Annotated in this window: 43 protein-coding genes and 3 tRNA genes (2 of these 46 cut by a window edge); 30 read left to right on the plus strand and 16 right to left on the minus strand. The window is 60.3% G+C overall.

The genetic code is table 11. From position 1 onward, the window contains the following. Window positions 1–1,823, minus strand: the 5' portion of a protein-coding gene (locus BM346_RS00280) for a putative bifunctional diguanylate cyclase/phosphodiesterase (protein ID WP_139229879.1). Its footprint begins 253 nt before the window's first position; 1,823 of the gene's 2,076 nt are visible here — the first part of the coding sequence; the start codon lies at window positions 1,821–1,823; its stop codon lies off the left edge, out of view. A gap of 76 nt (window positions 1,824–1,899) precedes the next feature. Beyond that, a complete protein-coding gene (gene nadC, locus BM346_RS00285; protein WP_092008331.1) occupies window positions 1,900–2,763 on the minus strand; it encodes a carboxylating nicotinate-nucleotide diphosphorylase in 864 nt (287 codons plus the stop codon). A 294-nt stretch (window positions 2,764–3,057) separates the two neighbouring features. Between nadC and BM346_RS00290 the strand changes: the two genes are divergently transcribed. Beyond that, a complete protein-coding gene (locus BM346_RS00290) occupies window positions 3,058–5,403 on the plus strand; it encodes a DUF1631 domain-containing protein (RefSeq protein ID WP_092008332.1) in 2,346 nt (781 codons plus the stop codon). Window positions 5,404–5,474: 71 nt separating this feature from the next. Then, a complete protein-coding gene (ampD, locus tag BM346_RS00295; protein WP_092008333.1) occupies window positions 5,475–6,059 on the plus strand; it encodes a 1,6-anhydro-N-acetylmuramyl-L-alanine amidase AmpD in 585 nt (194 codons plus the stop codon). A 38-nt stretch (window positions 6,060–6,097) separates the two neighbouring features. Here ampD and BM346_RS00300 read toward each other — a convergent pair whose 3' ends face one another. The 5 genes from BM346_RS00300 to BM346_RS00320 all read right to left on the minus strand — a co-directional run bounded on the left by BM346_RS00300 (window position 6,098) and on the right by BM346_RS00320 (window position 12,643). Further along, a complete protein-coding gene (locus BM346_RS00300) occupies window positions 6,098–6,661 on the minus strand; it encodes a cob(I)yrinic acid a,c-diamide adenosyltransferase (protein ID WP_092008334.1) in 564 nt (187 codons plus the stop codon). A gap of 20 nt (window positions 6,662–6,681) precedes the next feature. Continuing rightward, window positions 6,682–7,635 carry a ketopantoate reductase family protein gene (locus BM346_RS00305; protein WP_092008335.1) on the minus strand — a complete coding sequence of 318 codons (954 nt, stop codon included), beginning with the start codon at window positions 7,633–7,635 and terminating at the stop codon, window positions 6,682–6,684. Further along, window positions 7,635–10,487, minus strand: coding sequence for a valine--tRNA ligase (locus BM346_RS00310; protein ID WP_092008336.1), 2,853 nt, complete (start codon window positions 10,485–10,487; stop codon window positions 7,635–7,637). The genes BM346_RS00305 and BM346_RS00310 overlap by 1 nt, the downstream gene beginning before the upstream one ends. Before the next feature lie 190 nt (window positions 10,488–10,677). Next, entirely contained in the window at window positions 10,678–11,163 is a 486-nt protein-coding gene (locus tag BM346_RS00315) for a DNA polymerase III subunit chi (protein ID WP_092008337.1), read from the minus strand. Continuing rightward, window positions 11,150–12,643 carry a leucyl aminopeptidase gene (locus tag BM346_RS00320; protein ID WP_092008338.1) on the minus strand — a complete coding sequence of 498 codons (1,494 nt, stop codon included), beginning with the start codon at window positions 12,641–12,643 and terminating at the stop codon, window positions 11,150–11,152. The genes BM346_RS00315 and BM346_RS00320 overlap by 14 nt, the downstream gene beginning before the upstream one ends. Before the next feature lie 272 nt (window positions 12,644–12,915). Between BM346_RS00320 and lptF the strand changes: the two genes are divergently transcribed. Continuing rightward, window positions 12,916–14,025: an LPS export ABC transporter permease LptF gene (gene lptF / locus BM346_RS00325; protein WP_092008339.1), complete on the plus strand. Its 1,110-nt coding sequence runs from the start codon at window positions 12,916–12,918 to the stop codon at window positions 14,023–14,025. Beyond that, window positions 14,012–15,073: an LPS export ABC transporter permease LptG gene (gene lptG / locus BM346_RS00330; protein WP_092008340.1), complete on the plus strand. Its 1,062-nt coding sequence runs from the start codon at window positions 14,012–14,014 to the stop codon at window positions 15,071–15,073. The genes lptF and lptG overlap by 14 nt, the downstream gene beginning before the upstream one ends. Window positions 15,074–15,076: 3 nt before the next feature. Here the strand turns inward: lptG and BM346_RS00335 are convergent, their stop codons facing one another. Continuing rightward, window positions 15,077–15,571 (minus strand): RDD family protein, encoded by a 495-nt coding sequence (locus BM346_RS00335; protein ID WP_092008341.1) that lies wholly within the window; start codon window positions 15,569–15,571, stop codon window positions 15,077–15,079. Window positions 15,572–15,788: 217 nt separating this feature from the next. Between BM346_RS00335 and alaS the strand changes: the two genes are divergently transcribed. From alaS to BM346_RS00370, 7 genes are all read left to right on the plus strand, one after another. Beyond that, window positions 15,789–18,419: an alanine--tRNA ligase gene (alaS, locus tag BM346_RS00340; RefSeq protein WP_092008342.1), complete on the plus strand. Its 2,631-nt coding sequence runs from the start codon at window positions 15,789–15,791 to the stop codon at window positions 18,417–18,419. Between the two features lie 134 nt (window positions 18,420–18,553). Beyond that, on the plus strand, window positions 18,554–19,789 hold the full coding sequence (locus BM346_RS00345; protein ID WP_092008343.1) for an aspartate kinase: 1,236 nt from the start codon (window positions 18,554–18,556) through the stop codon (window positions 19,787–19,789). Window positions 19,790–19,973: 184 nt separating this feature from the next. Continuing rightward, window positions 19,974–20,174: a carbon storage regulator CsrA gene (csrA, locus tag BM346_RS00350; protein WP_092008344.1), complete on the plus strand. Its 201-nt coding sequence runs from the start codon at window positions 19,974–19,976 to the stop codon at window positions 20,172–20,174. A 183-nt stretch (window positions 20,175–20,357) separates the two neighbouring features. Continuing rightward, window positions 20,358–20,448, plus strand: a tRNA-Ser gene (locus BM346_RS00355). A gap of 171 nt (window positions 20,449–20,619) precedes the next feature. Continuing rightward, window positions 20,620–20,696, plus strand: a tRNA-Arg gene (locus BM346_RS00360). Between the two features lie 370 nt (window positions 20,697–21,066). Next, a tRNA-Arg gene (locus tag BM346_RS00365) sits at window positions 21,067–21,143 on the plus strand. A gap of 573 nt (window positions 21,144–21,716) precedes the next feature. After that, a complete protein-coding gene (locus BM346_RS00370) occupies window positions 21,717–23,186 on the plus strand; it encodes a hypothetical protein (RefSeq protein ID WP_092008345.1) in 1,470 nt (489 codons plus the stop codon). Window positions 23,187–23,260: 74 nt separating this feature from the next. Here BM346_RS00370 and BM346_RS00375 read toward each other — a convergent pair whose 3' ends face one another. Beyond that, window positions 23,261–23,800 (minus strand): DUF2058 domain-containing protein, encoded by a 540-nt coding sequence (locus tag BM346_RS00375; RefSeq protein ID WP_092013118.1) that lies wholly within the window; start codon window positions 23,798–23,800, stop codon window positions 23,261–23,263. A gap of 101 nt (window positions 23,801–23,901) precedes the next feature. On the opposite strand from BM346_RS00375, the gene dbpA reads away from it, so the two are divergent. From dbpA to BM346_RS00395, 4 genes are all read left to right on the plus strand, one after another. Further along, the gene (gene dbpA, locus BM346_RS00380; RefSeq protein WP_092008346.1) at window positions 23,902–25,278 is read left to right on the plus strand and encodes an ATP-dependent RNA helicase DbpA; all 1,377 of its coding nucleotides are present in this window, start codon (window positions 23,902–23,904) and stop codon (window positions 25,276–25,278) included. 240 nt (window positions 25,279–25,518) lie between these two features. After that, entirely contained in the window at window positions 25,519–25,770 is a 252-nt protein-coding gene (locus tag BM346_RS00385) for an OadG family protein (protein WP_092008347.1), read from the plus strand. Between the two features lie 42 nt (window positions 25,771–25,812). Next, window positions 25,813–27,621, plus strand: coding sequence for a sodium-extruding oxaloacetate decarboxylase subunit alpha (oadA, locus tag BM346_RS00390; RefSeq protein ID WP_092008348.1), 1,809 nt, complete (start codon window positions 25,813–25,815; stop codon window positions 27,619–27,621). A 13-nt stretch (window positions 27,622–27,634) separates the two neighbouring features. Continuing rightward, window positions 27,635–28,957, plus strand: coding sequence for a sodium ion-translocating decarboxylase subunit beta (locus tag BM346_RS00395; RefSeq protein WP_092008349.1), 1,323 nt, complete (start codon window positions 27,635–27,637; stop codon window positions 28,955–28,957). 215 nt (window positions 28,958–29,172) lie between these two features. On the opposite strand, the gene BM346_RS00400 is transcribed toward BM346_RS00395, so the two are convergent. From BM346_RS00400 to imuA, 3 genes are read right to left on the minus strand one after another with little or no spacing between them, the layout of a single operon-like run. Then, a complete protein-coding gene (locus tag BM346_RS00400) occupies window positions 29,173–32,304 on the minus strand; it encodes an error-prone DNA polymerase (RefSeq protein WP_092008350.1) in 3,132 nt (1,043 codons plus the stop codon). A gap of 6 nt (window positions 32,305–32,310) precedes the next feature. Beyond that, the gene (locus BM346_RS00405; RefSeq protein WP_092008351.1) at window positions 32,311–33,732 is read right to left on the minus strand and encodes a Y-family DNA polymerase; all 1,422 of its coding nucleotides are present in this window, start codon (window positions 33,730–33,732) and stop codon (window positions 32,311–32,313) included. An 8-nt stretch (window positions 33,733–33,740) separates the two neighbouring features. Beyond that, window positions 33,741–34,433, minus strand: coding sequence for a translesion DNA synthesis-associated protein ImuA (gene imuA, locus BM346_RS00410; RefSeq protein WP_092008352.1), 693 nt, complete (start codon window positions 34,431–34,433; stop codon window positions 33,741–33,743). Window positions 34,434–34,561: 128 nt separating this feature from the next. Here imuA and BM346_RS00415 point away from each other — a divergent pair, with 128 nt between their 5' ends. After that, complete coding sequence (locus BM346_RS00415) at window positions 34,562–34,903, plus strand: 4a-hydroxytetrahydrobiopterin dehydratase (protein ID WP_092008353.1); 342 nt, start codon at window positions 34,562–34,564, stop codon at window positions 34,901–34,903. Between the two features lie 23 nt (window positions 34,904–34,926). Here the strand turns inward: BM346_RS00415 and BM346_RS00420 are convergent, their stop codons facing one another. Continuing rightward, window positions 34,927–35,715 (minus strand): universal stress protein, encoded by a 789-nt coding sequence (locus tag BM346_RS00420; protein ID WP_092008354.1) that lies wholly within the window; start codon window positions 35,713–35,715, stop codon window positions 34,927–34,929. A gap of 54 nt (window positions 35,716–35,769) precedes the next feature. Beyond that, the gene (locus tag BM346_RS00425; RefSeq protein WP_167812665.1) at window positions 35,770–36,630 is read right to left on the minus strand and encodes an AraC family transcriptional regulator; all 861 of its coding nucleotides are present in this window, start codon (window positions 36,628–36,630) and stop codon (window positions 35,770–35,772) included. A gap of 320 nt (window positions 36,631–36,950) precedes the next feature. On the opposite strand from BM346_RS00425, the gene BM346_RS00430 reads away from it, so the two are divergent. Further along, on the plus strand, window positions 36,951–40,076 hold the full coding sequence (locus BM346_RS00430; protein WP_092008356.1) for a YncE family protein: 3,126 nt from the start codon (window positions 36,951–36,953) through the stop codon (window positions 40,074–40,076). A gap of 100 nt (window positions 40,077–40,176) precedes the next feature. Here BM346_RS00430 and BM346_RS00435 read toward each other — a convergent pair whose 3' ends face one another. Continuing rightward, the gene (locus BM346_RS00435; RefSeq protein ID WP_167812664.1) at window positions 40,177–40,848 is read right to left on the minus strand and encodes a substrate-binding periplasmic protein; all 672 of its coding nucleotides are present in this window, start codon (window positions 40,846–40,848) and stop codon (window positions 40,177–40,179) included. Window positions 40,849–41,012: 164 nt separating this feature from the next. Between BM346_RS00435 and BM346_RS00440 the strand changes: the two genes are divergently transcribed. Then, a complete protein-coding gene (locus BM346_RS00440; protein ID WP_092008358.1) occupies window positions 41,013–41,450 on the plus strand; it encodes an acyl-CoA thioesterase in 438 nt (145 codons plus the stop codon). Here BM346_RS00440 and ggt read toward each other — a convergent pair. Beyond that, window positions 41,444–43,171: a gamma-glutamyltransferase gene (gene ggt / locus BM346_RS00445; RefSeq protein WP_092008359.1), complete on the minus strand. Its 1,728-nt coding sequence runs from the start codon at window positions 43,169–43,171 to the stop codon at window positions 41,444–41,446. The two genes, BM346_RS00440 and ggt, sit on opposite strands and share 7 nt — an antisense overlap. Before the next feature lie 167 nt (window positions 43,172–43,338). Here ggt and purU point away from each other — a divergent pair, with 167 nt between their 5' ends. The 12 genes from purU to pyrF form a co-directional block, all read left to right on the plus strand. Further along, complete coding sequence (gene purU / locus BM346_RS00450) at window positions 43,339–44,193, plus strand: formyltetrahydrofolate deformylase (protein ID WP_092008360.1); 855 nt, start codon at window positions 43,339–43,341, stop codon at window positions 44,191–44,193. Between the two features lie 84 nt (window positions 44,194–44,277). Beyond that, entirely contained in the window at window positions 44,278–46,896 is a 2,619-nt protein-coding gene (gene gyrA / locus BM346_RS00455; RefSeq protein ID WP_092008361.1) for a DNA gyrase subunit A, read from the plus strand. Further along, entirely contained in the window at window positions 46,889–47,971 is a 1,083-nt protein-coding gene (serC, locus tag BM346_RS00460) for a 3-phosphoserine/phosphohydroxythreonine transaminase (RefSeq protein WP_092008362.1), read from the plus strand. Before gyrA ends, serC begins: the two co-directional genes overlap by 8 nt. 2 nt (window positions 47,972–47,973) lie before the next feature. After that, a complete protein-coding gene (pheA, locus tag BM346_RS00465) occupies window positions 47,974–49,071 on the plus strand; it encodes a prephenate dehydratase (RefSeq protein ID WP_092008363.1) in 1,098 nt (365 codons plus the stop codon). A 57-nt stretch (window positions 49,072–49,128) separates the two neighbouring features. Beyond that, on the plus strand, window positions 49,129–50,250 hold the full coding sequence (gene hisC / locus BM346_RS00470) for a histidinol-phosphate transaminase (protein WP_092008364.1): 1,122 nt from the start codon (window positions 49,129–49,131) through the stop codon (window positions 50,248–50,250). Between the two features lie 28 nt (window positions 50,251–50,278). Further along, the gene (locus BM346_RS00475; RefSeq protein WP_092013121.1) at window positions 50,279–52,486 is read left to right on the plus strand and encodes a bifunctional prephenate dehydrogenase/3-phosphoshikimate 1-carboxyvinyltransferase; all 2,208 of its coding nucleotides are present in this window, start codon (window positions 50,279–50,281) and stop codon (window positions 52,484–52,486) included. After that, window positions 52,486–53,178 carry a (d)CMP kinase gene (gene cmk / locus BM346_RS00480; protein WP_092008365.1) on the plus strand — a complete coding sequence of 231 codons (693 nt, stop codon included), beginning with the start codon at window positions 52,486–52,488 and terminating at the stop codon, window positions 53,176–53,178. Before BM346_RS00475 ends, cmk begins: the two co-directional genes overlap by 1 nt. A 171-nt stretch (window positions 53,179–53,349) precedes the next feature. Beyond that, a complete protein-coding gene (rpsA, locus tag BM346_RS00485) occupies window positions 53,350–55,044 on the plus strand; it encodes a 30S ribosomal protein S1 (protein ID WP_092008366.1) in 1,695 nt (564 codons plus the stop codon). A gap of 215 nt (window positions 55,045–55,259) precedes the next feature. Further along, on the plus strand, window positions 55,260–55,556 hold the full coding sequence (locus tag BM346_RS00490) for an integration host factor subunit beta (RefSeq protein ID WP_092008367.1): 297 nt from the start codon (window positions 55,260–55,262) through the stop codon (window positions 55,554–55,556). 95 nt (window positions 55,557–55,651) lie between these two features. Beyond that, window positions 55,652–55,954, plus strand: coding sequence for a lipopolysaccharide assembly protein LapA domain-containing protein (locus BM346_RS00495; RefSeq protein WP_092008368.1), 303 nt, complete (start codon window positions 55,652–55,654; stop codon window positions 55,952–55,954). Continuing rightward, a complete protein-coding gene (lapB, locus tag BM346_RS00500) occupies window positions 55,955–57,124 on the plus strand; it encodes a lipopolysaccharide assembly protein LapB (protein ID WP_092008369.1) in 1,170 nt (389 codons plus the stop codon). It begins immediately after the preceding gene. 83 nt (window positions 57,125–57,207) lie between these two features. Beyond that, window positions 57,208–57,671, plus strand: the 5' portion of a protein-coding gene (pyrF, locus tag BM346_RS00505) for an orotidine-5'-phosphate decarboxylase (RefSeq protein ID WP_092008370.1). The gene runs 241 nt beyond the window's last position; only the first 464 of its 705 coding nucleotides appear in the window; it begins with the start codon at window positions 57,208–57,210; the stop codon falls past the right edge of the window.

Consider the following 57,671-nt stretch of genomic DNA (forward strand, 5'->3'; position numbering starts at 1 on the left):
TCGGGAGCCCGCTGCAGCAGGGGTGGGTCGATCTTGACCTGGTCGAAGGGAAGCTCCCGTAGCAGGGTGAGGGATGATAGCCCGCTGCCAAACCGATCCAGTGTCAGGCCGATCCCCGTCTCCTTGAGGGAGTGCAGCACGGCTGATGTTTCCTCCAGACGGTCGGACAGCAGGCGTTCGTCGATCTCCACCATCAGCAGGGAGGGGTCCAGGCGGGTTAACTCGATGGTCCTTGCCAGCTCTTCGCCAAGTTTGGGGTGATTGTATTGCCGCGATGACAGATTGATGCTGATCTGGACTCTATCGCCACTCATGGCCTGGATGGCCCGTGCCTGAAGGCAGGCGTTGTTGCAGATCCATTCACCAATGGCGTGCAACTGACCGCTCTGTTCCGCCACCTCCAGAAAATCCCCTGGACGCAGCAGGCCACGGCGGGGGTGATTCCAGCGTAACAGGCTTTCCATGGCCACGATCCGCCCGCTGCGGGCATCCAGCACCGGCTGGTAGTGAAGGTCGAGCTCACCGGCCCTGATGCCGGCCCTGAGCTCCTGTTCCAGCGACATCTGGCGCTGTATCTCCTGGTTCATGTCCTCACTGAAGAACTGGACGTTATTGCGGCCCGCTTTCTTGGCCCGGTACATGGCCATGTCTGCGTTCTTAAGCAGCTGTTCATAGCTGGCGCCGTCCACCGGTGCAACGGTGATGCCGATGCTTGAGGTAATCACAAGCTCGCCCCCGGGGACGGTTATGGGCCGGGTGATGTCGTCCAGGATGCTTCGGGCCACTTTTTCACACCCTTCGGCCCCGCTGACGTGGTGGAGCAGTACCGCGAACTCGTCGCCCCCAAGACGTGCGATGGTATCTTCCTCCCGTACGCTGTCTTTCAGGCGCTGGGAAAGGGTCTGGAGGAGCACATCACCAGCGTCATGGCCCAGGGTGTCGTTGATCCGTTTGAAATGATCGACGTCGAGGCTGATCAGGGCGCAATGATGACCATGGCGGGTGGCGCTTGCCAGGGCCCGGCGACAACGGTCCTCGAACAGGCGCCGGTTGGCCAGGCCGGTCAGAGCGTCAAAGTGGGCCAGATAATGAAGCTGGTCCTGGGTTCTGCGGATTTCCGAGATGTTCTGGCCAATAAGAATCAGCTGGTGCCGGTCCTCCTCTTCGTCCTGAAGCAGGTTGAGGTTCCACAGGATGATGTGATGGCTTCCATCGAAGCCGCGAATGCCGGTTTCGAGGGTCTCCCGATCATGGCCGGCTCCAAGGGTCTTGAGGATTTTCCAGCCCATCTCATCCCGGTACTCCTCCGGAATGAAGGTTTCCACCAGGTTGCGACCGACCGCTTCATCGCGGCTATAGCCGAACAGACTCTCCGCCGAGGCGTTCCACTGGCGGATCCGGAAAGAGGAATCGATCAGGATGATGGGGGTGGCCGCGGTATCGAACAGTGCCCGAAAATGCCTGGAAGAACGGCGGAAAGAGCGCTCGGCCTGCTCGCGAACGAAAATCTCGTCCCTCAGTTCCTGGTTTATGGCCTGAAGTTCCCGGGTGCGCTCCTCCACAACGTCCTCAAGGCGGGATTCGATCCGTCGTCGCTCCCTCAGAAGAGCCCGGACATAGACGAAAGTGCCCGCCAGTACCAGCATGGCCGGGCCGGCGGACCAGAGGAAGTCGACGATGGCATCCCGGCCCAGGGGCACCTTCGGTGTCATCAGCAGTATCAGTGGGCTGAGGGCGAGCGACAGGATGATGAGACTGACCAGGGTGTCGGCCAGAACTGGAAGCCAGCGTTCTCGCAATTGTCTTTGGCTGTGTTGTTGCACGGTGTCCCTGCCTGTGTCCGGATCCGCCTGGGCGTATCCGGTATCCTTGATTGATCAGCCTCTTCCGGAAGCTTTGTCAGCCGCCACTGGCGTCCATATGAAGTCGCATGGACAGGTCCGTGGCTTCCACGTCTTTGGTAAGGGCGCCAATGGAAATGAAGTCGACGCCGGTTTCCGCCACTGGCACCAGGGTATCCTGGTTGATGCCCCCCGACGCTTCCAGGCGGCAGGCGCCTGCCGCCAGATTTACCGCAGTGCCCATATCCACCAGGGAAAACTCATCCAGCATGATGATGTCGGCCCCCGCATCCAGGGCTTGTCGCACCTCATCCAGGTTTTCCGTTTCCACCTCGACCGGTTTTCCCGGAGCGATCCGGTGGGCCTGGCTGACCGCCGCGGCGATGGATCCGCAGGCCGCAATGTGGTTTTCCTTGATCAGGAACGCATCCCACAGTCCTATCCTGTGGTTATAGCATCCTCCACAGCTTACCGCGTATTTTTCCGCCAGGCGGAGGCCGGGCAGGGTCTTGCGGGTATCCAGCAGGCGCACACGGGTGTGGGCCACCTGGTCGGCGTATCGCCGACAGCGGGTTGCCACCCCTGACAGGGTCTGCAGCCAGTTGAGGGCCGACCGCTCCGCTGTCAGCAGGCTCCTTGCCGGCCCTTCGCAGGTGAACAGGAGCTGGCCGGCCTCGACCCGGTCACCATCCGCCGCCTGCCATTGCACCCGCACCCGGGGGTCGACCTGGTGGAAGACCTCGTCGACCCAGGCCCGACCGGCCAGCACGGCTTCAACCCGGGTAATGACCCGGGCCCGGCCCATCTTTTCCGGGGCAATCAGGGCGGCGGTAATATCGCCGCTGCCGATGTCCTCACGCAGGCTCAATGCGACGGATTCGATGCGGGACTGGCGCAGGAGTTCGGGTGACAGTGGAGTCATAAAAGGTATTTGTCCGGTCTGTGGGGTCAGGGCCGTTGATTGTATCGACCGCGTGCGTTGCTGGAAACACCCGGAGTCGGTATCGGGCCTTTTCAGAGAGTGACGTTTTACGTCAGTTTGTTGCCGGAATCGACGGGCGGGATCACTCCAGACGCTGAAAAAGTGGAATAAAGGTTGGAAAGTGTGACGGGGTTCGACTGTTCACAAATGGTGACAAAAACTGACACATATTGACGATGGGAGCGCATATCATAGGTAATCAGAGTGTTAACCAATGTAAAACGGGGCCGAGCCATGGCACAGGACAGCAAGGTAGTGAGTCTCAGAGAGGCGCAGGGATCGCGCGCGGAATTACCCGCCACCCTGATCCGCCTGAGGGACGCCTCTGCCCGCTCCCTGGTGACGGTCATGTCGGAATTCTTCGACCGGGCTGACGACGTGCTCTTCTCCATGGCGGACCGGGCCGGGTCCAACCAGGACCAGGTCGCTTACTTTGACGCCATGCGGGAACTCAGGCTGCGTCGCAAGACCATGACCAGCACCATGCTTAACTGGGTGGCCCGCGCCTTCAACGAGATCGGTCGCTTTGATCCGATGCCCCGCAGCAGGGGTCTTGAAGAAGTGGACCAGGACTCGCTGTCCATACTCGACGACAGCGAGCTGGAAAAGAAAGTCGCCATCGAAAGTCTGGTCAACAAGCTGGCCACCCGATATGCCGAGCCGGTGCGTTTGCTGAGCGCCCGAATCGCTCAGGTTTCCGGCCTGCAGGACCTGGCCGACCGTCAGATGCCATTATCTCCGGAGGTTATCTGCACCGGTCTGGGCGAGGCCAGCGGCGAGCTGGATATCGACATTCGTGCAAGGCTGGTGGTGATCAAGCTGTTCGACCGGCTGCTGGTGGACCGGCTCGACACCCTTTACCGGGAGGCCAATCAGTTGCTGGTGGCTGAGGGCGTGCTTCCGGACCTGAAGCGTGCACCGCGGAAGGGGCAGCGGCAGGCCAGTCCTCGGCCGGTACCGAAATCTTCCGGCAGCAGGCAGGTTGAGGTTGACAGGGGTGAGCGGGGCGGGCCCGGAACCGATCCGGAATCCTCGGTAACCTTCTCAGAATTGACGGAACTCCTTCATCGAAACGATACCGGCAGCTCCGCCGGCCTGGGGGGCAATGCCACATCCGGTGGCGGAACAGTTATGGAGCTGGCCACCGAAGACCTGATGGGCAGGCTTGGTGGTCTCCAGGGTTCCACCATGACCAGCGAGAAAGGGCAGGTTCTGCCGCTGTCGGTGCTGTTGAGCCGTGTGCTCAACCAGAGCCCGGACCAGCGTCTGCCGGTGAACCAGGTGGATGGCGACGTCATCAACCTGGTTGCCATGCTTTTCGAATTCATACTGGATGACCGGCAGTTGCCCCCGGTCATGAAAATGCTGATCGGGCGTCTTCAGATTCCGGTCCTCAAGGTGGCCCTGATGGATCGGAGCTTTTTCAACCGCGGTGGTCACCCCGCCCGTAAGCTGCTGAACGAACTTGCCATGGCGGGAATCGGCTGGACTCCGCGCAGCGACAATCAGCGTGATCCCCTGCGGGAAAAGGTTGAGAGTGTAGTGGACCGGCTGTTGAACGAGTTCACGGACAACGTCGGGCTGTTCACGGAATTGCTGAAGGAATTCCAGCACTTCATGGATCTGGACCGGCGGCGTCGGGAACTGGTGGAACAGCGTCTTCGGGATGCCGAAGAAGGCCGTGCGAAGCACGAGCTGGCCAGAAGCCGGGTGCGTGCTTCGCTGGACGAGCTGTTGGCCATCCACCAGCTTCCGGACAGGGCCATTGCCCTCGTGAACGAGCCCTGGCGAAAGTATCTGGAATGGGTTTTCCTGCGGGAGGGTGAGGATTCGAGGGAATGGCAACAGGCACTTGAGCTCACCAGTCGTCTCGCCTGGAGTCTTGACCCCCAGCCTGTTGAAGAGGGCACACGGGATGAGCTTCTCAGGACCATCCCGAAAATCACCGATGCCCTTCGCAATGGCCTGCACAGTATTTCCTGGGATCCGTTTGCCATCGATGCCGCCATCCGGGATCTGGAGCTGGCTCACGTGGATGTGCTCCAGGGCCTGGTAAACCGAGGCCGCAACCCGGAGCCAGAGGCCCTGTTGCCGGAGAACGAAATTGAGACGGCCGCGACAGATCAGTCCGGTAACAGTCCGGAAGACAGCCAGGTATCAACACGGCAGCCGATCGCAACCGATCACCTGGAGCCGGTGCCATCCCGACCAGTCAGCACCGTTGCCGCTGCCGAGCCCGCCCTGGAGCAGCCTTCAGGAGAGACGCCCGAAGCCGGGGAGACTCCAGTGCCAGCTCCGGACCCACAGTGGGTGGAGAAGGCCGCCGGCCTGAGAGTGGGTTGTTGGGTGGAGATGCCCCGTGACAATGGCCGCCTGCGGTGCAAGCTGGCCGCGATTATCCGGGCGACCGGCAAGTACATTTTCGTCAACCGCAATGGCGCGAAGGTGGCGGAGTACCTGCAGGATGAGCTGGCACTGGCGCTGTCACAGGGCCGCATTACCATGCTGGATGATGGCCTGATCTTCGACCGTGCCCTGGAGTCCATCATCGACAATCTCCGTCACAACCGCCGGGACTGAACCGCTGGTTCGCCCCGGCGACGGCTTTGTGTTTCAATTCGGGGTAATGATCCGTTGTTAGCAGGAAAACCGTGTCTGCCCCTCAATTCCCCAAGTTTCCCTCCAGGCTAAGGTCAAGCGGCCGGCTACCCTCCGCCCGCTGGTGCCCGTCACCCAATTACGGTCCCCGGCCGGATGCGGAGGATGTTTCGCTACTGGTGATTCACAACATCAGCCTGCCTCCGGAACAGTTCGGTGGGCCTCACATCGAGAATTTCTTCTGTAATAAGCTCGATACCTCAGTGCATCCCTATTTCGAGGAGATTGCTGCCCTGCGGGTATCGCCCCATCTGCTCATCCGCAGGGACGGCGAACTGGTACAGTTTGTCAGCCTGAGGGAGCGGGCATGGCATGCGGGCCGTTCCATCTTCTGCGGTCGAAAGGAGTGTAATGACTATTCCGTAGGCATCGAGCTGGAAGGAGCCGACACCATCCCCTATACCGAAGCCCAATATCACCAGCTTGCCGTCACGGCCCGGAAAATCATGGTGGCCTGGCCAGAGATCACGCCAGAGCGTATCGCCGGCCACAGCGATATTGCCCCTGGCCGCAAGACCGACCCCGGTCCGGCTTTCGACTGGGATCGGTTCATGGGCCTGCTGGCGGAACAACGGTAGCTACCGGATGACCTTCCCGGGAAGCCTGCGGAGTCCGATCACTTTCTGATACCGGAGCGATGCTGCTCCCAGAGCACTTCTTCACCACCATTGCGCCGGGCCAGCACCCGGGCCACCACGAACAGGAGATCCGAAAGCCGGTTCAGGTAATGCCGCGAGTCCGGGTTGATGGAGTCCTCGTGACTGAGGGCGACCACCACACGCTCCGCCCGTCGGCACACGGCCCGGGCCAGATGGCATTGTGCCGCTGCCGGAGTGCCGCCCGGAAGGATGAAGTTCTTCAAAGCGGGCAGGTCGGCGTTGTACCTGTCGAGCGTTTCTTCCAGCCAGCTGATGTGGCCATCGTCGATCACCCGGCTGCCGGGGATGGCAAACTCTCCTCCCAGGTCGAAGAGGTGATGCTGGATGCGCAGGAGCAGCTCGGCGATGTCGTTTTCTCCTTCCAGCAGTTCGATCAGCATGCCGATGTGTGAGTTCAGCTCGTCGGCCGTGCCCATGGCCTCCACCCGTTGGGCATTCTTGGCAATGCGGTTGCCGTCGGCAAGGCCGGTGGACCCGTCATCGCCGGTCCGGGTATAGATTTTGGAAAGTCGGTTTCCCATGGAAGAAGCTCCGGTCAGTGTTATGGATGAGATACCAGCTCTTTTACCCGTTCCGTCAGCATCTGGTTCACCGGTGCCTCCAGACCAAGCTCCCGGGCGCGACGAACCACGTAGCCATTAATATAGTCGATCTCGGTCGGGCGCCGGTTGAGGATGTCCCCCCGCATTGACGAGGTATTGCGGGCTGTTGCCCCGGCGACACGCTCAATCCGTTGTCGCAGCGTACTGGCTGAAGGGGCTGTCATTCCTTCGGCAGCCATCAGGGCCCTCAGCTCCAGGCAAAGGCCATCGATGTTCCGGGTGAACAGGGGCGCGTCGAGGATATCGCCATTGGGGCAGTCGAGAATGGCGGTGAAGGGATTGATGCCGGCGTTGATCACCAGCTTTTCCCAGAGTCGCTCGGAGATCTGTGCATCAGCACGAACGTCCAGACCCGTCAGGGTCAGCTCCCGGACCACGCGGTCGGTGCAGGGCACTGCAGCAGGTGTAAGAGGCCCAACCCAGGTATAACCGGTGGCGGCGTGGACGAGCTGTTCAGGCATGGGCCGATGGGCCGCCTCGGTCGTGCTGGCGGCGAGTATGGGTCGTTCAGGCCAGCGTCCGGCCACCCACTGCTGGCTGCCCATGCCGTTCTGGAACAGCACCACCGGACATTCGCCTGGCAGCCTGTCCATCACCGCGTCGAGCGCGTCCAGGGTATGACCGGCCTTGGTTGTGACCAGAAGGAGTCCGATCCGGTGCCGGCTTTCGTCCAGCCAGGAACGAGTGACCGGACGGGTGTCTCCGTCAACACTGGAAAATCGGTATTCCAGGGTTGGAGGTGTCGTCTTCCCGGGGCGACGAATAAAGCCGGTACGTTCCGGTGGCAGCAGGGCGCTCAGCAGCCGTCCCAGTGAACCCGCCCCGAGAATGGCAATGAAGCCATTGCCGGGGGCGAATTCACGGGACGAAGGTTGCAGGGCCAGGGACGCCATTACATGGCCTCAATCTCGGCCCGCTGTTCGCTCAGTCGTTTCTGGCTGCCCTGGGCGTCACGGAGTTTCTCCTGCTCCTTCTCCACCACCTCGGGGGGCGCTTTGGCGGTAAACTTCTCATTGCCCAGCTTGCCTTCCAGGCGACCGATTTCCTTCTGGAGGCGGTCCAGCTCCTTGTCGAGGCGCTTGAGTTCAGCCTCTTTGTCGATCAGGCCCGCCATCGGCACCAGAACTTCCATCTCGCCCACCAGCTGTGTGGCCGACATGGGCGCCCTGTCGCCTTCGAACCACTCCAGCTTTTCCAGCTTGGCGAGGGACATGAGGAACTGCCGGTAGTCCTCCATCCGGCGCGTGTCGTCGGCATCCGTGCCCCGGAGCAGTACCGGAATCTGTCTGGCCGGGGAAATGTTCATCTCGCCGCGAATGTTCCGCACAGCCTCGATCACACCTTTGAGCCACTCGATGTCCCGGGCCACGGCAGCGTCCTGCTTGCTGGTGTCCGGCTGCGGGAATGGCTGGAGCATGATGCTGTCGCCGGTCTTGCCCGCAAGAGGGGCGATGCGCTGCCAGATTTCCTCAGTGATAAAGGGCATCATGGGGTGGGCCAGACGCAACACCGCCTCCAGCACCCGCACCAGGGTACGCCGGGTGCCACGTTTGGCCTCGACGCTGGCGCCTTCGTCGCTCAGCACCGGCTTTGAAAGTTCCAGGTACCAGTCGCAGTATTCGTTCCAGATGAATTCGTAAAGCGCGTAGGCCGCCAGGTCAAAGCGATACTGGTCCAGGTGACGGATGACTTCCTCTTCGCAATGCTGCAGCTCGCCGATGATCCAGCGATCCGCCAGTGACAGGTTCACCGGCTCGTCGTTGACGCCGCAATCCTCGCCCTCAGTGTTCATCAGCACGTAACGGGCCGCGTTCCAGAGCTTGTTGCAGAAGTTGCGATAGCCTTCCAGGCGCTTCATGTCCCAGTTGATGTCCCGCCCGGTGGTGGCCATGGCAGCCAGGGTAAAGCGCAGGGCGTCGGTACCGTGGGCGGAGATGCCTTCAGGAAACTCCTTGCGGGTGCGCTTGGCGATCTTTTCCGCAAGCTTGGGCTGCATCAGGTTGCCGGTGCGTTTTTCCAGCAGATCGTCCAGGGAGATGCCGTCGATCATGTCCAGCGGGTCGATGACGTTGCCCTTGGACTTGGACATCTTGTCACCGTTCTCATCCCGGATCAGGCCGGTGACATACACCTTTTTGAAGGGAACCTGGGGAGTGCCGTCCTCGTTCTTCATGAAGTGCATGGTCATCATGATCATCCGGGCAACCCAGAAGAAGATGATGTCAAAGCCGGTCACCAGTACATCGGTGGGGTGGAAGGTTTTCAGGCGCTCGGTCGCTTCCGGCCAGCCCAGGGTGCCAAAGGTCCACAGGGCGGAGCTGAACCAGGTGTCCAGCACGTCTTCGTCCTGGCTCAGTTCGAGGTCCGCCGCCAGTCCATATTTCTGGCGCACGTCCGTCTCGTCGCGGCCTACGTAGATGTTGCCGCTGGCGTCATACCAGGCCGGAATGCGGTGGCCCCACCAGAGCTGGCGGGAAATGCACCATTCCTGGATGTCCCGCATCCAGGCGAAGTACATGTTCTCGTACTGCTTGGGAACAAACTGGATGCGACCGTCCTCCACCGCTTCAATAGCAGGCTTCGCCAGGGTCTTGGCGTCCACGAACCACTGGTCCGTCAGCATGGGCTCGATGATGAGCCCCGAGCGGTCGCCCCGGGGCACGCTCAGGACGTGATCCTCGATCCGCTCCACCAGTCCCTGATTTTCCATGTCGGCGACAATACCCTTTCGCGCTTCCTCCCGGGTCAGGCCGGCATAGGCCTCCGGCATGGTGCCGTCGACCCCGGCGTTTTCGCTGCCATCGGCGTTGTACACCTCGGCCACCGGGCGGATGTGGGCGTCCATGGTCATCACGTTGATCATGGGCAGGTTGTTGCGCTTGCCCACGGCATAGTCGTTGAAGTCGTGGGCGGGGGTGATCTTCACGCAGCCGGAGCCTTTTTCCGGGTCGGCATGGTGGTCGGCGACGATGGGAATCCGGCGATTAACCAGTGGCAGCATGACGTGCTTGCCAATCAGGTGCTGGTAGCGGTCATCGTCCGGGTGTACGGCCACCGCGGTGTCGCCCAGCATGGTCTCGGGGCGGGTGGTGGCGACAACCACGTAGTCCTTGCCGTCCAGGGTCTTTTCGTCATCGGCCAGGGGGTAGCGCAGATGCCAGAAGTAGCCCTTTTCTTCCTTGTTCTCCACCTCAAGGTCGGAAATGGCGGTGTGCAGCTTCGGATCCCAGTTCACCAGCCGTTTACCACGGTAGACAAGACCCTCATCAAACAGGCGGATAAAGACTTCCTGAACGGCCCGGTAGAAGCCATCATCCATGGTGAAACGTTCGTGGTCCCAGTCGACGGAATTGCCCAGGCGGCGCATCTGACGGGTGATGGTGCCACCGGAGTGCTCCTTCCACTCCCAGATGCGCCTGATGAAATCCTCCCGGCCCAGGTCGTGACGGGACTTGCCTTCTTCCGCGGCCAGTTTGCGCTCCACCACCATCTGGGTAGCGATGCCGGCGTGGTCGGTGCCCACCTGCCAGAGGGTATTATGGCCCTGCATGCGCTTGAAGCGTGTCAGGGTGTCCATGATGGTGTGCTGGAAGGCGTGGCCCATGTGGAGGCTGCCGGTAACGTTCGGCGGTGGAATCACCTGGCTGAAAGAGGGACCGGTACCGGACGGCCGGAAGTAACCTTTGTCTTCCCAGTTTTTGTACCACTGGCGCTCGATATTTTCTGGCTGATAGGTTTTTTCCATGGAGTTTCTGCTGGGACCGATGGGTTGAGTTCACGATTCACGAAAAAGGTAAGTCGCGATTATACATGGTCCTGTTTGCAGCGGCGAACCCGGTCTGTTGGCCGGAAAGCTGGTAAGGCGCCGGTTGGGGGTTGGCGCTGGCAGGCAGGATGCCGGTGCTCTGTTTCTGGAGAAGTGAGCCCCGGCGGACTCAGCGATTGGCCCGCTGATCGTGGACCCGGGGCTCCACGCCCAGTGCCCGAAGCTGCCTGAACTGGGAGCGGGCCACGTTCAGCGCGGCCTCGTCATTATGAGCCACCAGGGCCAGGCGCCTGAAGCGGTCGGCATCCGCCGGCAGTTTCTCCGACAGGATCACCACGGTGTCCCAGTCATCCGCCACCGGCTCGCACAGCAGGATGCCAACGGGATCCGTGCAGCGCGTGGTGGAATCGGGAACGATGCAATGGGGAATGAACGCGTCGGGACTGAAGTTCCACAGCAGCTCGTCCAGCTCCTCGGCGTGACTGTACTGATCACACAGGATGCAGACCCGGTCGCCCTGTTGCCAGGCCTTGTCCACCAGCCGGATCGCATGGAGGTTGCGATCAGCGGGCGAGGGGCCGGCGAGGATGTGGAACCAGTAGGCCTGGTTCCTGTCCCCGCTGGTGCCCGGATCGCCCACTTTACTTGCTGGCATGGGACATCAGGTAGTCGACCAGCAGAGGTACCGGTCGACCGGTGGAGCCCTTGGCCTTGCCGGAATTCCAGGCCGTGCCGGCGATATCAAGGTGGGCCCAGCGATACTCCCGGGCAAACCGTGACAGGAAGCAGGCCGCGGTGATGGTGCCGGCCGGACGGCCGCCGATGTTCTGCATATCGGCGAAATTACTGTCCAGCTGACCCTGGTACTCGTCCCACAGCGGCAGGCGCCAGGCCCGGTCACCGGTGCGTTCGCCCGCTGCCAGGAGCTCGCCTGCCAGCTCATCGTTGTTGGACAGCAGGCCCGTGGCGTGGTGGCCCAGGGCGATGATGCAGGCACCGGTGAGGGTCGCCATATCGATGACCGTCTCCGGATCGAATTTCTTTACATAGGTAAGGGCATCGCACAGAACCAGGCGACCTTCCGCATCGGTGTTGAGGATCTCAACGGTCTGGCCCGACAGGGTCTTGACGATGTCGCCGGGACGGGTGGCGTTGCCATCCGGCATGTTCTCGGCCGCTGCGATCACGGCGACCACGTTGATCTTGGGCTTGGTCTCGGCCAGCACCTTCATGGCACCGAAGACAGCGGCGGAACCGCCCATGTCATATTTCATCTCGTCCATGCCTTCGCCGGGCTTGAGGCTGATGCCGCCGGTATCGAAGGTGATGCCTTTGCCGACCAGCACGTAGGGCTTGTCCTTGGACTTGCCACCGCGGTATTCCATCACGATCAGGCGGGGAGGCTGGGCGCTACCCTTGCCGACCGCCAGAATGGTGTTCATGCCCAGCTTTTCCATCTGTTTTTCGTCAAGGACCTCCGTCTTGATGACGCTGTAGTCCTTCGCCATCTGCTTGGCCTGCTCGGCCAGCCAGACCGGATGGCAGATGTTGGGCGGCGTATTGCCCAGGTCGCGGGTGTAGTTCATGCCCTGGCCGGTGGCCAGGCCCAGCTCGAAAGCCTCCTTGAGCGCCTTGCCGGTTCCGGATGCCACCACGGTAACCTTAACCAGTTTTCGCTTGGCGGGCTTCTCGCTCTTGTATTCGGTGAAGGAGTAGAACTGTTCTTCCAGGGTGCGGCCGATCAGGTTCAGCTTGGTCGCTTCCGAGGTGACCGCTTCCTCACCGATAAGTAGCGTGTCCGTGAGCGCTATCACGGCATTTTTTGATGGGCCGTCCTTGAGCTGACCGGCGATGGCGGCCAGGGCCTTGCGGTAATCCGCCGGCTTGCGGTCCGCGTCGTTGCCGGTCCCCACCACCAGGACACGGGCCCAGGGCGCGTCACTGGCCGGCACCATCAGTGTGGAGGCGTTCTTGCCGGTAATGTCACCATTCTTCTGCAAAGCCTTGAGCCGGCCCCCCAGGATCTCGTCCGCCTGGATTGTGGACTCGGGCCACTCGCCGTTTTCCGGAATGGCCACAACCAGGCAATCGGTTCTGGAACTGGAAATCGCTTTGCTGCTGAGGGTGAAATTCATGGCAACTCCTGAAGATTTTCGATTGAGGTCCCGTCGGTTAATGAGGCACCCGGGGAAGGCCGGGTATCGGATATCGGTGCGACAGCCTCGGACCAGTGCCTATAGCATCGGGTTCCGGCTGGCATTTATCAAGCACCGGCTTCCATTTAGCCTGGGTTTACGCTGCCGGACGGCGAGGACATCACCCTGTCATTTGATGGCGAGGTTCCATAGAATAGCGGCCATATCCAGGACCTTCATCCAGCGCGTACCAGCCCCTGAGAGGCCGTTTCTTGAGTATCATCTTTCGCTACCTCACACGCCAGACCCTGGTCAGCATGATTGCCGTTTCCGGTGTTCTGCTGCTGGTGTTCATGAGTGGCCGGTTCATCAAATATCTCGCGGATGCGGCGGCGGGGGAACTGGCGGGTGATGTTCTGTTCGCCATTATGGCCTATCGCTTTCCGGGATTCCTCGAGCTGATACTCCCGCTCGGGTTCTTTATCGGCATACTGCTTGCCTACGGTCGGATGTACCTGGAGAGCGAGATGACGGTTCTGTTCGCCTGTGGCGTCAGTGACCGCCAGATTCTGGGCCAGACCCTGGTTGCCGGTTTCTTCGTGATGCTGGTAGTGGCGGTCATGAGTCTGTGGCTGTCGCCCTGGGGCATGAAACAGGTGGAGCGGATCTTCAACGAGCAGCGCCAGGCCACCGAGTTCGAAATGCTGGCGCCAGGGCGCTTTCAGAGCCTTTCCTCGGGAGAGAGGGTGACCTACACCCAGAGTCTCAGTGATGACAAGCGTGAACTCCGCGGCGTTTTCATGGCGGAATATTCCGAGGAGGAAGAGCGCCTGAGTCTGATCGTGGCGGACGTGGGCTCCCAGTTCGTGGATCCGGCCACCGGCAGTCGCTTCCTCGTCCTGGAGGACGGCGCCCGTTTCGAGGGTCTGCCCGGTGAGCTTGACTACTCGGTCACAGAGTTCGGGGCCTATGGTCTGAAAATCCGGGAAGTGGATGTTGGTGATAAAACCGAAGAGGAGGCCATGAGCACACTGGCCCTCTGGCGGTCCGACGACCCGGAGCTGCGGGCCCTGCTGCACTGGCGGGTATCGTTGCCGTTGATCGTGCCCATCGTAACCCTGCTGGCGGTGCGCCTGAGCCGGGTCAATCCCCGCCAGGGGCGCTTTTTCCACCTGTTACCCGCGATGCTGATCTATATCCTTTACCTGGGATTGTTGATCGTCGCCCGGGATGCCCTTGCCTCGGGCAGGGTCCCGGAATGGATCGGCATGGTCTGGGTGCACCTGTTGTTCCTCGGTCTGGGCCTGTGGTTGCAGTTCGGTCCCGACTGGCTGCGCCGGCGCCGACTGGAGCAGCAAGGAGGAAATCATGCGCCGGCTTGACCGCTATGTGATGGCCAACGTGGCCGCCGCCACCCTCCTGGTCCTTCTGGTGGTGTTGTCGCTGGACCTGGTGTTCGGCTTCATTGCCGAGCTGGACGACACCCGCAATGACTATCAGGCCCTCCAGGCTGTTCTGTACATGGCTCTCACACTGCCACGGCGCATCTATGACTACCTTCCCCTGGGGGCATTCATGGGTTGCCTGGTTGGCCTGGGTGCCATGGCCAGTTCATCGGAACTGACAGTGATCCGCGCCGCCGGCGTGTCCATCCGGCGCATCGTCTGGTCCGCCATGAAGCCGGCGCTCGTTATTGTGGTGGTTGGCCTGGTGATCGGGGAATACGTGGCGCCTCCGGCAGAGCGCCTGGCCCAGAGTCAGAAAGCGGTCGCCCGGGGAGGCGGTGAGAACATTGCCAGCGCCACGGGGGTCTGGCACCGCGAGGGTGATACTTTCATTCACATCAATGCAGTGCAGCCGGGTGGCTTGCTGCAAGGAGTCGCGCTTTTCCGGTTCGATCAGGAGCGTTGGCTGGCTTCCGCCACGTTCGCCGAGAGAGCGAGTTACCAGGGCGGATTCTGGCGCCTGGAGGATGTACGCCGTACGCGCCTGGAACGCGAAGGAACCACCCGGGAAATGGCTGGGCAGCAACGCTGGGACAGCGGCCTGACGCCGGATGTGCTCAGCGTGCTGGTGGTGAAGCCCGAGAATCTCGCCCTGTCCGGTCTTTATACCTATGCCACTTATCTGGACCAGCAGGGGCTGAGCTCGGCCCGCTACTGGCTCGCGTTCTGGAAAAAGGTGCTGATGCCGGTGGGCACTGCGGTCATGGTGATCGTCGCCATTTCGTTCATCTTCGGACCACTGAGGTCAGTCACCATGGGTTTCCGGGTATTTACCGGCCTGATCGTGGGGCTGCTCTTCAAATACGCGCAGGATCTTCTCGGACCAATGAGCCTGGTGTTCGGCTTCAACCCCGTGCTGGCGATCCTGATACCGATTCTGGTCAGCGGTGCCTTCGGGGCCTATCTGATGAGGCGCGCAGGCTGATGGTCAGGGGATTTTCGTCCCTGGCGGTACTCTGACCACCTGGGTTCCGGAGGCCTTGTCAGGCCAGGTCTCGCTGGTGTCGTCCCAGAGCATCCAGAAATAACCCAGGCCCAGAAGCAGCCAGCTGGCGATACCGGTCAGGAAGCGGATCAATGCCTGGGTCCAGCTGATGGAGCGGCCGTAGTGGGTTTCCACGCGGATTCGCCAGACCTGCATGCCCAGGGTCTGACCGGTGCGGGTCCAGAAATAGGCGAAAAAAAGGTAAAGAACCAGCACCAGGGAGAAGGTCAGGCCGGGACCCGAATCCATTTCCCCCGCTTCCGCCAGTTCGATGTATTGGTCAAAACCGATGATCCAGGCATGGGCCATGGTGAACGCCCAGCTGACAACCATGACCACGGCAATGCAGATCAGTCCGTCATAAAGCATCGCCAGCAGACGCCTCAGCAGCGGGGCGGGTTCAAACAGTTCTTCCGGGCTGTGAAACTGGCGGGGCATGTCATCTCTCGATTCAGTGGGTGGGCCATCGGCTCGCGAGTATAACCCGAAAGGTATTCTGCCGCCGAATTCGCTTCCGCATGGTGCGGGCACCACGGGGCCCGGGGGCAAAACCGTTTTTCCGTTATTCGCCGTGTGCTAGAGTAGCGCCTTTGCAACGGGACACTACCCACCGCAGATCTCCGCAACCGTATGACCGATAAACCAGGGCAGTGATATGAAGACCGCAGAATTGCGACAGGCGTTTCTGGACTATTTCAAGCAGCAGGGCCACACCATTGTACCCAGCAGTTCGCTGGTTCCGGCGGATGACCCGACGCTGTTGTTCACCAATGCGGGGATGAACCAGTTCAAGGATGTGTTCCTTGGCCGTGAACAACGGGATTACGTTCGTGCCACAAGCGCCCAGAAATGCGTCCGCGCCGGGGGCAAGCACAACGACCTCGAGAACGTCGGCTATACCGCCCGTCATCACACCTTCTTCGAAATGCTGGGTAATTTCAGCTTCGGTGATTACTTCAAGAGGGAGGCGATCAACTTTGCCTGGACCTTCCTCACCGGTGAGCAATGGCTGAAGCTGCCACAAGAGAAGCTGTGGATCACCGTCTACGCCGATGATGACGAAGCCTTCGATATATGGAATAAAGAGGTTGGCGTTCCTGCGGACCGCATTGTCCGTATTGGTGATAACAAAGGTGCCCGCTACGCGTCCGACAATTTCTGGCAGATGGGCGACACCGGCCCGTGCGGTCCCTGCACCGAGATATTCTATGACCACGGCCCCGACGTAGCGGGAGGACCTCCCGGCAGCCCGGAGGAGGACGGCGACCGTTACATCGAAATCTGGAACGTGGTTTTCATGCAGTACAACCGCCAGGCCAATGGCGACATGCTGCCGCTGCCCAAACCGTCCGTGGACACCGGAATGGGCCTTGAGCGCATCACTGCCGTGCTACAGGGCGTGCACAGCAATTACGAGATCGATCTGTTCCAGGACCTGCTCAAGGCCGCATCAGACATGCTGGGCGGAGTGAACAGCACAGAGGCTTCCCTGCGGGTGGTGGCTGACCATATACGTTCCTGCGCCTTCCTGATTGCCGATGGCGTCATGCCCTCCAACGAGGGGCGTGGCTTCGTGCTCCGCCGGATCATTCGTCGCGCTGCCCGACACGGCAACAAGCTGGGTGCCAGCGGTGCTTTCTTCCACAAGCTGGTGGGGCCTCTGGCGGAGCTGATGGGCGATGCCTATCCGGAACTGGTCAACAGCCGTGTCCAGATCGAGAAGGTGTTGCTTCAGGAGGAAGAGCAGTTTGCCAAGACCCTGGACAAGGGTCTGCGCCTGCTTGAACAGGACATTGCCGAGCTTGAGGGTACCGAGATTCCGGGCGAGACCATCTTCACCCTGTATGACACCTACGGTTTCCCGGTGGACCTCACTAACGACATTGCCCGTGAGCGTGGCCTGACCCTGGACTACGAAGGGTACGAGAAAGCCATGGAGCAGCAGCGGCAGCGGGCCCGGGCTGCGAGCAAGTTCGGCATGGACTACAACGCAGCCGGTCTGACCATTGAGGGCAAGACCGAGTTTACCGGCTACGAGCATATCGACGGTCACGAAACCATCCGTACCGTGCTGGTGAATGGTGAGGAAAGGACGGCCGAAGCCGGTGACGAGGCCGTCATCGTGCTGGAGCGTACCCCCTTCTACGCCGAGTCTGGCGGGCAGGTGGGGGATACCGGCCTGCTGACCTGGAGCGGCGGCCGTTTCCAGGTGAACGATACCCGCAAGGAAGGCGACAACCACCTCCATATCGGAACGGTTGTGGAAGGGGAGTTCTTTTCCGGTCTTGAGGTGGACGCCCGTATCGATCACCAGCGTCGCGAGGACACCAAGAAAAATCACTCTGCCACCCATCTGATGCATGCCGCCCTGCGCAATGTGCTCGGTGACCATGTCAGCCAGAAGGGTTCCCTGGTGGATCCGGACAAGCTGCGGTTCGACTTTTCCCATTTTGAGCCGGTTTCCGCGGAGCAGCTTGCGGAGATCGAGCGCCAGGTGAATGAACAGATTCTGGCCAATACACCGGTCCAGACCGATCTCATGGATATGGAAGGGGCCAGGGAAAAGGGCGCCATTGCCCTGTTCGGAGAAAAATACGGGGACTCCGTGCGGGTGCTCAGTATGGGGTCTGATCATTATTCAGTGGAGTTGTGCGGTGGAACCCATGTTGCTCGCACCGGCGATATCGGCCTGTTCCGTATTACCTCCGAGAGTGGCATTTCCGCCGGCGTCCGGCGAATTGAGGCGGTAACCGGCTTCGGCGCCCTGCGCTGGGTCAGCGAGACCGAAAATACCCTGGACCAGGTTGCGGGACTGGTCCGCGGCAGCCGTGACACAGTAGTGGAAAAGGTACAGGCGGTGATTGACCGCAACCGTCTTCTGGAAAAGGAAGTGGACCAGTTGAAAGGCCGACTGGCCAGTTCTGCCGGCGCCGACCTGGCGGGCTCGGCAGTTGAGGTCAGGGGTCTGAAGGTGGTGGCCGCTCAGCTGGAAGGTGCTGACCGGAAGGCACTCATGGAAACCGCAGACCAGCTCAAGAACAAGCTGGGCGAAGGGGTTGTGGTTCTTGCTACCGTGGAGGATGGCAAGGTGACCCTGGTGGCCGGCGTAACCAAGTCCGCGACTGGCCGCGTGAAAGCCGGTGACCTGATGAAGCACCTGGCAAGCCAGGTGGACGGCAAGGGCGGTGGTCGACCCGATATGGCCCAGGGGGGCGGCAACAACCCGGAAGCTTTGCCGGCGGCACTGGAAGGTGTGGCCTCCTGGGTGGAAGACAACGCAGGCTGATCGCGATACGGAATCCCGATTGCCAACACTGTTATTTGGCAATGATCTGGGGTTATAATTCCGCGATTTTTTTAGGGGCGGCCCGATATTTCATCGGGCCGCTTTGTATCCCTGACCGGATAGTTAGGAACATCATGGCGCTGCTGGTTCAGAAATTTGGTGGTACATCCGTCGGTTCGACCGGTCGGATCGAGGCCGTTGCGGAAAAAGTGTCAAAATTCCGCGGGGAAGGGCATGACGTGGTGGTTGTCGTCTCCGCAATGAGTGGAGAGACCAACCGGCTGATTGGCCTGGCCAGGGAGATCATGGAAGAGCCTGCGCCGAGAGAGATGGACGTGCTCGTCTCCACCGGCGAGCAGGTGACCATTGCGCTGCTCTCCATGGCCCTGCAGAAGCGGGGCTGCGATGCCCGGTCCTACACCGGCTCCCAGGTACGAATCCTGACGGACAGTGCCCATACCAAGGCGCGCATCCGTGAGATCGATGAGCAGAATATGCGTGGCGACCTTGAGAAGGGTCGGGTTGTGGTGGTCGCGGGCTTCCAGGGCGTGGATGACAACGGCAATATCACCACCCTCGGCCGGGGCGGTTCGGATACCACGGCCGTTGCCCTGGCGGCAGCACTGAAGGCCGACGAATGCCAGATCTACACCGATGTGGACGGGGTCTACACGACCGACCCGCGGGTGGTGGACTCCGCCCGTCGTCTGGACCGCATCACATTTGAAGAAATGCTGGAAATGGCGAGCCTCGGGTCCAAGGTCCTCCAGATCCGCGCCGTCGAATTTGCCGGCAAGTACAATGTGCCCTTACGGGTGCTATCCTCCTTTGAGGAGGGCGAGGGCACCCTGATTACCTTTGAGGATGAAAGCGCCATGGAACAACCGGTCGTTTCCGGAATTGCATTCAATCGAGATGAAGCCAAACTGACCATTGCAGGGGTCCCTGATACACCCGGCATTGCGCTTCGTATTCTCAAGCCGGTAAGCGATGCAAACATTGAAGTGGACATGATCGTCCAGAACGTGGGAGCCGACAACCACACGGATTTCACCTTCACGGTACATCGCAACGACTTCAGGCGGACCCACGAAATTCTTGAGCGGTTGGCGGACGAGCTGGGTGCGAGGGAGGTCAGCGGCGATTCGAAGATCGCGAAGGTCAGCATCGTCGGGGTTGGCATGCGTTCCCATGCCGGTGTGGCCACCCGCATGTTTGAAGCGCTGTCCAATGAAGGCATCAATATTCGGATGATCTCCACCTCGGAAATCAAGATTTCGGTGGTGATCGACGAGAAGTATCTCGAGCTGGCAGTCAGGGCGCTTCACAGCGCCTTCGAGCTGGATAAAGCCGAGCCAGAGACCCGATAGCGGCGGATAAACAGGTCGGTCCGCCAGGGTCTCGCCAATAACAGGGGAACCAAAACGGTCATCGAGTCGTCACACTTTTGCCTTCAAGGGATTGTTCGACTTTGTGGTCTGTTTGAATCCCGGTAAAAGTTATAACCAATTGTTCAAGTCGGAACAGGTAGCTCTGGAATAGGGAGTAAAGGACATGTTGATCTTGACCCGCCGAGTAGGCGAAACCCTGATGGTTGGTGATGAAGTCACCGTAACCGTGCTGGGTGTAAAAGGAAATCAGGTACGTATCGGTGTAAATGCCCCCAAGGAAGTGGCCGTTCACCGTGAGGAAATCTATCAGCGTATCCAAAGCGAAAAGGGTGAGCCAGAAGGTCCGGAGCCCGGCAACCAGTAGTCAGGTTGCCCGTTGATACAGACGCTGCGAAAGCAGACGATGAAAACCGTCGTAGTCCGCTGGCTGTGACGGTTTTTTGCTTTAGCGCGGACGATAGAAAAGGGATGGCGAAGCCGGCGAGAAAAAAACGCTGTCAACCCTATGAAAACAGAAAAATTATGGTAGTATACGCGCCGTTGTCCCGGAGAGGTGGGTGAGTGGCTGAAACCAGCTCCCTGCTAAGGAGCCATACGCATTGCGCGTATCGAGGGTTCGAATCCCTCCCTCTCCGCCATCTTTCTTCCTGTTATACGAAGAAAGAATGACAGCAGGTTGGGGTGGCATTCAACCGAGAGTAAAAGTCTGATGCGCGGCTATAGCTCCCCGGAGCGCCGGCCGGCTGGATAAAGTACCTGGCTACGAACCAGGCGGTCGGGAACCCGACCAAGAGTAAAAAGTTTGATGCGCGGCTGTAGCTCAGCTGGATAGAGTACCTGGCTACGAACCAGGCGGTCGGAGGTTCGAATCCTCCCAGCCGCGCCACTTATTGCACGATTTCATCGTGAACCCGGAGAACGCGTTAAACTCTGGAGTACGATGGGATTCGAACCGGAAGAGGTTCGACCGCAGTGCGCGCAACGCACGGAGGAACGTCGGCGGAAAGCGACGACGACCCCGAAGGGGCGAAGGCCGAAGGCCTGAGTAATCCTCCCAGCCGCGCCACTTATTGCACGATTTCATCGTGAACCCGGAGAACGCGTTAAACTCTGGAGTACGATGGGATTTGAACCGGAAGAGGTTCGATTTAGAAGCTTTACGTGGCTGTAGCTCCCCGGAGCGCCGGCCGGCTGGATAAAGCACCTGGCCACGAACCAGGCGGTCGAAAGTTCGACGCAAATTTTAAGAGTTTTACGCGGCTGTAGCTCAGCTGGATAGAGTACCTGGCTACGAACCAGGCGGTCGGAGGTTCGAATCCTCCCAGCCGCGCCATATCAAACAAAAGACCCCGCCTCGTGCGGGGTTTTTTGTTTGTATACCTCGGAGTCTGACGGGATTCGAACCGATAGAGGTTCGACCGTAGTGCGCAAAGCGACGACGACCCGAAGGGAAGGGCCGAAGGCCCGCCTAATCCTCCCAGCCGCGCCATATCAAACAGAACGCCTCAGTCTGGAGCACCCCTCCTGCTGAGGCGTTCTGCTTTGTGCATTGGGAGGATTTGAACCGATAGAGGTTCGACCGGAGCACACGACGTGTGCGTAGGAAAGCTGTCGTGCAACGACGGAGGCCGAGAGGGAAAGGCCGCCGGCCCGTATATCCTCCCAGCCACGCCAGTTCGAATAAACGCTTCGTGCAGTGCCTTCCGGCTGACGTGTTCTTTTTGGGTCAATGGACAAAATTTGCAAAAAAATACTCGAAACGCAATTTTTACTAAATAGGAGATACTCAGGTATTAGCAGAATCACAGCTCTTGCTCTTTAATACTGCAAGGTTGTACAAAATGATATTCCGCCTAGCGGAATTCTTTGTCAGCTTACAATAATAAATGCATGCTGGAGGTTTACCTTGATCAAGAACAAACTGACGTGGGCTGTCACCACAGCCACACTGAGCACTTTCCTGTTGACCGGATGTGGCAGTGACAGTGACGACAATGGCCCTGTCACCGCGGATCCGAATCTTACCCGGGAGCACAGCGAGCGCACCTTTACTCCCGCCGCTGACATTTCGTTCACCGCTTCTGCCAATGCCAGTGCTGCCTATTACGGTACTTACGAGGGCGATAGAGGGCCCGCTGTTTACTCTGTTGAATTCCCAACAGATTGGAATGGTGGCGTTGTAATGTACACCCATGGTTATGCCGGTACCGGCTCAACGCTTCCGGTTACTGTCCCGGGGGACGCTTGGCGTGAAACTGTTCTGGCAGCCGGCTACGCCTGGGCAGCCTCGTCCTACTCTGCCAATTACTACGACGTCAGGGCCGCAATTGAGGACACCAACAAGCTTGCTAACGAGATGATGACCTATCTTGAGCAAGACTGGAGTGTCCAGTACGACGCCCCAACTCAGTTCCTTATTTCGGGTTACTCGATGGGTGGGCACACGGCCGCGGCCGCCGTTGATCGTGAGAATATGGAACGCACCAATTACCCTGTCGCCTATGAGGGCGCGGCACCTTTCTGTCAGGCTGAGCAGTATCAGTTCCAGTGGCTGGGGGATTACACTCGCCTCGCCCAGGCCTTTGCCGGCTACGGCTACCTGCCACACAGTGAATTTGATGAACTGATCGGTACTTTCGCAGGTCCATTTATCGCCACATCCGGACCTATCATCCAAAACCTTTTTAATCTGGAAGAGGACGGAACGCCGGATTGGAGTTCACCTGCGAATATCAATGGCGAGCGCCTCATGGCCGCGGCCGAGATCCTCAGTGGTGGCGATCGTCCGATCTTTGAGCAGGGTTTTGCGACCTTCTACAATGACATCGTCATGGGCACCGGCGGCCGGGACGGCACCATCAACGGTATCCTTGGTCTTGAGAACTATGGTAACGAGGGCAAGGTCTATCGCTGGACCACTGCGGACGAGCCTACCGCCGCTGAGCTGGCGTTCAACGAGCAGGTTCCCCGGCAAAGTGCGGATCCCAAGGCCAACGCCTTGAGAACCGATGGTGTTCGCTGGCTGCCGCTGGTGAATGGCGAGTTTGATGTCCCGGTTCTTACCCTGCACACACTGGGCGACTTCTACGTGCCGTTCAAGCATCAGCAACTCTACCGCGAGCGGGCGATGGAGAACGGAAATGCGGATCTGCTGGTGCAGCGGGCCATCCGTGACGCGTCACACTGCGGTTTTTCTCCCGTGGAAACCCAGACAGCGCTTGTCGACTGGCTGACCTGGGTCAACGGTGGCGCGAAGCCGGCGGGTGATGTCGTGCTTGATCCCGCGGTAGTGGCTGCGGAGAACTACGGCTGTGAGTATACCTCGCCCGACCGCACGGGTCTTCCGGCCTGTCCCTCAGTTGGCACTGCCGACTAAGGCAGAGCCTCGTTGAAAAAGGGGGTGCTTCGGCACCCCCTTTTTTTTAACGAAGCTTTAATGCCGCACTCTGTTCACCACATCAAATCATCCGGAATCTCATACCCCGCATAGGGATCCTCTTCATCCCGGTCCGCCTGCTGACTCCGTTCATGCAACACCACCACGGCCTCGGCGTCCCGCTCCATGATCTTCCGGGCCACCGCTTCCGGCACGACCTCATAGTTGTCATTTACGAACACAACCGCCAGCCGGCCCCGTGAGAGCTGGTCAGTCATGGTCTGGTCCACCAGGATCTTCTTGATCTTCTTGCCGTGGACGAACTGGTAGTCCATCTCGCAACGGCTCCGGTTCAGGCGGTTGGTGTCCACCAGCTGGCGAATCTGGGCGGCAATGGCCTTGCGGCGGGCCTCCTCGTTCCGTTGCTGGTTGAGCTGGCGGTCCCGCTCGGCCTTTTCCTCCCGGGCCTCCTGGGCCCGGAGCTTGGCTTCGTCGGTCTGCACTGCCCCTTTGGGCTGCTGCTTGCGCTGCTTCTTCTTCTCTTTCTGGTGGGCCTTGAGTTTCTTTTCGTCCGCAAGGCCGGCCTTGAGCAGCTGATCCTGGAGTGATGGCATGGTCGTTCCCACTAACGGTTCGGAATTGAGGTCGGATTTCCGGTAGTATAAACGCCTCAGGGCCTTCGCCATAACCGCCATTCCGCTCCGGATTTTCCCCCATGACCGAATTCAACATTCCTGGCCTGTCCAGCGCCATGCTCCGTAACCTGAAGATGCTGGGCTTCGATACCCCGACCCCGGTTCAGGAGGCGGCGATCCCCGCCGTTCTCGAGGGGCGCGATGTGATTGCCATGGCTCGCACTGGCTCCGGTAAGACAGCGGCTTTCGGTATCGGAATGGTAGAAAAGCTGGAGGTGAAGCGGTTCTCGGTGCAGGGTCTGGTGCTATGTCCCACCCGGGAGCTGGCCGACCAGGTTGCCCGCGCGTTGAGGGACCTGGCCCGGGCGCAATCCAACGTGAAAATTCTTACCCTTTGTGGAGGCGTTCCGATAGGGCCCCAGATCGGCTCCCTGAGTCACGGTGCCCATCTTATTGTGGGCACGCCCGGCAGGATCCAGGATCATCTTAATAAGGAGACCCTGACCCTGGAGGACCTGAAGATGCTGGTGCTTGACGAGGCAGACCGGATGCTGGATATGGGGTTTCAGGAGTCCATGGACTTCATTCTTTCCCGGTGCCCGCCACGTCGCCAGACCCTGCTGTTTTCCGCGACCTGGCCTGACCAGATCCGGCGCCTCAGCAGTCAGTATCAGCGGGATCCCGTCACCATCACCGTTACCCGGGATGAGGAACCGGCCCCGGCGATCAGGGAAGTCTTCTATGAAGTGGCGCCTGGCGAGGAGCGACAGGCTCTCGTGGGCCTGCTCTCCCAGGAGCAGCCGGAAAGTTGCCTGGTGTTCTGTGGGACGCGGCAGGAATGCGACCTTGTGGCATCGTCACTGGTGGAGAAGGGGTTCAGCGCACTGGCTCTTCATGGCGATATGGAGCAGCGCGACCGGGATCTGGTGCTGACAAGGTTCGCCAATCAGAGCTGCTCGGTTCTTGTGGCGACCGATGTCGCCGCCCGTGGCCTGGATATCGACGACCTGCCACTGGTGGTGAATCTTGAACCGGCTCGTTCCCCCGAAACCCATACCCACCGAATCGGCCGGACGGGCCGGGCAGGGCGGGAGGGTCTTGCAGTGACTTTCTTCACCCCGCCAAAGGCCTATAAAATCACGAAACTGGAGCAGGTCAGGGGTGAGGCTGTCGAGCCTCTGCCCGGTTCAGCTCTTCTGGCCGTTCCGCCGGCACCGTTCAGTCCGCCCCGGGTTACGCTGTGTATTGCTGGGGGACGGAAGGAAAAGGTTCGTCCGGGCGATATCCTGGGTGCCTTGACCGGTGAGGCAGGGCTGCCCGCTGGTGTGGTCGGCAAGATAGCAATCCAGGACTTCCAGAGCTTCGTGGCGGTGGACTCTGGGGTTGCTGCGAAGGCGCTCAAAAGGCTGGAGGCCGGCCGTATCAAGGGTCGCAAGTTCCGGGTGAGAATGGCATAGCCAGGCCTTTGCTGGCTTTTGCAAACGTGTAAGACTGATACGTGGTTTTGCCGATTGAATTTTGTGAAATGCTGAATAAATGCGGCTTTACAGGGGGTGAGTTAGTTGCCTCCCTACGAATAAAACGGTAAATTACGCAGGATTTTTGCCTATGGAAATGGTTTTCATTGTGGTGACAGCGCCCCACGAAAGGCCTTTCGATGGGAATAATCATTTAATTCAACACAGGTAGCACATGTTATGAGTGAGCTGATGTCTCAGGCGATCGACCTGATGATCGCAGGCATGGGTTTCGTGTTCGTATTCCTGATTATTTTGGTATTCGCAACCGGAATCATGTCCAAAATCATTGGCCGATTCGCGCCGCCCGAGCCGGCTACACCGGCGAGGACGCCACGTGCCAAATCGTCTGCGCCCGCCAAGGTTGATCCCGATACGGCGGAAGCAATCAAGAAAGCCATTGCCCAATACCGGTCCCGCCACAAGAAGTGACCGGCGCAGAATATTAGAACCTTTTAACAGAAGGCTGACACGATGACTGACACCAAGAAACCGCTGGGGATTACGGACGTTATCCTGCGGGATGCCCACCAGTCCCTGCTGGCGACTCGCATGCGCCTCGACGACATGCTGCCCATTGCCGAGAAGCTCGACAAAGTCGGCTTCTGGTCTGTGGAGTCCTGGGGTGGGGCGACTTTTGACGCCTGTATCCGCTACCTGGGCGAAGATCCGTGGGAGCGGATCCGCGAACTGAAGAAAGCCATGCCCAACACACAGCAGCAGATGCTGCTCCGGGGCCAGAATCTGCTGGGTTACCGTCATTACGCTGACGATGTAGTGGATCGTTTCTGTGAACGTGCCGCTGAGAGCGGTGTCGACGTATTCCGGATTTTCGACGCCATGAACGATCCCCGTAACATGGATCGCGCCATCAAGGCTGTTCGCAAGACCGGTAAGCACGCCCAGGGTACCATTGCCTACACCACCAGTCCGGTGCACACCATTGACATGTGGGTAGACCTGGCAAAAGAAGTCGCCGACATGGGCGCAGACTCCATCGCTATCAAGGATATGGCCGGCATTCTCAAGCCGTACGTAGCCTATGAGCTGGTCACCCGCCTCAAGAAAGAGCTGGATGTACCCATTCACATGCAGTGCCACGCCACGACGGGCATGTCGACCGCCACCGCACTGAAGGCGGCTGAAGCGGGTATAGATAACGTGGATACCGCCATCTCCTCCATGTCCATGACATACGGCCACAGCCCCACCGAGGCGGTCGTGGCGATTCTTGAAGGGACCGAGCGGGATACGGGTCTGGATCTGGAACTGCTGGAGGAAATCGCCAGCTACTTCCGTCAGGTACGGAAGAAGTACGCGAAGTTCGAAGGCAGTCTGCGTGGGACCGACTCACGTATCCTGATTGCCCAGGTGCCGGGCGGTATGTTGACCAATATGGAAAACCAGCTCCGCGAGCAGAATGCCTCCGACAAGTTCGATGAGGTGCTGGCGGAAATTCCCAAGGTTCGTGAGGACCTGGGCTTCATCCCGCTGGTAACTCCCACGTCCCAGATCGTGGGTACCCAGGCGGTACTGAACGTACTGACCGGGGAGCGCTACAAGTCGATCTCCAAGGAAACCGCTGCGATCCTCAAGGGCGAATACGGCGCAGCGCCGGCTCCGTTCAACAAGGAACTGCAGGAGCGTGTCCTGGACGGCAAGGAGCCCGTTACCTGTCGCCCGGCCGACCTGATCGAGCCGGAGATGGATAAGTTGACGAAGGAACTGAGGCAGCTGGCCGAGGAAAAGAACTTCAAGCTTGCGGAAAACGAGGTGGACGACGTTCTGACCTACGCCCTGTTCCCGCAGATCGGCCTCAAGTTCCTGGAGAATCGGGGCAATCCGGACGCGTTCGAGCCGGTACCGACGGCAGAAGATGCTGCGGCGGCCTCTGCCCCGGCGAAGAAAGCCGGTGGCCCGGAAACCTATACCGTCACAGTTAACGGCAAGGACTACGTGGTCGCTGTCTCCGAAGGTGGCGAGATCAGTCAGATCGAAGGTAAGGGCGGTGCTTCCGGACCCACAGCGGCCGCAACCACCACACCGCCGGCCGCACCCGCCCCGGGTGAAGGCGAGGCCGTCCTGGCTCCGCTGGGTGGCAATATCTTCAAGGTACTGGTATCCCCGGGCGACCAGGTCGAGGAAGGTGATGTCATGATCATCCTCGAGGCCATGAAGATGGAAACCGAAGTGCGGGCGCCCAGGGGCGGTACCATCGGTGAGGTCTTCATCAAGGTCGGTGACGCCGTGTCTCCTGACGACGAAATGCTGACAATCGCATAAGGGCCAGCATTCCATGGATAAACTAATGACATTATGGACAGGCAGTGGCCTGTTCAATATCGAGATTGGCCAGGTGGTGATGATCTTCATCTGCCTGGGTCTGCTGTACCTTGCAATCCGCAAGGGCTTTGAGCCATTGCTGCTGGTGCCGATCGGCTTCGGTGGCGTTCTGGCGAACATTCCGGAGGCCGGGCTGGCCCTGTCTGCGGCGGAAAATGCTATCCACTTTGCCAAGCCCCAAGTGTTGGCAGCGCTGGCGGGCGCGCTGGACGTGGCCTACCAGGCCGGTCAAGCGGTTACTCCAGAAGTGAAGGAAGCGTTCAAAGTAGCCTACAAGGATGCTGACTACACCAGCGTGAGCATGGCCAATGCCATGGCCCAGGACTTCGGTTACGGCAATGGCATGCTCTATAACTTCTACCTGGTGATCATTGGCAGCACCATTGGACCGCTGCTGATCTTTATGGGTGTGGGCGCCATGACCGACTTCGGACCCTTGCTGGCGAACCCCAAGACGCTGCTGCTGGGCGCAGCCGCCCAGTTCGGCATCTTCGGTACCGTGATTGGGGCAGCTTTGCTGGACTGGCTCGGTATTCTGGATTTCACCATCCTGGAGGCGGCTGCCATTGGTATCATTGGTGGCGCGGACGGGCCTACATCGATCTACGTGTCCAGTGTTCTGGCGCCTCACTTGCTGGGTGCCATTGCGGTCTCGGCCTATGCCTACATGGCCCTGGTGCCGATGATTCAGCCGCCCATCATGAGAGCCCTGACCACCCAGAAGGAGCGGGCCATCAAGATGAGCCAGCTGCGTCCGGTCAGTAAGAAAGAGAAGATCATCTTCCCGATCGTGGTTCTGATCTCCGTGGCACTGTTCCTGCCTGATGCAGCGCCGCTGCTGGGCATGTTCACTTTTGGTAACCTGATGAGGGAATGTGGTGTTGTAGAGCGTCTGAGCAACACAGCACAGAACGCCCTGATCAATATTGTCACCATCTTCCTGGGGCTGTCCGTTGGCTCCAAGCTGATGGCGGACAAGTTCCTGGATGGCCAGACCCTGGGTATCCTGGCGCTGGGTATCGTTGCCTTTGGCGTAGGCACCGCCACCGGTGTTCTGATGGCCAAGCTGATGAACGCCTTCGTCAAGGAGCCCATCAACCCGCTGATTGGTTCGGCCGGTGTATCCGCCGTACCGATGGCGGCGCGGGTCTCCAACAAGGTAGGCCTTGAGGCCAATCCGCAGAACTTCCTGCTGATGCACGCCATGGGCCCGAACGTGGCCGGCGTTATCGGTTCTGCGGTGGCTGCCGGTGTGATGATCAAGCTTCTGAGCTGATTTTTCTGACTGGGTAGTTTGAAAGCCCCGAAAGACATTGAGTCTTTCGGGGTTTTTTCGTTTTTGACCTCTTAGATTGTGAATAACTGGGCCGGTGGGCGCACGGGGGCTGGTCCGGTGGTGCGGGTGGTCCTGCACCAAGCCCCGCAGGCTACGTCGGACAATAACCAACCAAACTCCGCAAGCTAGAATAACAACATCGGTTAGCCAAGAAACTACTGAAAATCCCGAGAAGCTACAGGCAGGGTCTGAATAAGGTGGCTGAGGTCCGTCAATTTACCCGCCATGACATGCACAATATCCCCCTCCCGTTCCACAATGCCTTTTACATGCAGTAAACGGGAAGTCAGCAAAGGCTTGCGTTGCTGCCGGGCGGTGTTGAGCCAGACCACCACATTGATGTTGCCGAACTCGTCTTCCAGGGTGACGAAGGTAACACCGGAAGCGGTTCCGGGGCGCTGACGGCCGGTGACCAGGCCCGCTACCTGAACCGGACGATTGGACTCCGTGGTCCTGAGCTGCCGGGCATTGAGGCAGTGGCGCAAATGACCCTGCTCCCGTAACAGGGCCATGGGGTGTCTCTGCAGACTCAGCCCCTGGCTGGCATAGTCCGCCAGGATATTCTGACCTTCAGATGGGGCCGGCAGTCTGACTGTGCTGTCGTCCGCACCATAATCCTGGTCTTCGCGGTTCTCGGATACCCAGAGAGCAGCCTCCGACTCATGACCCAGCAGCTGCCAGTAACTCTGATGTCGATGACCGCTGACGGCCTCCAGGGCGTTGCCGCCGGCCAGCAGTTCGAGATCCCTCTGGGGCAGGGCTGTGCGCTGCCGAAGTTCCTGAACGCTGCGGTAGCCGGTGGAAGGCCTTTGCTGACACAACACCTCGGCACTCCTCTGGCTCAGGCCCCGGATCTGCCGCAGGCCAACCCGAAGGCATTGCTCGGGTCCCTCCAGTGTGTAGTCCCAGTGACTGTGATTCACATCGGCGGGCAGCAGCATGACACCATGGCGCCTGGCGTCCTGAACCAGCTGGGATGGCGAGTAGAAGCCCATGGGCTGGCTGTTGAGCAAGGCGCAGAAAAAAGCGGCCGGGTGGTGTCGTTTGATCCAGGCGGATACATACACCAGCAGGGCGAAGCTGGCGGCGTGGGATTCCGGGAAGCCATAGCCGCCGAAACCGCAGATCTGCTGATAGAGGCGCTCGGCAAAATCCTCATCGTGGCCACGCTCGAGCATACCGCTGATCAGCTTGTCCCGGAACGGAGTCAGGTCCCCATGGGACTTCCATGCGGCCATGGCCCGGCGTAACTGATCGGCCTCGCCGGCGGAGAAGCCGGCGGCGACCATGGCCAGCTTGATCACCTGCTCCTGGAAAATGGGCACACCCAGGGTCCGTTCCAGAACACCACGGACCTCCTCGTTCGGGTAGGTAACCTCTTCCAGACCATGCTTGCGTCGCAGGTAGGGATGCACCATGTCCCCCTGGATGGGTCCGGGGCGGACAATGGCCACCTCGATCACCAGGTCGTAGTACTTCTCAGGCTTGAGACGGGGCAGCATGTTGATCTGGGCCCGGGATTCCACCTGGAAGACGCCGACACTGTCTCCCTTCTGAAGCATGGCATAGGTGGCTTTGTCTTCACGGGGAACGTCCTGCATGGTGAATGGCTGTCCTTTCCGGTCGCTGATCAGGGCCAGGGCCTTGCGGATGGCGGTCAGCATGCCCAGGGCCAGCACATCCACTTTCATCAGACCGAGGCTTTCCAGGTCTTCCTTGTCCCACTGAATCACGGTGCGGTCTTCCATGGCGGCATTTTCCGTGGGCACCAGCCTGGACAGAGGTCCCGAGCTGATGACAAAGCCTCCCACATGCTGGGACAGGTGCCGTGGAAAGCCCAGCAGCATGTTGACCAGGGTGAAGAACTGGTTGGCAACCCGGGGATGCCTGGTCAGGCCCTTGTCGAGAATCTGATTGCGCCAGTCCGTCTCCCGGTCACGCCAGTCGATGCCATTGAGCAATTGCTCCACCAGGTTCGGGTCAAACCCCAGGGCCTTGCCCACGTCCCGGATGGCGCTGCGGGGACGATAGCGGATCACGGTAGCCGCCAGGGCGGCCCGCTCACGGCCATAGCGCTGGTAGATGTACTGGATGACTTCCTCGCGGCGCTCGTGTTCAAAGTCCACGTCGATGTCCGGTGGTTCATTGCGGTCCTTGGAGATAAAACGCTCAAACAGCAGTTCCACCTGGCGTGGATCCACTTCGGTAATGCCCAGACAGTAGCAGACGGCGGAGTTGGCGGCAGAACCCCGGCCCTGGCAGAGGATTCCCTGCTCCCGGGCAAAGCGGACAATGTCGTAGAGGGTGAGAAAATAATGTTCATAGCGCATCTCGCTGATCAGGGCCAGCTCCTTGCGTATGAGTGCCTGGACGGGCAGGGGCGTGCCTGCCGGGAAGCGTTGCTGCTCACCTTCCCGGGTCAGCTCCAGCAGCCATCCGGCCGGTGTCTTGCCGGGGGGTAGCAGGTCGGCGGGGTATTCGTAGCGAAGTTCCCCCGGGCGGAAGCTGCACTGGCTGGCAATCACCAGGGTTTCCCGACGCCATGTCTCGGGAAACAGACGTTCCAGCACGGGTAACGGTCTCAGGTAGCGCTCTCCGTTCTGGAAAAGATGGTGACCAGCGGCGTCCAGTGTGGTCCGGTGACGGATGGTGGTGAGCACGTCCTGCAGCGGCTGCCTCTGGCGGCTGTGCATGTGGACATCACCAGTGGCCACTATCGGGCATACCAGCTGGGCCGCCAGGGCCCGTATCCGGTGGAGTCGTTGCTCCTCGTCAGACTCCAGGGACCGGCTGGCGGCCAGCCATAAGCGTCCGTCGAACCGCCGCAGCAACCACTCGCCCCGGGACAGGGCCCCGGTGAAGTCCGACTGCTCCACGGCTGGCGGCAGCCAGAGACAAAGGCAATCATCCAGCTGGTGTGTTTCCAGGTCTTCCATGAACAGCTGGTAGCTGCCCTTGGGGGCCCGCCGGCGCCCGGTGGTTATGAGCTGGCAGACTTGGCCGTAGCCTGTGAGCGTCCGGGCCAGCAATATGATTCGCGTCGGCACGGAAGGCACAGCACGGGTTGCCGGATCGGCTTCCAGTTCAAAAAAGCTGCCGGTAATCAATGCAACGGGGCTGTCCTTCAGTGCCTGCCAGGCACGGGGAATGCCGGCCACGGAGCAGGCATCGGTAATGGCGAGCGCCCGGTAGCCCAGAGCCATGGCCTGCTCCGCCAGCTCATGGGGATGTGAGGCACCGGTGAGAAAGGTGAAATTGCTGAAACAGTGCAGCTCGGCATAGCTCATGGAGGACTATCCGAACCAGCCGTGGACAAACCAGCCATCGTGGCAGTCACGGTACACCCAGGCCAGCTGGCCTTCGGGCAGCCGGGCAATGTAATAGTCCCGCAGAACCTTTTCTCCGTCCCACCAGCCGCCGCTGATCCGCTCCGGGCCGGCAAACCAGGTATCCGGTACCACTCTCAGTGGTTGTGGTTGACGCATCAGCCACAGGGGCCTCAGCGGCAGGTGTTCCACGTCGGCTTCCCTGGTGCTCCGGGAGCGGTCCCGGATTTCCCGGGCATTCCAGGCACGCTCGGGCCGGTGGTCCGCTGCCGGGGCCAGATGCCTGATGGTCTGCTCGCCCAGACGGGCCTGCAATCGGCTGACCAGGGTGTGCCAGGCTTCCTCCTGATCGACACCGTCGCCCAGAAGGTCACCATCGGCTGGCGTATGCCGTTCCAGAAAGCGGGTGACCGTCAGTTCAAGGGATTCCACCGGAGCAACCAGAGGCTGTTGTTCAAGTCTTATCCGCAGCAGGTTCAGAAACGCTTCCGCCCGATGTTCCGGCCCGGTGGTACGTATCCGCATACGGGTGGGAGCCTGCTGGTGGTGACGGAGGATCAGCACCAGACTGTCGGTGTCCTGCTGCCGGTGGAGCAGGTCGTTTTCCAGCTCCACCAGTATCCGCCGTAGCGCAAACAGCAATCCCTGGGTTTTTTCCACGGCCAGGCCGAAATCCGCCTGCTGGTGAAAGTGGCGGGGTGGCTGCCAGCAGGACTGGGGATCCGGTCGCTGTCCCTGCACCTTCTGGAGGTGCACCAGGGTTTCCGGTGCCAGCCGCCGTGCCAGTTCAGCCGCAGGCAGGGCAGCGACTTCGCCTAACCGGCTTAACCCCAGGCGGACCAGCCGCTGAACGGTTGCCGGTTCGAAGCCGGCGTGCTCCAGGGGTAGCTGCTCCAGGTGTTCCTTCAATAACTGCTGTTCTCCGGTAAAAATCGGCATGCCGGCCCTGGCCAGTAATCGTGCGGCCATGGGTGTTGATCCGGTGGTGATGGTGGTGTTCAGGCACCGTTCCTCCAGCGCCCGGGTAAGCTGTTCCCGCAGCTGCGGCAGGCCGCCGTAAAGCCGCCGCAGACTGCCGGCTTCCGCCAGAAGGCCATCCGGGGGGTACAGGGTAATACGATCCATGTAACGGTAGAGCCACTGGGCCTGCTGCTCCAGAATGCGTTTTTGCTGCTCGTCGTCCGCCTGCACCATGACCAGTTCCGGGGCCAGGTTAAGGGCTGTCTTCAGGGGGATTCCGGGCCTGATTCCCTGATGCATGGCCCGGGGGCAGGCCTGCAGTACCCGGCGGGAAGGCTCGGAAATGATGGCAAGGGGCGCCTGGTCCTCCCGGGAACGGGCGATATGATCCAGCAGCAGGTGGTGAAAATGCAGGTACAGCCAGAGCATGATGAGTCCTAGGACCGGGGATCAGGCCAGGGGCCCTGGAGGATGCGGGCAGAGGGGTCCCCACCGGCCTGACCGGCCCGGGTTTCCATGGGCAGAATGCAGTTCTGTCCGGGCCAGCCGCCACGGCGTTTGAGGATGTTCACCTGAATGGACAGATCGCTCCCGGGCACCAGTTCCAGACGCAGGGCCGCCGGGGAACTCTGGTTGGCCTCGTGCCGGTGCCGGAACAGTATGCAGGTACTCTGGCCGGCTTCGGCCGCCAGTTGCAGTCGTCGAATATCCCGGCTTGCCAGCCGCTCCGGCCAGGCCATGACCAGGCCGGTGACAGGCGAACGCAGGCAGTTCTCCAGGGTCCAGAGCGTATCCTGGGGAGATTCGGTTTCAATCACCACCAGTTGATCCAGATTGACACCTTCCCGGGCCAGGGCCGGGGCGTAGGGAATGAAAGGGGGGTTGACCCAGAAGACCGTACGCTGGGTATGGGTCAGCCGCCTTACCAGTGGTAGCACCAGTTGCAACTCGCCAATGCCGGCGGCCTCCAGCAGGCATTCGCTCAGAGCGCCCCGGGGCCAGCCAAGGCCGCCCAGTTGCCCGTCCAGCATCGGGAACCCCGTGGGTTCCGGGGAATGGCTGATGGCGTGTTGTCGATGGCCCTGCCAGAGACGGGCTTCCCTGAGCAGGGAATTCAGCAGATCACTCATGGTCCGGTCCTGATACTGTTTATATATACAGTATTTGGAACGGCGCCGGATTTCAACCGACTTTATTGACTCATTCCAGAAGGCCCCGTCTACACTGAAAGCGGAGGACACCAGACAGGGAGGAAATCATGACCCCACTTGCTCAGCAATCCTGTGAGGCCTGCCGTTCAGGAGCACCGGCAGTGGCGGCGGAAGAGCAGGATATTTTCATGATGCAGCTGCCGGACTGGGATATTGTCGATGAGGCGGGGATAAAACAGTTACAGCGTGTGTTCCGCTTCCGGAACTTCGTCGAGGCTCTTGTTTTTACCAATCGGGTGGCGGATCTGGCCGAGGAAGAGGGCCACCACCCGGCCATTTTGCTGGAATTCGGGAAGGCTACGGTGCGGTGGTGGACCCACAAGATCCATGGCCTGCACCGTAACGATTTCATCATGGCGGCCCGCACCGACGCCTTGTACAACAGCTGAATCGGCCAGACGGGACCCCTGGTTCAGGGCATTAGCAGTACCGGCTGGTGGCTTTCCCGAACCACGGTTTCAGCGGTGTGGCCCAGGGCGATTTCCGTAATGGGAGTGGTGCCCCGCTTGCCGATCAGAGTCAGTGCGGGCTGGCCCTCCTGAATCAGGTGCAGCAGCTCCTGCGCGGGTCTGCCCCTGGGAATGGTCGCATGCACGTTGACCTTCCGATTGGCTATGGTGTGCACCATCTCATCCACCTTGTCGGCTTCACTGGGCGCATCTTCCGGGCGAACCCAGATCACCCGGCCCTCGGTGCCATCTTCAACCAGCTTGTGGAAGAGGGCGGATGCCCGCTCGGCGCAGTCAGAGCCATCGGTGGCCAGATAGACCGGTGACTGGGTAAAGGAAGGCCGGCCATCCACCGGCAATACCAGCAACGGCAGCCTGGTCATACGGGCCAGGTTCATGGCGTTGTTGCCCATGAACAGTTCCCGGCCTGCGGAATGGTGGGTGTTACAGCAGATAATTCCGTCCGCCTCATGATGACGTGCCAGCTCAACGATCCGCGAGGCCACAAAGCCATGGCGAAGCTCGAAGTCTGTCTCTACTTCCCATTCTTCGGCCAGCTGCCGGGCCATGTCCTTCAGTTTTCTTTCAACGGCTTCGTCACTGTCTTCCACATGGCGACGCCTGTGGGTTTCTATGACATAGGTCAGGGTCAGTTTTCTGACCTGGAGTCGAATAAGCAGAGCGGGCAACTGCTTGACTGCCTGTTCCCAGCCATCTGAATAATCCACGCTCAGAATCATATGGCTCAGCATATGGTTACGCTCCTTTTTGGCGGTTCGCACAGTGGTTGTTACATACAGAGAAAACTAGCACATTGGCGAAGTTGCGCTATTGATTCCCGACAAGCTGCTGAATCCGTGACTGGCCAGCTCGCGGTCAATATGGAAATGCACACCACCGCCCGAGCGTAACAGGCGGGAGGGCATGATGCCCATCATGCTGTGGAAGGTGTTGGAGAAGTGGGCGAGATCGGAAAAGCCGGACGCCACCGACGCCTGGGTGAAGGTATGGCCCCTGGCAATGGCCAGAGTGGTGGCATGAAGCCGGTGCCACTGCCGGTATTTGCCCGCTGAAACTCCAAGATACTGGCGGAACAGCTGGATAACCCGGGGGACGGAAAGATTGACCTCCGCCGCCAGGTCCTCCGTGGTGATGTTCCGGGTCCGGGCGCTGCGAATCATGCCAACGGCGCGGACCACACGGGCATCCACCTTCTCAGGATCCAGACGGGCCCTGTCGGGCAGGCCAAGGCCGGCCAGCTCGCTCTGCACAACCCGGCAAGCGGGGTGTCGGGCAAGCACCTGGCGAGCGAAGGCGATCATCTGGTGTTCGCCGTCAAGGGACCAGAGAATGCCCCGTGTTTCCTGGCGGGCGGAGTCCGCCAGCGCCCTCAGGTCATGGAGAAACGGGTCCAGGAACAATGCCAGCAGCGACGGGCCGCCACTGGCCAGGAAGACCGGCGCGCCCGGACGGACGACGCAGCAACGGCATATCAGGGACTCGTCTGCGTGGAGCTGGCGGTGGAGCCTGAGTTCACCCTCGGGGGCGATCAGCAGGGTCGCACTGCCATAGCACCGGTATCGGGCATCCAGGGCCGGCCCGGCATAAAGAACCCGGTTGTCCCAAAGATACAGGTGTGCCGGCAGTTGATTGGCCAATCGTTGCATGGGCATCCCTCCCTGGGTTGGATCGCAGCCAAAAGCCTCTGGAGCCGACCGTCCCGCATCCATCCAGAGCGCCTGTCAGCCATACGCTTATCCTACCCCTTATTCGGTGGAAGTGAGGTCATGCCCCCGTGACCAGATACTCAGATGGCGCTGAATTATCATTCCGCACAAATGCCGGGTGCCGCGCGGCGAGTATCCTGAGGGTTCCAGTCAGGGCGGCTATCAGACGCCCCGGGGCAGTATGGACAATGCTTAACGCAAAGAGGGCCGCACACGGAGTTCTGTGCAGTCTTTCAGGGAGAGTTCAATGGAGAGTTCCAATGGATAATAAAACAAGACGACCGTTTCTCAGGGGACGGGCCTCGGCCTGCGGTTTCTGCATATCGGGCCTGGCTCTGGCGCTGGCCGCCGCCAATGCTCCAGCCGCGGTTCTGTTCGAGGAGAATTTCACCAGCGGGCTGGGTGCCTTCGATTCCCGGGGGCGGGTCTATTCAGGCTCCGGCTCCATCAGCATGCGCGGGGGCGGTTCCACTGCAACCGGCGTTCGCACCGGCCCGATTGCCATCGATGGCGCCCGTGATCTGACCCTGTCCTTCTACCGTGACATCTCGCGGTTCGATAATGGCGAGGCACTGACTGCTTCCGTGTCCACCAACGGCAGCACTTTTCAGGCCGTCCAGACCGTCAACAGCGGTTCCGGGACAGTGACCGTCGATCTGGGCAATGTGGTCTCCGGTGAGGGACAGATCTACCTTCAGTTCGCCATCAATGCGTCCAGTTTCTTTGAAAGCGCGGAGCTGGGCAGCATTCTTCTGGAGGGCTCGGGCGCCAATCCGGACAACCCCGAAAATCCGGATAATCCCGACGATCCGGACACCCCGGATCATCCCGGTGGAGACGACGAGCCGATGCCAGAGGCGGGCGACTTCGTCACCTTCGAGTCCGGTCATGTCCGGCCCATGGCGTTGTCCTCTGACGGCAATCGCCTCTATGTCGTGAATACGCCGGACAACACCGTCCAGGTCTTTGACGTTTCCGGGAACACTCCCACTGCAGTGGAAACCATCCCCGTGGGGATGGAGCCGGTATCCGTCGCCCTGCGTGACGACGGCGAATTGTGGGTGGTGAACCACCTCTCCGACAGCGTCAGTATCGTGGATGTTTCCGGTTCTCCGGCGCGTGTCAGCAATACCCTGCTGGTGGGCGATGAGCCACGGGATATCGTATTCGCGGGCGCGGGCGACAAGTGGGCCTTCATTACGGCGGCCCACCGTGGGCAGAACGTCCCCTTTGACCCCCGGTTGACCACGCCGGGTATCGGTCGTGCCGATGTCTGGGTGTTTGATACCAATAACCCCGGTTTCCAGCTGGGGGGTGAGCCCGTCACTATTCTTAACATGTTTGGCGACACGCTTCGTGGTCTGGCCCGTAGCCCCGATGGCAGCAAGGTCTACACCGCGGTCTTCAACTCCGGTAACCGGACCACGGTACTGGACGAGGAAATCCCCGACGGCGGCCTCGACAAGCCGGGGCCGCAGCGGGCAGCGGATGGAACCGATCAGCCGCGTACCGGGTTGATCGTCAAGTTCGACGGTCGTAACTGGGTGGACAACGGTGATCCCGTTCGCGGTGAATCAGCCAGAACCTGGAATGATCTGGTCAAGCTGGAGCTGCCGGATAACGACGTATTCGAAATTGACGCGTCCGGTTCCGTGCCGCGGGTTACATCCCGCACCACGGGGGTTGGCACCACACTGTTCAACCTGGCGGTCAACCCCCGCAGTGGAAAGGTGTATGTTTCCAATCAGGAAGCCAACAACCTGACCCGCTTTGAAGGTCCCGGCCTGAACTCCACCACCGTGAACGGCAACTTCGTGCAAAGCCGTATCACCGTGGTGGACGGCACCAGTGCCCAGCCCCGCCATCTGAATAAGCACATCGACTATAGCACCCGCCTGGGCACGGCCAGTGAGCGCCAGCGGGCGGTAGCCATTCCGCTGCAAATGGCGGTATCGTCTGACGGCGAGAAACTGTTCATGGCCTCCATGGGTGCCAACAAGCTGGTACGTTACGACACCGGCGCCCTGGAGAGCGACAGCTTCCAGCCCGACACCAACGACCAGCTGGTGGTCGGCGGCGGCGGTGCCACCGGCGTGGTCCTCGACGAAGCCCGTGGCCGGGCCTTCGTGACCACGCGTTTCGACAACGGAGTATCGGTTGTGGACGTGGATGGCACCATGAACGAGCTGGCTCATGTGACCATGCACAACCCTGAGCCACAGAAGGTGGTGGAAGGCCGTCGTTTCCTCTACGACGCCACCTACACCTCCAGTCGTGGTGATTCCTCATGCGCCGGCTGTCATACCTTCGGCGACATGGACCATCTGTCCTGGGACCTGGGTAATCCGGACATCGCATCCGAGGATAACCCGAACCAGTACAACGAGAATGTTCCCGCCTTCGGCCGTAACCTGACTTTCCATGCCATGAAGGGGCCCATGGCCACCCAGAGCCTGCGCGGTCTGAAAGGCAATGGCCCGATGCACTGGCGGGGGGATCGCACCGGTGAAAACCGTGCTCGCGGCGAAACCCTGGAAATGGCGGCCTTCAAGGAGTTCAACGAGGCTTTCCGCGGCCTGCTGCGTCGTGATTCGGAGCTGACGGAAGCCGAGATGACCAGCTTCGCCGAATTCGCCCTGGAGCTGACCTACCCGCCCAACCCGATTGCGGCCCTGGACAACAGCCTGAGCCCCCAACTGCAGGAGGCGATGGAAATCTACAACACGGTGAACTCCGACTTCGTGACCAACTGCAATGGCTGTCACGTGCTGGATCCGGATCGCGGTATGTTCGGTACCGATGGCACCATGTCGGCTGAGGGTGGGGATGTGGACGAGGACATGAAGATTCCACACCTGCGCAACATGTACCAGAAGGTGGGCATGTTCACCAAGAACGGCGCCGGCCGTCCGGAGATGGGGCCACAGATCCGTGGCTTCGGGTTTGACAACCAGGGTGCTTCCGGCTCCGTGGACAACTTCCTGAGCGCACCGGTGTTCCTGTTGCTGGGCGAACGGCGTCGCCTGCTGGTGGAGCAGCTGTCCCTGGCGTTCCCCTCCGAAATGAACCCGATTGTCGGCCAGCAGGTCACCATCAACCCGGACAACCGCAGTCGCACCGACGTTCAGGCACGCCTGGAGCTGCTGGTTGAGCGGGCCCTCGTGACCAACCCGCGTCCGGAATGCGACCTGGTGGCAACCGCGGTCCTGGGTGGCCAGAGCAAGCGCTGGGTCTTTAACGCCAACGAAAAGTTCGTACCTGGTGACCGGGCCACGCCTTCGCTGACCCGCAGCCAGCTGCTGGATCAGGTGACTGGCGAGGACAGCACCGTGACGTTCACTTGCACGCCTCCAGGTAGTGGTGTTCGCATGGCGGCAGGAAACTGAGTCAGAGGTGTAACCTGCAGTAAGGCTGACGCCTGATGAAAAAGCCCCGGCCATTGCGCCGGGGCTTTTCGTATGGGGCAGGTGAGGCTGAGAGCGGGGATCAGTCAGGTACCCTCAGGAGACCTTTGCTCTCCAGCTCAGTCCAGGCCCTGTTCAGTGCGTTGACCATCTGGTCGGTGTCAGGGGCCTCGCGGGAGAAAACGAAAGCCATTGGCCGTTCGAGGAGGTTGCTGTACTGCAGGTCCGGAGAGGGAGACTGGCTGAGAATATTGTCCATCGGTGACTGAAAGTTGATCAGATAATCACCGCGCTTAACCGCCAGCATACGAATTGCAGAGCGATGGCTGGGGGCAATCGTTATGGCGGTATTGGGGTCCTCCCTGAAGCGATCCAGAAGCTGCCAGTATGTATAGCCGCGAATCAGGATCAGGCTTTTCCCCTGCAGATCCGGAATGCTGTCGACAGGCGGGGTATCTTCCCGATAGTAGGCATTCAGCCGGATGTTTCCCGGCTGAAAAGCAGCTTCCAGGGTGAACGGCGCGAGTTTTGGAACGCCGGCCGAGCCAAGCCACAAGTCTATGATGCCATGCTCCAGATAAAGATAGGCACGGCCAACAGGCAGCTCCTGCCATGTGATATCGTAGCCGGCATGCTCGGCGAGGCGTTTCGCCAGGCCTACGATCTCCCCTGCGGCCTCTCCGGAGTTGTCTGTATAGGACAGTGGTGGGAATTCGACGTAGGCCGCACGAATCTCGGGACGTTTATCGGCCAAAACGGAACTCGAGATCAGGAACGAACAAGCGACGACAGCCATTATTACGGCAGAGATTGAGACGGAGCGCATAGAGTTCATATCTCAACATCAAAATTGATAAAATCAACTTTTAGGATGGCGATGTTCATTTCCCCTGTAAACCCTTCTTGGAACTGTGACCCATGACCAACGACGCAAACCGGAATCGCGCATCTTTCCCCGTGTTTGACGAGATCACCACTCGCTGGGCCGACAACGACCTGTACGGCCACGTGAACAATGTCACCTATTACGCCTGGTTTGACTCAAGTGTTAACCGGTACCTGATCGAAGAGGGCGGACTGGATATCCACAGGGGCGACAACATCGCCTACGTGGTCAGTTCCTCCTGCGACTACTTCAGCCCCATTGCCTACCCGGAGCGGGTGGAGGCGGGGCTGCGGGTTGAGAAGCTGGGCAACAGCTCAGTGATTTACAACATCGGTATCTTCCGCCAGGGCGAGGACGAAGCCTGCGCCCTGGGGAAGTTCGTTCACGTATTTGTGGACCGGGAAACGGATCGCCCGGTTCCGGTGCCCCAGGGCATCCGCACCGCTCTGGAAAAGCTGCTGGTTCAGTAACCCACCGCGCTGGAGGTGCTGCGACGTGGATCGGCTGCACCCCAGAGCCTGCCGTCGTCATCGACCAGGATGCTCTGGCTGGCGCCCATGGCCGCGCCGGGGCTCAGGGTGTGGCCCATGGCCTGCAGCAGGTCAATGGTATCGGGGCTGATGCCCTGCTCAATGCGGATTTCATCCGGAAGCCACTGGTGATGGATGCGGGCAGCGGCCACCGCGGACTGAATGTTCAGCCCATGGTCGATCACGTTCATGATCACCTGCAGGGTGGTGGTGATAATCCGCGATCCCCCGGGGCTGCCTGTTACCAGAAAGTTCCTGCCGTCCTTCCGCACAATGGTGGGAGACATGGAGCTGAGCATCCGCTTGCCCGGCTGTACGCGGTTGGCGTCGCCGCCAATCAGGCCGTAGGCGTTGGGCACCCCGGGCTTGGCGCTGAAGTCATCCATTTCGTTGTTCAGCAGGAAGCCGGCACCGGTCACGGTGATACCCGAGCCGTAGCTGAAATTGATGGTGTACGTGTTTGATACGGCATTGCCCCATGCATCGACGATCGAGAAATGGGTGGTTTCGTTGCTTTCATAGGGTATCGGGTTGCCGGGGCTGATGGCTTTGGCCGGCGTCGGCTCCGCCATCGAAATGTCCGTCCGGAGTTTGTCGGCGTAGGCTTTGCTGGTAATCCCCGCCAATGGCACGTCGACAAAATCGGTATCGCCCAGGTACTCGGATCGATCCGCATAGGCCCGTTTCATGGCTTCCGCCATCAGGTGAATGGTCTGCGCCGAGTTGAGGCCGTAGTCGGCAATGGGGTAGCCCTCGAGTATGTTGAGGATCTGGACAATATGGGTGCCCCCGGAGCTGGGAGGCGACATGGAGAAGATCTCATGTCCCCGGTAAGTGCCCCGGACCGGCTCGCGGATGGCCGGCTCGTAGCTGGCCAGGTCCGCCATGGTGATCAGGCCGCCACCCCGTTCCATTTCCTCGACGATCAGTCTGGCGGTCTCACCCCGGTAGAAGTCCTGAACACCGTGGTCGGCAATGCGTTGCAGGGTGGCAGCCAGCTCCGGCTGTCGGAAGATCTCTCCGGGCTGGGGCGCCTTGCCATCCTCCCGGTAGAAGGTGGCCCGGGTGGCTGGCCATATGGTCAGGCGCTCCCGTGCCTGTTCCAGACCTTCGGTGAATCGGTGCGGCACCTCAAAGCCCTCCCTGGCCAGCTGGATGGCCGGCGCCAGGGCTGTTTCCAGGCTGATGGTGCCGTAACGCTCCAGGGCAAGGGCAAGACCGGCCACGGTACCGGGTACGCCGGCGGCAAGATGAGTGAAGCGGCTGCGGTTCGTTACCACGTTACCGGTCTCGTCCTGGAACATGGTTTCGGTTGCCGCCGCCGGTGCGGTTTCCCGGTAGTCGATGGCATGCACCGGGCCGCCGTCACCCGGGGCAAACAGCATGAAGCCACCACCACCGATATTCCCGGAGCGCGGCTGGGTCACCGCCAGGGCAAAGCCGGCGGTGACCGCCGCGTCCACCGCATTGCCTCCCTTCTTCAACACATCCAGCGCCACCTCCGTGGCCTTGGGGTGGCTGGTGGCCACCATGCCGTGGCTGCCGGGCACCGGATGATGACGTTCCCCCTCCAGAATGGCCTGGCCATGGGCATGACTCCAGATAAAAGCGGAAACAAGAAGTAAAACAACCCTATGAAGAAGACGGGGCGATGTGTGCATGAGTCAGGCTCCTGTGATGGATGGGATCCGGTGCGACAGCGGCCCGGAACCGGTGAAATCCTGTGGCTGTGCCTTCGTTCCCGGGCCGCTTTAGGCTATGATAGCCGGTCATTTTTTTATAGGGGCATCGGGTCCCCGTTTTTCCCAGTCTTTCTAAGGACAGGTTCATGGAACACACATACCGTCTGGTGATTTCCTGCCCGGACCGGGTGGGAATTGTCGCAAAGGTCAGTAACTTCTTGTCCACCTATAATGGCTGGATAACCGAGGCGAGCCATCATTCCGATAACCAGGCCGGCTGGTTCTTCATGCGGCATGAAATCAAGGCCAGCTCCATCCCCTTTGGCCTGGATCAGTTTCGCATTGCCTTCGAACCCATCGCCCGGGAGTTCGACATGTCATGGCATGTAGCGGATTCAGCCCAGCCCAAGCGGGTGGTGCTCATGTGCAGCAAGGAGTCCCACTGCGTGGCTGACCTGCTGCACCGGTGGCACAGCGGTGAACTGAACGTCGACATCGCCGGGGTGATTTCCAATCACGAGGATCTGCGGCGTATGGTGGAATGGCACGAGATTCCCTATCACCACATTCCCGTCAGCAAGGACAACAAGGCCGAGGCGTTTGCCGAGATCGAGGGCCTGTTCGAGGCCTATGAGGCAGACGTGATCGTGCTGGCCCGTTACATGCAGATTCTGCCTGGAGAGCTGTGTCAGCGGTATGCCGGCAAGGTGATCAATATCCACCATTCCTTCCTGCCGTCCTTCGCCGGCGCCCGGCCCTATCACCAGGCCTACAGCCGGGGTGTGAAGCTGATCGGCGCCACCTGCCACTACGTGACCCAGGACCTGGACGAGGGGCCCATCATCGAGCAGGACGTGATCCGTATCAGCCACGGTGATTCCATCGAGGATATGGTGCGTCTGGGCAAGGACGTGGAGAAGAATGTCCTGGCCCGGGGGCTGCGTGCCCACGTTGAGGACCGGGTCATTACCCACGAAAACAAGACGGTGGTTTTTGACTGAGCCAGTGCCGGGTTTGTGGTAATATCGGTAGCTTGTTCATAACAACCAATACGACTTCCAGCAAATTCAAAGGAACCATTCTCGATGGGTGAGTTAGCCAAAGAGATCCTGCCGGTCAATATCGAAGACGAGCTCAAGCAGTCCTATCTGGACTACGCCATGAGCGTCATTATCGGCCGGGCTCTTCCCGATGTCCGTGATGGCCTCAAGCCGGTCCATCGGCGCGTTCTGTTCGCCATGTCCGAACTGGGCAACGACTGGAACAAGTCGTACAAGAAGTCTGCCCGTGTGGTGGGTGACGTTATCGGTAAATACCACCCGCACGGCGACTCCGCGGTCTACGACACCATTGTCCGGATGGCGCAGCCGTTCTCGCTGAGATACCCCCTGGTGGACGGGCAGGGCAACTTCGGTTCCATTGATGGCGATAACGCGGCCGCCATGCGTTACACCGAGATCCGCATGGAGAAGATCGCCCATTCCCTGCTGGCGGACCTGGACAAGGAAACGGTGGACTACGTCGACAATTACGACGGCACCGAGCGGATTCCCGAGGTACTTCCCACCCGGGTACCCAACCTGCTGGTGAACGGTTCCTCCGGCATTGCCGTGGGTATGGCCACCAACATTCCTCCCCACAACCTTACCGAGGTGGTGAACGGCTGCCTGGCGCTCATCGATAACCCGGATACCACCGTGGATGAGCTGATGGACATCATCCCGGGCCCGGATTTTCCCACCGAGGGCATCATCAACGGCCGTGCCGGGATTGTGGAGGCCTATCGCACCGGTCGGGGCCGTATCTATATCCGCGCCCGTCACGAGATTGAGCATGACAACAAGACCGGTCGCGACGCCGTCATCATCACCGAGCTGCCCTATCAGCTGAACAAGGCCCGCCTGATCGAGAAGATCGCCGAGCTGGTGAAGGAAAAGCGCCTGGAAGGCATTACCGAGCTGCGGGACGAATCCAACAAGGAAGGTATCCGGGTTGTCATCGAGCTGCGTCGCGGGGAGAACCCGGACGTCATCGTCAATAATCTGTTTGCCCAGACCCAGCTGGAAACCGTGTTCGGCATCAACATGGTGGCGCTGATCAATGGTGAGCCCAAGACCCTCAACCTGAAGGAAATGCTGGACGCCTTCGTGCGCCATCGCCGGGAAGTGGTCACCCGCCGCACCATCTATGAGCTGCGCAAGGCCCGGGAGCGCGGTCATATCCTGGAAGGCCTCTCGGTCGCCCTGGCCAACATTGATGAAATCATCGCGCTGATCAAGGCATCACCTTCCGCCACGGAAGCCAAAGAAAAGCTGATTGACAAGGGCTGGGCTCCGGGCGATGTGCTGGCCATGCTGGAGCGGGCGGGCGAGGACGCCTGCCGCCCGGACGACCTGCCGGAGATCTACGGACTGCGCAATGGCCAGTATCACCTGTCACCGGAGCAGGCACAGGCCATACTGGACCTGCGCCTGCATCGCCTGACCGGCCTGGAAACCGAGAAGCTGCAGAACGAGTATAAGGAAATCGTCGATAAGATCGCCGACCTGCTGGATATCCTCGGCGATCCGGAGCGTTTGCTTCAGGTGATCCGCGATGAACTGACCGCCATCGTTGACGAGTACGGCGACCAGCGTCGCACCGAGATCATCAGTTCCCGTCGCGACCTGACCGTCGCCGACCTGATCGACGAAGAAGACCTGGTGGTCACCATTTCCCACAGCGGCTACGCCAAGACCCAGGCGGTGGAGGACTACCAGGCGCAGCGGAGGGGTGGCCGTGGCAAGGCGGCCACCTCCATGAAGGAAGAGGACTTTATCGAGAAGCTGCTGGTGGCCAACTCCCACGACACCATCCTGTGCTTCTCCAACCGTGGCAAGGTCTACTGGTTGCGGGTGTTCGAGATTCCCAGGGCCAGCCGGGCATCCCGGGGCCGCCCCATGGTCAACATCCTGCCTCTGGACGAGGGCGAGAGGATCACCACCTTCCTGCCGGTGCGTGACTATCCGGAAGATCATTACGTGTTGATGGCCACATCCAATGGCGTGGTCAAGAAAACGCCGCTGCCGAATTTCTCCCGTCCACGGACCAGTGGTCTGATTGCCCTCAACCTGGATGACGGCGATACCCTCATCGGCGCCGCCATTACCCAGGGTGATGCGGAAGTCATGCTGTTCTCCACCGCCGGCAAGGCCGTACGCTTCAACGAAGAGGCTGTCCGGCCCATGAGTCGCACGGCACGGGGTGTTCGGGGCATTCGCATGGCCTCAGGGCACCACGTGGTGTCGCTGATCATTCCCCAGGAGGGTGGTGTTCTGCTGACCGCCAGTGAGAACGGCTACGGCAAGCGTACCTCCTTTGATGAGTTCCCGGCGTACAGCCGTGGCAGCCAGGGTGTTATTGCCATGCAGTGCTCCGAGCGTAACGGCAACCTGGTTACCGCGCTGCAGTTGTTCGAGGGTGACGAGATGATGCTCATCTCCGACAAGGGCACCCTGGTGCGGACCCGCACCGATGAGGTGTCCGTCCTCAGCCGCAATACCCAGGGCGTAAGGCTGATCAAGCTGAGCCAGGAAGACGAGCGCCTGGTAGGTGTGGAACGGATCGCGGAAAGCGACGAACCGGAAGAAGATCTTGAGGGTGGAGAGAACGCCCCCCTGATCGATACCAGCGATGAAAGCAACGGAGAGGCCGGGGATGAGTAGGGCGTATAACTTCTGCGCCGGCCCGGCCGCACTGCCGGAGCCCGTACTCCGGCAGGCCCGGGACGAAATGCTCGACTGGCGCGGCACTGGCATGTCGGTGATGGAAATGAGTCATCGCAGCGACGAATTCGTGGAGATCGCCGAAACAGCCGAGAAAGATCTGAGAGAACTCGCCGGAATTTCAGATGATTACGCGGTTCTCTTCATGCAGGGTGGAGCTTCCGGCCAGTTTGCCACGGTGCCCCTGAACCTGCTGGGGGAAAACACCCGGGTCGATTACGTTAACACCGGCATCTGGTCAAAAAAGGCGATTGCCGAGGCGAAGCGGTATGCCACGGTGAATGTTGCCGCCAGCAGCGAGGACCGGGGCTTCACCACAGTCCCAGACCAGTCCGAATGGAACACCAGTGCAGACGCCGCCTATCTCCATTACACCCCCAACGAAACCATTGGGGGCCTGGAGTATGATTTTGTGCCCGACAGCGGGCGGGTTCCACTGGTGGCGGACATGTCTTCCAACATCCTGTCCCGTCCGGTGGACGTCAACCGCTTCGGCCTGATCTACGCCGGGGCCCAGAAAAACATCGGGCCCTCCGGTCTGGTGGTGGTGATCATTCGCAAGGACCTGCTGGGTCGGGCGCGTCCGGAAACCCCCACCATGATGAACTATCAGGTGATGGCCGATAATGCTTCCATGTACAACACCCCGGCAACCTATTCGTGGTATCTGGCGGGCCTGGTGTTCAAGTGGCTGAAGGAGCAGGGTGGTGTCGACGCCATGGAGGCGCTGAACTATCGCAAGTCCAAGAAGCTCTATGACTATATCGACGCCAGCGGCTTCTACGCCAACCCCATCGAGCCCCGTTTCAGGTCCTGGATGAACGTCCCCTTCACCCTCGCGGACGACAGTCTCAACGGGGCCTTCCTGAAGGGCGCGGATGAGCGCGGGCTGCTCAACCTGGAAGGCCATCGCTCCGTGGGGGGCATGCGTGCCAGTATCTATAACGCCATGCCGGAAGCCGGGGTGGATGCCCTGATCGACTACATGGCCGGATTTGTGAAGGAGCATGGCTGACCATGAGTGACGAGCAGACCCGCCTGGCGGAGCTCAGGGACGAGATCGACAGTCTGGACCAGCAGATCATGGACCTGATCAGTGCCAGGGCCCGGTGTGCCCAGGAGGTGGCCCATGTGAAAATGGCGGCCCATCCTGGTGAAGATGTGTTTTTCTACCGGCCCGAACGGGAAGCCCAGGTTCTCCGGCGCATCAAGGAGGCCAACCCGGGCCCTCTGGCCGCCGAGGAGATGGCCTGGCTATTCCGGGAAATCATGTCCGCCTGCCTGGCCCTGGAACAGCCGATGCGCATCGCCTTCCTGGGACCGGCGGGCACCTTCACCCAGGCGGCCGCGCTCAAGCACTTCGGCCATTCCGTTATCAGTGTTCCCATGCCCGCCATCGACGCGGTGTTCCGGGAAGTGGAATCCGGCGCGGCCCAGTACGGCGTGGTTCCGGTGGAGAACTCCACCGAGGGCATGATCAACCACACCCTGGACATGTTCATTTCGTCGCCGCTGCGAATCTGCGGTGAGGTCCAGCTGCGCATCCACCACCATCTGATGTGCGCCCCGGGCAGCGGCGACCAGCCTCTGACCCGTATCTACTCCCATCAGCAATCCTTCGCCCAGTGCCGGCAGTGGCTGGACGCCCATCAGTACGGCGTGGAGCGGGTCACCGTCAGCAGCAACGCGGAAGCCGCCCGTCGGGCCGCCAGCGAGCCGGGAACAGCGGCGATCGCCGGCGACATGGCCGCCGAGCTCTATGGCCTGGAGATCCTCTCGGGCAAGATCGAGGACCGTCCCGACAACACCACGCGGTTCCTGATCATCGGGCGCGAGGCGGTGGGTCCAAGCGGTCAGGACAAGACTTCCATCCTGGTGTCCATGCGCAACCGTCCCGGTGCCCTCTATCAGCTGCTGGAGCCATTCCACCGTGCCGGTATCAGTCTGACAAGGATAGAAACCCGGCCCTCTCCCAGCGGGACCTGGGCCTACGTCTTCTATATCGACTTTGAGGGGCACATGGAGGATTCCATCATCGCCGCGCTGCTGAAAGACCTGGAAGAGGATGCCGTTGAACTCAAGCGTCTCGGGTCCTATCCCGCAGGCGTGCTCTGAGTGGCGCGGGTTTTCCACCAAACAGCCCCAGGCTCGTGAACCCGGAGGATAACGGTTATGGCAGTCGACTATCAGACACTGGCGGTTGAAGGCGTCCAGAGTCTCACCCCTTACCAGCCGGGCAAGCCCGTGGAAGAACTGGCCCGGGAATATGGTTTTCGTCCTGACGACATCATCAAACTGGCCAGCAACGAAAACCCCCTGGGACCCAGTCCCCGGGCCCTGGCGGCGGCCCGCGAGGCCCTCGAGAACCTGTGCCTCTACCCCGATGGCAATGCCTTCGCACTGAAGGAGGCGCTCTCCCGCCATCTTGGTCTGGCACCCGCCCAGCTCACTCTTGGCAATGGTTCCAATGATGTCCTGGAGGTGATCGCCCGCTGTTTCGCGGCACCGGGATCGGAGGTGATCTACTCCCAGCATGCCTTTGCCGTCTATCCCCTGGTCACCCTTGCCATTGGCGCCAGAGGTGTGGAAGTGCCGGCGAAGAACTGGGGGCATGACCTGGAGGCAATGGCGGACGCGGTCACAGAACGCACCCGGCTGCTGTTCGTGGCAAACCCCAATAACCCGACAGGCACTGTGGCCGGAGAGAAAGCCATCCGCTCCCTTATGGATCGGGTTCCAGAGCGTGTAGTGGTTGTGCTGGACGAGGCCTACTGCGAATACCTAGCCGGTACCGACGACGATGTGAACGGTATCGGCCTGCTCCGGGACTATCCCAACCTGATCGTTACCCGGACATTTTCCAAGGCCTGGGGGCTGGCGGCACTGCGTGTGGGGTATGCCGTTTCCTCGGCCGCCATTGCGAATATTCTCAATCGGGTACGCCAGCCTTTTAACGTGAATACTGTCGCCCAGGTGGCGGCCACGGCGGTTCTCAGTGACCTGGAGTACCTGGAACGGTCCCGTGAGGTCAACCGCCAGGGGCTGCGTCAGCTGGAGGCGGGCCTGACTGACCTTGGACTGGAGTGGATCCCGTCCGCGGGAAATTTTGTCGCGGTGGATGTGGGCCGCGACGGCAATGAGGTATTCCAGGGTCTGTTGAAGGAAGGCGTGATCGTCCGGCCCATCGGCGGCTATGGCATGCCCAGCCATCTGCGGGTTTCCGTCGGGCTGCCGGAACAGAACGAGCGCTTTCTTAAAGCCCTGAAACGTGTGCTGTCGGCTACGGGAGCCTGATGTGCCTGCAGAGCCGGTAAGCCGTTCCATGCTTTTTCAGCGGGTTGCCATCATTGGCCTGGGACTGATCGGGGGTTCCATGGTGCTGGCGGCGAAGCGTTCCGGACTCGTGGGTTCGGTGGTGGCGGCGGACAGCAGCCCGGACGAACTGGCTCTTGGCGTTGAGCTGGGTGTCATTGACGGCTATGGATCCATTTCGGAAGTGGTAAAGGGAGCCGACCTGGTGGTGATCGCCGTACCAGTGCGGGCGACGCGGGTCGTGCTGGAGCAACTCCGCCCCTCGCTGGAAGAGCATGCCGTGCTGACGGATGTGGGGAGCACCAAGGGCAGCTTTGTGGCGGCGGTCCGGGATATTTTTGGTGGTTGCGGCCCGCGGGTTATTCCCGGGCACCCTATAGCCGGCTCTGAAAAGAACGGCGTATCCGCGGCGAAAGCGACACTTTTCGACGACCACAAGGTCATTCTTACCCCATTGCCTGACACCGACGAGGACGCTCTCCAGCGCCTGACCGGCCTATGGGAAGGGTGCGGAGCAACAGTGCTGACCATGGATGTGGCCCGGCACGATGAGGTGCTCGCCGCCACCAGCCATCTGCCCCACCTGATTGCCTTTTCCCTGGTGGATACACTCGCCGGGGAAGACCAGAATATGGAGATCTTCCGCTACGCGGCGGGTGGTTTCCGGGATTTCACCCGGATCGCCGCCAGTGATCCGGTCATGTGGCATGATATCTTCCTCACCAACCGTGAAGCGGTGCTCCGGGTGATTGATCATTTCACCGAGGACCTGGAACAGCTTCGGCGGGCCATCGACACAGAGGATGGCGCCACCTTGTTACGGGTGTTCAGCCGTGCCAGGGCGGCACGGAACCACTTTTCCAAAATGCTCTCAGGACAGGCGTACGTGACAGACATGAGCCAGAAAGCGGTCAGTTTCCGGTTGCAGCCGGGCGGCAGTATTACAGGGGACATCCGGGTGCCGGGTGACAAATCCATTTCCCACCGGTCTATCATGCTGGGAGCGCTGGCGGATGGTGTGACCGAGGTTGACGGCTTCCTCGAGGGGGAAGACAGCCTGGCGACGCTGCAGGCGTTCCGGGACATGGGTGTGACCATCGAGGGGCCGGACAACGGACACGTGCGTATCCACGGTGTCGGTATCGACGGCCTGCAGGCGCCGAGAGGGCCGCTCTATCTTGGCAACTCCGGCACCGCGATGCGGCTGTTTGCCGGCCTGCTGGCGGCGCAACCTTTCGACTCGGAACTCACCGGAGACGCCAGTCTCTCGCGACGTCCGATGGGTCGGGTGGCGGATCCGCTGCGGGCCATGGGTGCGGTGATCGACACCGCCGAGGGCGGACGCCCGCCGCTGAAGATCCGAGGTGGCAGGAAGCTCTCCGGGATCCACTACGACATGCCCGTGGCCAGTGCCCAGGTCAAGTCCTGCCTGTTGCTGGCGGGCCTGTACGCCGACGGTATGACTTCGGTACATGAACCGGCACCGACCCGCGACCACACCGAGCGCATGCTGGCGGGTTTTGGCTACCATGTTCACCGGGATGGCGCCACGGCCAGTGTGGTTGGTGGCGCCCGCCTCACCGGGGGCAGGATTGATGTGCCCGCGGACATTTCTTCCGCGGCCTTCTATCTGGTGGCCGCCAGTATCGCGGAAGGGTCCGACCTCACCCTGCGCCACGTTGGCATGAACCCGACCCGTACCGGTGTGATCAATATCCTCAAAATGATGGGCGCCGACATCACCGTATTCAATCAGCGGGAAATTGGCGGTGAGCCGGTGGCCGATCTGCAGGTACGAAGCGCCGTTCTCAGGGGCATTGATATTCCGGAAGACCAGGTACCGCTGGCCATTGACGAATTCCCGGTGCTGTTTGTGGCCGCCACCTGCGCCCGGGGACGCACCATATTGCGGGGTGCCGAAGAGCTGCGGGTGAAGGAGAGCGACCGCATCCAGGTGATGGCGGACGGGCTTCGGGCGGTGGGGGTGGAAACCACGGTCACACCGGACGGAATCGTGATTGACGGCGGCCAGACCATCACCGGCGGCGACGTGGACAGCCATGGCGACCATCGTATCGCGATGTCGTTTGCGGTGGCGTCACTGCGGGCGACCGGCGAGATCCGGGTCAACGATTGCGCCAACGTGGCAACCTCTTTCCCCGGATTCGTGGAATTGGCCCGGCAGACTGGCATTTTCATCGAAGCGGAGGAAGGCTGATGGCACTGACCGGAACACGCAAGGCCGTTCCCGTGGTGACCGTGGATGGCCCCGGCGGTGCCGGCAAGGGCACCGTTACCCAGATGCTGGCCCGTAAGCTGGGCTGGCACCTGCTCGACAGCGGTGCGCTTTACCGGCTTACCGCACTTGCGGCTTCCCGCCAGGGCGTGGCCCTGGATGACGAAGATGCCCTGGCTGATGTAGCGGCCCGGCTGAACGTCACCTTCGAGCCGACGCCAGAAGGGGAGCCGGTCCGGGTTATTCTTGATGGCGAAGATGTCACCCGGGAAATCCGTACCGAGAAGACCGGCGACGGGGCCTCCAGAGTCGCGGTAATCCAGCCGGTTCGAGATGCGCTGCTTCAGCGCCAGCGTGACTTTCGCAAGGCGCCCGGGCTGGTGGCGGACGGTCGGGATATGGGCACGGTGGTCTTTCCGGATGCACCCGTGAAGATTTTTCTGACCGCCAGCGCGGAAGAACGGGCCCAAAGGCGTTACCTTCAGTTGAAGGGGAGTGGCGCGGATGTTAATATTGACCAGCTTTTAGACGAGATACGGGCGCGTGATGAACGGGATATGAATCGTTCGGCGGCCCCGCTTAAACCGGCAGAAGATGCGCAAGTCATTGACTCTACGGGTTTAAGCATTGATGAGGTGCTGATGAAGGCTATGGCCCTGGTGGGTCAGGCCTGATAGCACCTTTTTGCTATTTCTGATGCATTTTTGCGCAGTTGTATCGGAAAATAGTGTGTGAAGGATCCGGCAGTGGTGTGAAAGCCAGCCCCTTGCCACCGTCGGATATTGCTAACAGACCGTGCTGCTGGCCGCACGGATGAAACTTGCGTTGATGACATAGGACATATAATGAGCGAGAGCTTTGCTGATCTTTTCGAAGAAAGCCTGAAAGAAATTGACATGCAACCAGGTTCCATCGTCCAGGGAACCGTGGTGGATATCGACAACGACTGGGTCACCGTTAACGCCGGACTGAAGTCCGAAGGCGTTATCCCCGCCTCCCAGTTCCTGAACGAAAAAGGCGAGTTGGAAATTGCTATCGGCGACGTTGTCGATGTAGCTCTCGACGCGGTTGAAGACGGTTTCGGTGAAACCCGTCTGTCCCGCGAAAAAGCCAAGCGGGCTGAAGCCTGGAAGGTTCTTGAAAAGTCCTTCGAGAAAGAAGAGGTTGTCAAGGGCGTTATCAATGGCAAGGTCAAGGGTGGTTTTACCGTCGATCTGGCCGGTATCCGCGCCTTCCTGCCCGGCTCCCTGGTAGATGTTCGTCCTGTTCGCGACACCGCACACCTGGAGAACAAGGAGCTGGAATTCAAGGTTATCAAGCTCGACCAGAAGCGTAACAACGTGGTGGTTTCCCGCCGCGCCGTTCTGGAAGCCGAGACCAGCGCCGAGCGTGAAGCTCTGCTGGAGACCCTGACAGAGGGCATGACTCTGCAGGGTATCGTCAAGAACCTCACCGACTACGGTGCGTTTGTTGACCTGGGTGGCGTTGACGGCCTGCTGCACATCACCGACATGGCCTGGAAGCGCATCAAGCACCCGAGCGAGATTGTGAACGTTGGCGACGAAATCACCGTCAAGGTTCTGAAGTTCGACCGTGAGCGTAACCGTGTTTCTCTCGGTCTCAAGCAGCTGGGTGAAGACCCGTGGGTCGACATCAAGGGCCGTTACCCCGAAGGCAGCAAGGTTACCGCACGTGTAACCAACCTGACCGACTACGGCTGTTTCGCCGAGCTGGAAGAGGGTGTTGAGGGTCTGGTACACGTCTCCGAAATGGACTGGACCAACAAGAACATCCACCCCTCCAAGGTGGTTCAGGTAGGTGACGAAGTCGAAGTCATGATCCTGGACATTGATGAAGAGCGCCGTCGTATTTCCCTGGGCATCAAGCAGTGCGTGCCCAACCCCTGGGAAGAGTTCTCCGCGAACTACAACAAGGGCGACAAGGTCAGCGGCAAGATCAAGTCCATCACTGACTTTGGTATCTTCATCGGCCTGGATGGCGGCATCGACGGTCTGGTTCACCTGTCCGACATCAGCTGGAACGAGACCGGTGAAGAAGCCGTTCGTGAGTACAAGAAGGGCGACGAAGTCGAGACCGTTATTCTGTCCGTTGATCCTGAGCGTGAGCGTATCTCCCTTGGTATCAAGCAGCTGGAAAGCGATCCGTTCGCCGAGTTCGTTCAGCTGAACGACAAGGGCTCCATCGTCAAGGGCACGGTTTCCGCCGTCGACGCGAAGGCAGCCACCATAGCCCTGAATGACGAGGTCGAAGCGGTGCTGAAGGCTTCCGAGATCAGCCGTGACAAGGTTGAGGATGCCCGTAACGCCCTGAACGAAGGCGACGAGGTTGAGGCGAAGATCATCAGCATCGATCGTAAGAACCGCGTCATCAACCTGTCTGTCAAGTCCAAGGATGTGGAAGAAGACAAGCAGGCGCTGGAAAGCGTGCGCAGCAAGACTGCCGAGTCATCCTCCGGGGCCACCACCATCGGTGACCTGATCAAGGAACAGATGCAGCAGCAGAACGCCAACAAAGAGTGATCAAATACTCTAGAAGGCAAAAAAACGGGCTCTAAGAGCCCGTTTTTTTTGTCTTTTTTTCAGGTTTGGCTAAACTAGGGGACAGTCTGGCCAGCTCACCACTGGACCCGGCCGAACTGGATACCCACAGTATGCGACCGGTTGATCCGGACGTGGCAGGCGAGCAAGAAGCTGAACCGAGGGCTTCGCAATAAAAATGAAAAGGGATGAGCCTCATGACAAAGTCTGAACTTGTCGAACTGATTGCATCGAAGCAGACTCAGCTGTCCGTAAAAGACGTGGAGTTGGCGGTTAAAACCATCATTGATCATATGTCCCAGTCGCTCGCGGATGGGCAACGGATTGAAATCCGTGGGTTTGGAAGTTTTTCCCTGCACCACCGGGCCGCCAGGACCGGGCGTAACCCGAAGACGGGCGAAGCGGTAAAGTTGCCGGCCAAGTTCGTACCTCATTTCAAGCCGGGAAAAGAGCTTCGCGAGCAGGTCAATGACAGCATGAAAAAAGGCTTCTGATCTCGCCATAATCGATATCAGGAAACCATCCGATCATCATGATCGGGTAGAATGCCACGATGCGTCTCATTCATTCTTCCTGGAGCAGGGGTGCTATGGCAGGGATTCGGAAGTTAATTCTCCTTCTTTTGGTAATGCTGGTGGTGCTGGCGGTCCTGGTGTTTTCCATGAACAACCAGATGGCGGTGTCACTCAATTTCCTGATCTACGAAACCCAGCCCCGGGGTGTCGCAGTCTGGCTCATACTTGCACTCATCCTTGGCATCCTTCTCGGGGTCATATTCACCCTTTTGGCCACGGTCCGGATATCCGTTTCGCGGCACAGACTGCGAAAGAAGCTGGACAGGGCGGAGAAAGAGCTTGAAAAGGACCGGTCGCCCCAAGATCGGACAGTCTGAATGGATATGCTTTTTCAATGGCTGCTGCTGACCGCCGCAGTCGCGGCGGGGTGGTTTGTTGGTCGCCACTTCCGCTCGGAGCAACGCCGCACCAAAAGTATTTCGGACGAATCGTCCGTCCGCGAACGCCTGCAATTCCTGTTTACCAACTATTCCGACCAGGCGGTGGAGAACTTCGTCCAGTCGCTGGCGGTCAACCGCGATACCGTGAGCCTGCACCTGTCCATCGGTGCCCACTTCCGCAACAAGGGTGAAACCGACCGGGCGATTCTGATTCACCAGAACCTTCTGGCCCGGCCGGAACTGCCCGGACATTTTTCGCCCCAGGTTACCTATGAACTGGCCCTGGATTACCTGGCGGCGGGGTTGCTGGACCGGGCCGAGGCCCTGTTTCATCAGCTGATGGACGATCGTACCTATGGTGAGCGGGCAGCAAAGCAGCTGATCGAGTTGTATCAGCAGGAGCGGGAGTGGGGAAAGGCGGCCCAGGTGGCCCGAACCCTGATGAAGGGCAGCCTCAATGGGAATCTGGGCCGACAGCTGGCCTATATCACCTGTGAACTGGCTGACCAGAGCCTGCACAAGGACGATCGCTGGGGCGCGCAGAAGCTTGCGAAGGAAGCGCTTTCCATCGACGCTGCGTGCGTACGGGCAAGCTTTATCCTTTCGTCGCTCCAGGCTCGCCAGGGCAATTACCGGGAAGCGGCCAATGTCTGCCTGAAAGTGTTCGAACAGAACCCGGAATTCGGCCCTGAGGCGGTGGACCGCTTCATGAAACTGGAACGGGCCCACGGGGAAGTGGGGCGCAACGTGAAGAAGCTCCGCAAACTGTACGAGCAGCATCCCGGAACCAGTCTGTTGCTGGCCCTGGCGGAAGCTGTGGAGCAGTCCTCGGGACGGCAGGCAGCCATTGACCTGTTGAGAACCGAGCTGGAGTCCAGGCCCAGTGTTCGTGGCCTGCTTCGCCTAGTGGAGCTTGCCGGTTACGAGCGTGGGCTTGCCACTGGCGAGGGCCGCCTGGTCAGCCGTATCGGCAACCTGATCGTTACCAACCGTCCGGTATACCGGTGTGTGAACTGCGGGTTCTCGGGACAGCAGTTGCACTGGTTGTGTCCAAGCTGCAAGGAATGGGAAACCGTGCGCCCGATTCAGGGTGTTGAGGCGGAGTAGCGCGTTTTCTGGCATAATCCCGGTCCGATCGCGTTCCGGCTATTGCCCGGATCCCTTCCAACGTTCGGAAACAGGAGCCTCCCGTGCAGGATTCCCTCGGTCCCCGCATCATCATTGCCCTCGATTTTTCCTCCGAAGCATCCGCCCTGGCGCTTGTGGATACCCTTGATCCGAAGCTCTGTCGCCTTAAAGTTGGCAAGGAGCTGTTCACCCGGTGTGGTCCGGGTCTGGTGCGCAAGCTCCATGAAAGGGGCTTTGAGGTGTTCCTTGACCTTAAATTCCATGACATCCCCAATACCACCTCCGCGGCAGTGGCGGCGGCAGCCGAGCTCGGGGTGTGGATGGTGAACGTGCATGCCTCCGGCGGCCAGAAAATGATGACTGCCTGTCGTGAACGCCTGGAATCCTTTGGTGCGGACCGTCCTTTGCTGATCGCGGTGACGGTTCTGACCAGCATGACCGCGGGTGACTTGGCCGGGGTCGGTATTGAGGACTCTCCCGCCTACCAGGTGAACCGGCTGGCGACCCTGACCCGCAGCTGTGGCCT

The organism is Marinobacter daqiaonensis (assembly GCF_900115285.1).
GTDB classification, from domain to species: domain Bacteria; phylum Pseudomonadota; class Gammaproteobacteria; order Pseudomonadales; family Oleiphilaceae; genus Marinobacter; species Marinobacter daqiaonensis.

Bases quoted from the DNA above. Each gene is read 5' to 3' on its own strand.
- purU (WP_092008360.1), top strand. From the start codon at position 43,339: ATGGAACACACATACCGTCTGGTGATTTCCTGCCCGGACCGGGTGGGA.
- BM346_RS00405 (WP_092008351.1), bottom strand. From the start codon at position 33,732: ATGCTCTGGCTGTACCTGCATTTTCACCACCTGCTGCTGGATCATATC.
- lapB (WP_092008369.1), top strand. From the start codon at position 55,955: ATGGATATGCTTTTTCAATGGCTGCTGCTGACCGCCGCAGTCGCGGCG.
- BM346_RS00395 (WP_092008349.1), top strand. From the start codon at position 27,635: ATGGATAAACTAATGACATTATGGACAGGCAGTGGCCTGTTCAATATC.
- ggt (WP_092008359.1), bottom strand. From the start codon at position 43,171: ATGCACACATCGCCCCGTCTTCTTCATAGGGTTGTTTTACTTCTTGTT.
- pheA (WP_092008363.1), top strand. From the start codon at position 47,974: ATGAGTGACGAGCAGACCCGCCTGGCGGAGCTCAGGGACGAGATCGAC.
- BM346_RS00475 (WP_092013121.1), top strand. From the start codon at position 50,279: ATGCTTTTTCAGCGGGTTGCCATCATTGGCCTGGGACTGATCGGGGGT.
- rpsA (WP_092008366.1), top strand. From the start codon at position 53,350: ATGAGCGAGAGCTTTGCTGATCTTTTCGAAGAAAGCCTGAAAGAAATT.
- BM346_RS00315 (WP_092008337.1), bottom strand. From the start codon at position 11,163: ATGCCAGCAAGTAAAGTGGGCGATCCGGGCACCAGCGGGGACAGGAAC.
- BM346_RS00305 (WP_092008335.1), bottom strand. From the start codon at position 7,635: ATGGCGTCCCTGGCCCTGCAACCTTCGTCCCGTGAATTCGCCCCCGGC.
- dbpA (WP_092008346.1), top strand. From the start codon at position 23,902: ATGACCGAATTCAACATTCCTGGCCTGTCCAGCGCCATGCTCCGTAAC.
- BM346_RS00425 (WP_167812665.1), bottom strand. From the start codon at position 36,630: ATGCAACGATTGGCCAATCAACTGCCGGCACACCTGTATCTTTGGGAC.
- BM346_RS00440 (WP_092008358.1), top strand. From the start codon at position 41,013: ATGACCAACGACGCAAACCGGAATCGCGCATCTTTCCCCGTGTTTGAC.
- BM346_RS00335 (WP_092008341.1), bottom strand. From the start codon at position 15,571: ATGCCCCGCCAGTTTCACAGCCCGGAAGAACTGTTTGAACCCGCCCCG.
- BM346_RS00430 (WP_092008356.1), top strand. From the start codon at position 36,951: ATGGATAATAAAACAAGACGACCGTTTCTCAGGGGACGGGCCTCGGCC.
- BM346_RS00290 (WP_092008332.1), top strand. From the start codon at position 3,058: ATGGCACAGGACAGCAAGGTAGTGAGTCTCAGAGAGGCGCAGGGATCG.
- hisC (WP_092008364.1), top strand. From the start codon at position 49,129: ATGGCAGTCGACTATCAGACACTGGCGGTTGAAGGCGTCCAGAGTCTC.
- BM346_RS00495 (WP_092008368.1), top strand. From the start codon at position 55,652: ATGGCAGGGATTCGGAAGTTAATTCTCCTTCTTTTGGTAATGCTGGTG.
- nadC (WP_092008331.1), bottom strand. From the start codon at position 2,763: ATGACTCCACTGTCACCCGAACTCCTGCGCCAGTCCCGCATCGAATCC.
- BM346_RS00375 (WP_092013118.1), bottom strand. From the start codon at position 23,800: ATGCCATCACTCCAGGATCAGCTGCTCAAGGCCGGCCTTGCGGACGAA.
- BM346_RS00400 (WP_092008350.1), bottom strand. From the start codon at position 32,304: ATGAGCTATGCCGAGCTGCACTGTTTCAGCAATTTCACCTTTCTCACC.
- BM346_RS00310 (WP_092008336.1), bottom strand. From the start codon at position 10,487: ATGGAAAAAACCTATCAGCCAGAAAATATCGAGCGCCAGTGGTACAAA.
- BM346_RS00320 (WP_092008338.1), bottom strand. From the start codon at position 12,643: ATGAATTTCACCCTCAGCAGCAAAGCGATTTCCAGTTCCAGAACCGAT.
- BM346_RS00415 (WP_092008353.1), top strand. From the start codon at position 34,562: ATGACCCCACTTGCTCAGCAATCCTGTGAGGCCTGCCGTTCAGGAGCA.
- csrA (WP_092008344.1), top strand. From the start codon at position 19,974: ATGTTGATCTTGACCCGCCGAGTAGGCGAAACCCTGATGGTTGGTGAT.
- cmk (WP_092008365.1), top strand. From the start codon at position 52,486: ATGGCACTGACCGGAACACGCAAGGCCGTTCCCGTGGTGACCGTGGAT.
- BM346_RS00385 (WP_092008347.1), top strand. From the start codon at position 25,519: ATGAGTGAGCTGATGTCTCAGGCGATCGACCTGATGATCGCAGGCATG.
- lptG (WP_092008340.1), top strand. From the start codon at position 14,012: ATGCGCCGGCTTGACCGCTATGTGATGGCCAACGTGGCCGCCGCCACC.
- oadA (WP_092008348.1), top strand. From the start codon at position 25,813: ATGACTGACACCAAGAAACCGCTGGGGATTACGGACGTTATCCTGCGG.
- BM346_RS00300 (WP_092008334.1), bottom strand. From the start codon at position 6,661: ATGGGAAACCGACTTTCCAAAATCTATACCCGGACCGGCGATGACGGG.
- BM346_RS00490 (WP_092008367.1), top strand. From the start codon at position 55,260: ATGACAAAGTCTGAACTTGTCGAACTGATTGCATCGAAGCAGACTCAG.
- imuA (WP_092008352.1), bottom strand. From the start codon at position 34,433: ATGAGTGATCTGCTGAATTCCCTGCTCAGGGAAGCCCGTCTCTGGCAG.
- BM346_RS00345 (WP_092008343.1), top strand. From the start codon at position 18,554: ATGGCGCTGCTGGTTCAGAAATTTGGTGGTACATCCGTCGGTTCGACC.
- BM346_RS00420 (WP_092008354.1), bottom strand. From the start codon at position 35,715: ATGCTGAGCCATATGATTCTGAGCGTGGATTATTCAGATGGCTGGGAA.
- alaS (WP_092008342.1), top strand. From the start codon at position 15,789: ATGAAGACCGCAGAATTGCGACAGGCGTTTCTGGACTATTTCAAGCAG.
- gyrA (WP_092008361.1), top strand. From the start codon at position 44,278: ATGGGTGAGTTAGCCAAAGAGATCCTGCCGGTCAATATCGAAGACGAG.
- serC (WP_092008362.1), top strand. From the start codon at position 46,889: ATGAGTAGGGCGTATAACTTCTGCGCCGGCCCGGCCGCACTGCCGGAG.